Source organism: Neobacillus sp. SRL179 (genome assembly GCF_984799095.1).
This window is the reverse complement of the sequence record NZ_OZ481792.1, coordinates 1,099,729-1,157,399: the sequence shown is the minus strand read 5'-3', so window position 1 is coordinate 1,157,399 and position 57,671 is coordinate 1,099,729. Positions and strand designations below refer to the sequence as shown.

The 57,671-nt window shown below is 36.9% G+C and carries 47 protein-coding genes and 4 pseudogenes (2 of these 51 only partly in view); 6 read left to right on the top strand and 45 right to left on the bottom strand.

Annotated elements, in window-relative coordinates; translation table 11 throughout:
* The 15 genes and pseudogenes from AC4E8C_RS05610 to AC4E8C_RS05540 form a co-directional block, all read right to left on the bottom strand.
* Positions 1–394, bottom strand: the start of a protein-coding gene (locus AC4E8C_RS05610) for an argininosuccinate synthase (RefSeq protein WP_490210953.1). 818 nt of this gene lie to the left of the window's left edge; the window shows 394 of its 1,212 coding nt (coding positions 1–394); it begins with the start codon at positions 392–394; its stop codon lies off the left edge, out of view.
* Between the two features lie 83 nt (positions 395–477).
* Positions 478–1,422, bottom strand: coding sequence for an ornithine carbamoyltransferase (gene argF, locus AC4E8C_RS05605; RefSeq protein ID WP_490212482.1), 945 nt, complete (start codon positions 1,420–1,422; stop codon positions 478–480).
* A 10-nt stretch (positions 1,423–1,432) separates the two neighbouring features.
* Positions 1,433–4,669, bottom strand: a complete 3,237-nt coding sequence (gene carB / locus AC4E8C_RS05600; protein WP_490210951.1) for a carbamoyl-phosphate synthase (glutamine-hydrolyzing) large subunit — start codon at positions 4,667–4,669, stop codon at positions 1,433–1,435.
* Positions 4,656–5,732, bottom strand: coding sequence for a carbamoyl phosphate synthase small subunit (locus tag AC4E8C_RS05595; RefSeq protein ID WP_490210949.1), 1,077 nt, complete (start codon positions 5,730–5,732; stop codon positions 4,656–4,658). Before AC4E8C_RS05595 ends, carB begins: the two co-directional genes overlap by 14 nt.
* 6 nt (positions 5,733–5,738) lie before the next feature.
* Positions 5,739–6,938 carry an acetylornithine transaminase gene (gene argD / locus AC4E8C_RS05590; RefSeq protein WP_490210947.1) on the bottom strand — a complete coding sequence of 400 codons (1,200 nt, stop codon included), beginning with the start codon at positions 6,936–6,938 and terminating at the stop codon, positions 5,739–5,741.
* Positions 6,938–7,735 (bottom strand): acetylglutamate kinase, encoded by a 798-nt coding sequence (argB, locus tag AC4E8C_RS05585; protein ID WP_490210945.1) that lies wholly within the window; start codon positions 7,733–7,735, stop codon positions 6,938–6,940. Before argB ends, argD begins: the two co-directional genes overlap by 1 nt.
* A gap of 13 nt (positions 7,736–7,748) precedes the next feature.
* Positions 7,749–8,978 (bottom strand): bifunctional ornithine acetyltransferase/N-acetylglutamate synthase, encoded by a 1,230-nt coding sequence (argJ, locus tag AC4E8C_RS05580; protein ID WP_490210943.1) that lies wholly within the window; start codon positions 8,976–8,978, stop codon positions 7,749–7,751.
* Positions 8,979–9,054: 76 nt separating this feature from the next.
* Positions 9,055–10,092: an N-acetyl-gamma-glutamyl-phosphate reductase gene (argC, locus tag AC4E8C_RS05575; RefSeq protein WP_490210941.1), complete on the bottom strand. Its 1,038-nt coding sequence runs from the start codon at positions 10,090–10,092 to the stop codon at positions 9,055–9,057.
* A 231-nt stretch (positions 10,093–10,323) separates the two neighbouring features.
* Positions 10,324–10,749, bottom strand: coding sequence for a DUF4395 domain-containing protein (locus AC4E8C_RS05570; RefSeq protein ID WP_490210939.1), 426 nt, complete (start codon positions 10,747–10,749; stop codon positions 10,324–10,326).
* Positions 10,750–10,882: 133 nt separating this feature from the next.
* Entirely contained in the window at positions 10,883–11,647 is a 765-nt protein-coding gene (gene aroD, locus AC4E8C_RS05565) for a type I 3-dehydroquinate dehydratase (RefSeq protein WP_490210937.1), read from the bottom strand.
* 37 nt (positions 11,648–11,684) lie between these two features.
* Complete coding sequence (locus tag AC4E8C_RS05560; protein ID WP_490212481.1) at positions 11,685–12,203, bottom strand: shikimate kinase; 519 nt, start codon at positions 12,201–12,203, stop codon at positions 11,685–11,687.
* Positions 12,204–12,410: 207 nt separating this feature from the next.
* The gene (gene nikC / locus AC4E8C_RS05555) at positions 12,411–13,310 is read right to left on the bottom strand and encodes a nickel transporter permease (protein WP_490210935.1); all 900 of its coding nucleotides are present in this window, start codon (positions 13,308–13,310) and stop codon (positions 12,411–12,413) included.
* A gap of 13 nt (positions 13,311–13,323) precedes the next feature.
* Entirely contained in the window at positions 13,324–14,331 is a 1,008-nt protein-coding gene (locus AC4E8C_RS05550; RefSeq protein WP_490210933.1) for an ABC transporter permease, read from the bottom strand.
* Between the two features lie 67 nt (positions 14,332–14,398).
* Positions 14,399–16,015 (bottom strand): ABC transporter substrate-binding protein, encoded by a 1,617-nt coding sequence (locus AC4E8C_RS05545; protein WP_490210931.1) that lies wholly within the window; start codon positions 16,013–16,015, stop codon positions 14,399–14,401.
* Positions 16,016–16,062: 47 nt separating this feature from the next.
* Positions 16,063–16,521: pseudogene (locus AC4E8C_RS05540) on the bottom strand (oligopeptide/dipeptide ABC transporter ATP-binding protein); the annotation flags it as partial.
* Here AC4E8C_RS05540 and AC4E8C_RS05535 point away from each other — a divergent pair.
* Positions 16,514–17,200: pseudogene (locus AC4E8C_RS05535) on the top strand (ABC transporter ATP-binding protein); the annotation flags it as partial. The pseudogenes AC4E8C_RS05540 and AC4E8C_RS05535 overlap by 8 nt on opposite strands.
* Positions 17,181–17,690, top strand: a pseudogene (locus AC4E8C_RS05530) (ATP-binding cassette domain-containing protein); the annotation flags it as partial. The pseudogenes AC4E8C_RS05535 and AC4E8C_RS05530, both read left to right, overlap by 20 nt.
* Here the strand turns inward: AC4E8C_RS05530 and AC4E8C_RS05525 are convergent.
* The 6 genes and pseudogenes from AC4E8C_RS05525 to AC4E8C_RS05500 form a co-directional block, all read right to left on the bottom strand.
* Positions 17,687–18,283: pseudogene (locus AC4E8C_RS05525) on the bottom strand (MerR family transcriptional regulator); the annotation flags it as partial. The pseudogenes AC4E8C_RS05530 and AC4E8C_RS05525 sit on opposite strands and share 4 nt — an antisense overlap.
* A gap of 144 nt (positions 18,284–18,427) precedes the next feature.
* Positions 18,428–19,756, bottom strand: a complete 1,329-nt coding sequence (locus AC4E8C_RS05520) for a PAS domain-containing protein (protein ID WP_490210930.1) — start codon at positions 19,754–19,756, stop codon at positions 18,428–18,430.
* A gap of 45 nt (positions 19,757–19,801) precedes the next feature.
* Positions 19,802–20,035 (bottom strand): Spo0E family sporulation regulatory protein-aspartic acid phosphatase, encoded by a 234-nt coding sequence (locus AC4E8C_RS05515; RefSeq protein WP_490210928.1) that lies wholly within the window; start codon positions 20,033–20,035, stop codon positions 19,802–19,804.
* A gap of 1,461 nt (positions 20,036–21,496) precedes the next feature.
* Complete coding sequence (locus AC4E8C_RS05510; RefSeq protein ID WP_490210926.1) at positions 21,497–22,339, bottom strand: CheR family methyltransferase; 843 nt, start codon at positions 22,337–22,339, stop codon at positions 21,497–21,499.
* A gap of 41 nt (positions 22,340–22,380) precedes the next feature.
* Positions 22,381–25,638, bottom strand: coding sequence for a response regulator (locus tag AC4E8C_RS05505; RefSeq protein ID WP_490210925.1), 3,258 nt, complete (start codon positions 25,636–25,638; stop codon positions 22,381–22,383).
* A 48-nt stretch (positions 25,639–25,686) separates the two neighbouring features.
* Positions 25,687–28,215, bottom strand: a complete 2,529-nt coding sequence (locus tag AC4E8C_RS05500; protein WP_490210923.1) for an EAL domain-containing protein — start codon at positions 28,213–28,215, stop codon at positions 25,687–25,689.
* Positions 28,216–28,509: 294 nt separating this feature from the next.
* Between AC4E8C_RS05500 and AC4E8C_RS05495 the strand changes: the two genes are divergently transcribed.
* Positions 28,510–29,607 carry a GIY-YIG nuclease family protein gene (locus AC4E8C_RS05495; RefSeq protein WP_490210922.1) on the top strand — a complete coding sequence of 366 codons (1,098 nt, stop codon included), beginning with the start codon at positions 28,510–28,512 and terminating at the stop codon, positions 29,605–29,607.
* A gap of 283 nt (positions 29,608–29,890) precedes the next feature.
* A complete protein-coding gene (locus tag AC4E8C_RS05490) occupies positions 29,891–31,381 on the top strand; it encodes a peptide MFS transporter (protein ID WP_490210920.1) in 1,491 nt (496 codons plus the stop codon).
* Between the two features lie 75 nt (positions 31,382–31,456).
* Here AC4E8C_RS05490 and AC4E8C_RS05485 read toward each other — a convergent pair whose 3' ends face one another.
* Entirely contained in the window at positions 31,457–31,684 is a 228-nt protein-coding gene (locus AC4E8C_RS05485; RefSeq protein ID WP_490210919.1) for a hypothetical protein, read from the bottom strand.
* Positions 31,685–31,833: 149 nt separating this feature from the next.
* Between AC4E8C_RS05485 and AC4E8C_RS05480 the strand changes: the two genes are divergently transcribed.
* Complete coding sequence (locus tag AC4E8C_RS05480) at positions 31,834–32,661, top strand: DegV family protein (RefSeq protein WP_490210917.1); 828 nt, start codon at positions 31,834–31,836, stop codon at positions 32,659–32,661.
* 70 nt (positions 32,662–32,731) lie between these two features.
* On the opposite strand, the gene AC4E8C_RS05475 is transcribed toward AC4E8C_RS05480, so the two are convergent.
* The 3 genes from AC4E8C_RS05475 to AC4E8C_RS05465 form a co-directional block, all read right to left on the bottom strand.
* A complete protein-coding gene (locus tag AC4E8C_RS05475; RefSeq protein WP_490210915.1) occupies positions 32,732–33,475 on the bottom strand; it encodes an amino acid ABC transporter ATP-binding protein in 744 nt (247 codons plus the stop codon).
* Between the two features lie 12 nt (positions 33,476–33,487).
* Positions 33,488–34,150: an amino acid ABC transporter permease gene (locus AC4E8C_RS05470; protein ID WP_490210913.1), complete on the bottom strand. Its 663-nt coding sequence runs from the start codon at positions 34,148–34,150 to the stop codon at positions 33,488–33,490.
* A gap of 66 nt (positions 34,151–34,216) precedes the next feature.
* Positions 34,217–34,999: an amino acid ABC transporter substrate-binding protein gene (locus AC4E8C_RS05465; RefSeq protein WP_490210911.1), complete on the bottom strand. Its 783-nt coding sequence runs from the start codon at positions 34,997–34,999 to the stop codon at positions 34,217–34,219.
* A 260-nt stretch (positions 35,000–35,259) separates the two neighbouring features.
* On the opposite strand from AC4E8C_RS05465, the gene AC4E8C_RS05460 reads away from it, so the two are divergent.
* Positions 35,260–36,270, top strand: a complete 1,011-nt coding sequence (locus AC4E8C_RS05460; RefSeq protein ID WP_490210909.1) for an acyltransferase — start codon at positions 35,260–35,262, stop codon at positions 36,268–36,270.
* 68 nt (positions 36,271–36,338) lie between these two features.
* Here AC4E8C_RS05460 and AC4E8C_RS05455 read toward each other — a convergent pair whose 3' ends face one another.
* The 20 genes from AC4E8C_RS05455 to AC4E8C_RS05360 form a co-directional block, all read right to left on the bottom strand.
* Positions 36,339–37,271 carry a ketopantoate reductase family protein gene (locus AC4E8C_RS05455; RefSeq protein WP_490210907.1) on the bottom strand — a complete coding sequence of 311 codons (933 nt, stop codon included), beginning with the start codon at positions 37,269–37,271 and terminating at the stop codon, positions 36,339–36,341.
* Positions 37,272–37,293: 22 nt separating this feature from the next.
* A complete protein-coding gene (locus tag AC4E8C_RS05450) occupies positions 37,294–38,364 on the bottom strand; it encodes a branched-chain amino acid aminotransferase (protein ID WP_490210905.1) in 1,071 nt (356 codons plus the stop codon).
* Between the two features lie 245 nt (positions 38,365–38,609).
* Positions 38,610–39,296, bottom strand: coding sequence for a Na-translocating system protein MpsC family protein (locus AC4E8C_RS05445; protein WP_490210903.1), 687 nt, complete (start codon positions 39,294–39,296; stop codon positions 38,610–38,612).
* Between the two features lie 170 nt (positions 39,297–39,466).
* On the bottom strand, positions 39,467–40,168 hold the full coding sequence (locus AC4E8C_RS05440; protein WP_490210901.1) for a Na-translocating system protein MpsC family protein: 702 nt from the start codon (positions 40,166–40,168) through the stop codon (positions 39,467–39,469).
* Positions 40,169–40,386: 218 nt separating this feature from the next.
* A complete protein-coding gene (locus AC4E8C_RS05435; protein WP_490210899.1) occupies positions 40,387–41,463 on the bottom strand; it encodes an ATP-binding protein in 1,077 nt (358 codons plus the stop codon).
* A gap of 312 nt (positions 41,464–41,775) precedes the next feature.
* Complete coding sequence (locus AC4E8C_RS05430) at positions 41,776–43,170, bottom strand: MATE family efflux transporter (protein ID WP_490210897.1); 1,395 nt, start codon at positions 43,168–43,170, stop codon at positions 41,776–41,778.
* Between the two features lie 115 nt (positions 43,171–43,285).
* A complete protein-coding gene (locus tag AC4E8C_RS05425) occupies positions 43,286–45,667 on the bottom strand; it encodes a polyprenyl synthetase family protein (protein ID WP_490212480.1) in 2,382 nt (793 codons plus the stop codon).
* Positions 45,668–45,926: 259 nt separating this feature from the next.
* Positions 45,927–47,396, bottom strand: coding sequence for a protein adenylyltransferase SelO (locus tag AC4E8C_RS05420; RefSeq protein ID WP_490210895.1), 1,470 nt, complete (start codon positions 47,394–47,396; stop codon positions 45,927–45,929).
* A gap of 219 nt (positions 47,397–47,615) precedes the next feature.
* Positions 47,616–47,771: a DUF1540 domain-containing protein gene (locus tag AC4E8C_RS05415; RefSeq protein WP_490210893.1), complete on the bottom strand. Its 156-nt coding sequence runs from the start codon at positions 47,769–47,771 to the stop codon at positions 47,616–47,618.
* Positions 47,772–47,876: 105 nt separating this feature from the next.
* Positions 47,877–48,392 (bottom strand): YehS family protein, encoded by a 516-nt coding sequence (locus AC4E8C_RS05410; protein WP_490210891.1) that lies wholly within the window; start codon positions 48,390–48,392, stop codon positions 47,877–47,879.
* A gap of 280 nt (positions 48,393–48,672) precedes the next feature.
* A complete protein-coding gene (locus tag AC4E8C_RS05405; RefSeq protein WP_490210889.1) occupies positions 48,673–48,804 on the bottom strand; it encodes a zinc-binding dehydrogenase in 132 nt (43 codons plus the stop codon).
* Between the two features lie 126 nt (positions 48,805–48,930).
* Positions 48,931–50,121: a C40 family peptidase gene (locus tag AC4E8C_RS05400; protein ID WP_490210888.1), complete on the bottom strand. Its 1,191-nt coding sequence runs from the start codon at positions 50,119–50,121 to the stop codon at positions 48,931–48,933.
* Positions 50,122–50,420: 299 nt separating this feature from the next.
* The gene (locus AC4E8C_RS05395; protein WP_490210886.1) at positions 50,421–50,804 is read right to left on the bottom strand and encodes an MmcQ/YjbR family DNA-binding protein; all 384 of its coding nucleotides are present in this window, start codon (positions 50,802–50,804) and stop codon (positions 50,421–50,423) included.
* Positions 50,805–50,816: 12 nt separating this feature from the next.
* Complete coding sequence (locus AC4E8C_RS05390; RefSeq protein ID WP_490210884.1) at positions 50,817–51,212, bottom strand: VOC family protein; 396 nt, start codon at positions 51,210–51,212, stop codon at positions 50,817–50,819.
* 357 nt (positions 51,213–51,569) lie between these two features.
* Positions 51,570–52,406, bottom strand: coding sequence for a peptidoglycan bridge formation glycyltransferase FemA/FemB family protein (locus AC4E8C_RS05385; protein ID WP_490210882.1), 837 nt, complete (start codon positions 52,404–52,406; stop codon positions 51,570–51,572).
* Entirely contained in the window at positions 52,375–53,406 is a 1,032-nt protein-coding gene (locus AC4E8C_RS05380; RefSeq protein ID WP_490210881.1) for a polysaccharide deacetylase family protein, read from the bottom strand. The genes AC4E8C_RS05385 and AC4E8C_RS05380 overlap by 32 nt, the downstream gene beginning before the upstream one ends.
* A gap of 46 nt (positions 53,407–53,452) precedes the next feature.
* Complete coding sequence (locus AC4E8C_RS05375; RefSeq protein WP_490210879.1) at positions 53,453–54,742, bottom strand: oligosaccharide flippase family protein; 1,290 nt, start codon at positions 54,740–54,742, stop codon at positions 53,453–53,455.
* Positions 54,739–56,055 (bottom strand): O-antigen ligase family protein, encoded by a 1,317-nt coding sequence (locus tag AC4E8C_RS05370; RefSeq protein WP_490212479.1) that lies wholly within the window; start codon positions 56,053–56,055, stop codon positions 54,739–54,741. Before AC4E8C_RS05370 ends, AC4E8C_RS05375 begins: the two co-directional genes overlap by 4 nt.
* 38 nt (positions 56,056–56,093) lie before the next feature.
* Positions 56,094–57,212 (bottom strand): glycosyltransferase, encoded by a 1,119-nt coding sequence (locus AC4E8C_RS05365; RefSeq protein ID WP_490210877.1) that lies wholly within the window; start codon positions 57,210–57,212, stop codon positions 56,094–56,096.
* A 33-nt stretch (positions 57,213–57,245) separates the two neighbouring features.
* Positions 57,246–57,671: the 3' portion of a glycosyltransferase gene (locus AC4E8C_RS05360; RefSeq protein WP_490210875.1), read on the bottom strand. It continues 360 nt past the right edge of the window; the window shows 426 of its 786 coding nt (coding positions 361–786); its start codon lies off the right edge, out of view — the gene reads right to left on this strand; its stop codon occupies positions 57,246–57,248.

Here is a 57,671-nt window from a genome sequence, read left to right as displayed (position 1 = left end):
TGGAAACCTCAAAACGTACCTGATCGTTCCCTTTCCCCGTACAGCCATGAGCTACAGCGGTTGCTCCTTCTTTTTCCGCTACCTCTACTAATAATTTTGAGATAAGCGGTCGTGATAGAGCTGAGGATAGTGGATATTTCCCTTCATATAAACAGTTAGCTTTTAAAGCCGGTAAAATATATTCTTTTGCTAACAATTCTTTTGCATCTATCATATACGCTTTAATAGCGCCAACATTCAAAGCTTTGTTTTTAATAGCCTCTAAATCTTTTCCTTCACCCACATCTAAGCCTAACGCGATTACATCATAACCGTACTTTTCTTGTATCCATTTTACTGAAACCGAAGTATCAAGACCACCCGAGTATGCTAAAACAATTTTTTCTTTTGTCATTCCAATTCTCCTTGCATCAAATATTGAATTTTTATTCAATTAATAGAATTATTATACAACATATCTCACAAAAAATGAAACTATTATGATAGTAAAAGTTTTAAAATTGCTTTTTGGGCATGTAAGCGATTCTCTGCTTCGTCAAATACAACTGAATGGGGACCATCGATCATCTCTCCTGTTACTTCTTCACCACGATGGGCTGGTAAACAGTGCAAAAAGATAAAGTCCTCTTTTGCATGGCTGCATAATTCCTCATTAACTTGATATCCTTGGAATGCTTTCAGCCGGGTGGCTGTTTCCTCTTCCTGCCCCATACTGGTCCAGACGTCGGTGACGACAACATCTGCATCCTTAATTGCTTCAAGTGGATCGTTTGTGATAGTAACAGAACTTGCCGTTTGCTTACCTGCTTGAATTGCCTTTTCTATTATTTTCCCATTTGGCAAGTATCCAGGCGGGCTGGCAATGCTAATATCCATCCCAACTTTTACTGCCCCCTCTAGTAACGAGTGAGGCATATTATTATTACCGTCACCGATATAACACAGCTTTAAACCTTTCAATTTGCCCTTATGCTCCATTATCGTTAATAAATCGGCCAGTACCTGGGTTGGGTGCTGCAAATCAGTTAATCCATTAATTACGGGAACGGTTGCATGGTGAGCTAATTCTTCGACGGAACTGTGAGAGAATGTTCGAATCATAATACCATCTACATAACGAGATAACACCTTGGCCGTATCAGAAATACTTTCTCCCCGACCTAGCTGAATATCCTTTGAGCTAAGAAAAATTGCATGTCCGCCGAGCTGTAACATTCCTACTTCAAATGACACCCTTGTACGGGTGGATGATTTTTCAAAAATCATCCCTAATACTTTTCCACTTAAAAATGGATGGGCAATTCCTTGCTTTTGAAGTTTCTTTAGTTCGACAGCCTCATTAAGCAAGGTGAGAATTTCGTCTGTACTAAAATCAGAAAGCTGTAAAAAGTCATTTTTCTTAGTTGGCAGCTTATTTGCCATAGGTTGCTTATTAATTGCCTCTAGCATGAACGGCACCTACCTTTTCAATATTGTAATACTCACTTACCGTCCGTACTTCATCATCAGTTCTAGGTTCTTTATACAAACCAATCGTTGCTTCCAGCGTATCTAAGTGTGTAAACACTGGTAGTTTATAACGGACTGCATGTTCGCGAATTTGAAAACCAAATTTCATTTTGTTTCTGCCTTGATTCGGAATATTTATAACAGCCTTAACCGGTTTGTTTCTGAAAAGTTTTTTTACATCTTCCTCGTCCATGATTACTTGTTCAATCTGAAGTCCTTTTTCTCGGAGAAAAGACGCAGTGCCTTCTGTTGCGGCAACTTTATAATCCCTCTTTAATAATTCCTCTATAATAGTGAAGCTTTCCGGTTTTTCACGGTCAGAGATAGAACAAAAAATGTAATTTTTTTCTGCATCTCCTTGAATAGAAGAGATTGATTTTTCAAGTGCTGCATGAAAGGTTGTTCCAATACCTAGTACTTCTCCTGTTGATTTCATTTCTGGTCCAAGGACAGGATCAACACCCTTTAACTTACTAGAAGAAAATATAGGTGCTTTAACTGAAAAATAATTAGGCTCTGCAAGTAATCCGCAGTCCGAACATAACTCAGCTAATGTGTCTCCTAATTGTACTCTCGTCGCCCACTCAATCATTGGAACTCCTGTCACTTTACTGATTATAGGAACCGTTCGTGATGAACGAGGGTTTACCTCTAACACATAGACCGTTCCCTCATAAATGACAAACTGAATATTCATCATACCGATGACTGGTGTGGATGTAGCAATTTTTTCTGCATAATCAATTAAGGTGTTTTTTATTTGGTCTGATAGAGAAATGGGTGGAAACACCGAGATACTATCTCCAGAGTGTACCCCTGCTTTTTCAATATGTTCAAAAATTCCTGGTACGATGATATTTTTTCCATCACAAATGACATCAATTTCACATTCTAACCCTGGTAAAAATTTATCAACTAATAATGGCCACATTGCAGCATGGGAATTTCCCTCTAACTGAACTATATATTGGCTTAATTCTTCCTCCGAAAAAATAGTAAACATCGATTGTCCGCCGATCACATAAGAAGGACGAACTAATACTGGGTACCCTAGATTTGCAGCAGCTTCTACTAACTCTTCAGGGTGAGCAGCCGTTTTACCTTCGATATGCGGAATTTTTAATTCCTCAAGGAGTTGGTAAAATCCCTTCCTATCCTCTAAGTGATCCACATTTGTAACAGTGGTCCCTAAGATGTGAACACCTTCTTCTTCTAAATCATGGGCCAAGTTGATAGCCGTTTGTCCGCCAAACTGAATCAATACACCATCTACTTTTTCTTTTTCAATGACATGGAGTACATCTTCAGCTGCTAGCGGTTCAAAATATAGGCGATCTGCCACTGAATAATCCGTACTAACCGTCTCAGGATTGTTATTGATTACCACCGCTTCAAAGCCTTTTTTCTTGATTGCCTTTGCAGCATGCACCGAGCAATAATCAAATTCAATTCCTTGACCAATCCGAATCGGTCCCGAACCAATGACAAGAATTTTTTTCTTGCTCGTTATTTCTACCTCATCAGATCCATGCCATGTCGAATAATAGTAAGGGGTAACGGCATCAAATTCAGCGGAGCATGTATCTACCATTTTATAACCTGGCTTCCAATTGAGTTCTTTCCACTTATTCCTTACTTGCTTTTCTGGAGTTTGATAAATCTGTGATAGTAATTTATCAGAAACATTGTTTCGCTTCGCTTCCTTTAACAAGAGGGTAGGAACAGTATCCCATTGATAGGTTGCAAGTTCCTTCTCTAACGCCACGATTGCACTAATTTTGTACAAAAACCACTGGTCTATTTCGGTCACTTGCTGGATTGCCTCGAGCGTGATGCCTCTTCTAAATGCTTCCGCAATGACAAATAACCGCCTGTCATTTGCTATTTCCAGAAGTTCAAAGACCTGAGACTCCGTTAATGACTTGTTTACTTCCTGACAAAGACCGAACACATTCATTTCCATCGACCGAATGGCTTTATTTAAAGCTCCTTCAAAAGTCCGATCAATAGCCATTACTTCACCAGTTGCTTTCATTTGTGTCCCTAATGTACGGTCAGCTTCAGGGAATTTATCAAAAGGAAAGCGGGGTAGTTTCACCACAATATAATCAATCGCTGGCTCAAATGATGCAAAGGTATTACCTGTTATAGGGTTCACAATCTCATCCAAATGGTAACCTATCGCGCACTTTGCAGCCATCCTTGCTATCGGATAACCCGTAGCTTTTGAGGCAAGTGCCGACGAACGGCTTACCCTTGGGTTTACCTCAATGATGTAATATTGATTTGATTCTGGATGGAGGGCAAACTGAATGTTACAGCCGCCGATGATCCTCAATTCTCTAATTACTTTTATAGAGACGTCACGAAGCATTTGATATTGGACATCTGTTAAGGTTTGCGATGGTGCGACCACAATAGAATCGCCGGTATGAACACCAACTGGGTCCATATTTTCCATATTGCAAACAATGATGCATGTATCATTGGCATCCCTCATGACCTCATATTCAATTTCCTTCCACCCCTTGATGCTCTTCTCAACTAAGACTTGCTGAATTGGACTTGCTGCTAACCCTTTCTTTAAAACGGATTCAAGTTCCTCATTGTTATAAGCAAAACCGCCGCCATCTCCTCCTAGCGTGTAGGCTGGGCGAATAATAACGGGGAAACCTATTTTCTTAACAAATTGTACCCCTTCTTCGATACTGTGAATAATTTCCGATTCAGGAATCGGCTCACCGATTTCAAGCATTAAATTACGAAACCGTTCTCTGTCTTCCCCATTTTTAATGGATTCAACAGAAGTTCCTAACAATTCCACATTGTATTTTTCTAAGATTTTCTGTTCAAATAGTTGAACAGTTAAATTTAAACCTGTTTGCCCGCCTAATGTTCCAATTACACCATCAGGCTGTTCTTTTTGAATAATTTTTTCAATAGTTTCCACGTTTAACGGTTCAATATATACCTTATCGGCAACGGCCTCATCGGTCATGATTGTGGCCGGGTTATTATTAATTAAAACAACTTCAATTCCCTCTTCTTTTAAGGCAATACACGCTTGTGTTCCAGCATAATCAAATTCAGCTGCCTGCCCAATTACAATGGGGCCTGAACCAATAACTAGTACTTTTTTTAATCTCTTATTTAACGGCATAAATGTTCTCTCCCAATGATGCGATCTGACTAACAAAATCTGTTAAAATATATTCCGTATCGCTCGGTCCCGGATGGGCTTCTGGATGAAATTGAACCGTTTGAATAGGGTAGGTTTTATGTTTAAGCCCTTCAATTGATTGGTCATTCACATTACGATAGGTAACACCAAATACTGTATTATCAATACTTTCATCAATGACAACATACCCATGATTTTGTGCCGTTATTTTTACCTTTCCGGTGGTTAATTCTTTTACCGGATGGTTGCCTCCACGGTGACCATACGCCAGTTTAGTCGTTTTTGCTCCATAGGCTAAGGCAATTAACTGATGCCCAAGGCAAATACCAAGAGAAGGATAGGCTTGCGTTATTTTCTTGATTTCTGGAAACCATTTTTTGAGCTCCATTGGATCGCCAGGTCCATTGCTTAACAAAATACCATCTGGATTTAAAGCTTTCACTTTTTCATAAGGGGTGTTGTAAGGAACGATGGTTACCGCACAATTTTCTTGTAATAAAGCATTGAGAATTGACTTTTTGCAGCCAAAATCCATTAACACCACATGTGGTCCATTATTTTTAAAGAACTGAATCTTTTTTGTAGAAACCTGTTCCACCCATAGTGGATTTTTTTGCTTGGCAGGTAAAGATTTCTCTTTCACCTTACTAATATAACCTTTAACCGTCCCACGGCTGCGAATCGTTTTGACAAGTAATCTTGTATCAACCCCAGCAAGACCCGATACACCTGCTTGCTTTAGTTTTTCTGAAAATTTATTGATTGATTGATAATGACTTGGCGTTTCACATAAATCACCAATGACCACGCCTGCTAACGCAGGTGTAATACTTTCATCATCCAATGCATTGATTCCATAGTTTCCGATAATCGGATAGCAGAAGGTAATAATTTGGCCGGCATACGAAGGGTCCGTGATGATTTCCTGGTAGCCTGTCATACTTGTATTAAATACTACTTCCCCAAAAGAATCCTTTTCTGATCCAATTAGTATACCTTCGAATATCTCTCCTGTTTCCAAAGTAAGGTAACCCTGTTCCAAAAATACTCACACGCCTTTCTCTATACTTTGGAATGTTCCTTCCAACGCTTCAGTAAATTCATTAATCTCTTCTTTTGTTACTGTTAACGGCGGTAAAATTCGAACCACATTTGGACCTGCTGTTAAAATAAGCAGATGATTAGCTATCGCTTTTTGGACAATTCCTAGGGCATTGGTTTCAACGACCATTCCTTTTAACAGCCCTTTGCCGCGTATTTCATCTATAAAAGAATACTTTTCCTTCAGTTGTTGCAGCTTGAGGTCAAGGTAATCTGACATTTCCTTAACATTGTCTAAAATGGTGCCTCCGACAATATAAGTAAGAGTTGCCAGCCCCGCTGCCGTTGCTAATGGATTACCGCCAAAGGTACTGCCATGACTTCCCGGTTCAAATCCCTTTGCTGCCTCTTCTTTGGCAATCATCGCTCCGATTGGGAAACCTGATCCAAGCCCTTTAGCAATTGTAATCACATCTGGCTCGATCGCATACTGTTCGTATGCAAACAATGTCCCGGTCCGTCCTATACCAGTTTGAATTTCATCTACCATAAGCAATATATTGTTTTCTTTACAAATTTGAGCCAGTTTTTTTACCCAGTCTGGGTCTGCAGGAATCACTCCTCCTTCACCTTGGATGAGCTCTAGTAAAACGGCTGCAGGTTTGAGTGTTGATAACTCCTCAATGGCTTCTTCATCATTAAACGGCAAGTAACTGAACCCAGGCATTAGCGGGGAAAATCCTTGTTGAATTTTTTCCTGACCTGTTGCGGTTAAGGTCGCTAGTGTTCTGCCATGAAACGATTGCTGAAAAGTAACCACTTGGGAAGAGGTGCTTCCCTTTACTTTATTTGCATATCTTCTTGCTAGTTTAATAGCTGCCTCATTGGCTTCCGCACCACTGTTGCAGAAAAAAACCTGGTCACCACAGCTATTAGCTGTTAAAACAGCTGCAAGCTGCTGCTGATTGGGAATATTATATAGGTTGGAACAATGCCATAAAGTTTCCAGCTGTTCCTCCAATTTATCTTTCACAACCTCTGGAACATGCCCTAAGTTACAGGTAGCAATTCCTGAGGTAAAATCTAAGTATTTCTCTCCTTGATCATCCCACACGTAACTCCCTTTTCCTTTTACTAATGTGACTGGAAAACGGCTGTATGTGGCCATAACTGGCGAGGTTAGCGAGACGGAAGTATCGTTACCCATTACGCACTCTCCTCTTCTAAAACGATTTTTGTACCGATTTTTTTTCCATTGGTATAGTCTATTAAGCTATTTTTCTCAAAGCCGTTGATAATACCTACCTCAGGTATATTATGAACTAGCCCATCAATGGCTGCTCTAACCTTTGGAATCATTCCACCGTATATGGTCTTATTATTGATTAACTCCTCAATAATTGGCTTTGATGCTTTTTCAAGTAATGTTTTCTTTCCATTTTTTTCAATAAGAATTCCTGGAATATCACTAATGAAACAAAGATTCGCTTCCAATGCTTTTGCAATGGCACTTGCAGCAATATCACCATTAATGTTGTATCGTTGTCCGCCTGCATCAATGCCTATTGGTGAAATGACAGGGATAAATCCTTGACTGATGATTCCTTCAATCACATGTTGATTCACCTCGACTACTTCACCAACAAACCCCAATGTCTTTGCATCTGAAGTAGGTGCCGCTTGTAATAAACCTCCATCTACACCACTTACTCCTATTGCCTTTCCACCCACTTCAACAATATTTCTTACCACCTGTTTGTTGACGGACCCGCTTAGGACCATTTCGACAATATCTAAAATTTCCATACTAGTTACGCGAAGTCCATTAACAAACGTTGTTTCAACATCTAAGTTCTTTAATAACGACGTGATAAGTGGACCGCCGCCATGGACAATAATTGGTGTCCATTCTCCCGCTCCATGCATCTTAACTAAGTCTTCGTAAAAAGACCTTGGCAGATTTTCTAACACACTTCCGCCGCACTTTATGACTAAATAGTTCATTTACACCCCTCCATTAAGTGCGGTAAGATGCATTGATTTTCACGTAATCGTATGTTAAATCGCATCCCCAGGCCGTTGCACTGTAATCACCTTGATTTAATTCAACGAATAATTTTATAGTGTCGGATTCTAAGTATTCCTTTACTTCTTCTTCCATAAATTGACTTGGCAATCCATTTTCAAAGACTGTAAATGGCCCAATGGATACTTTTATAGCATTTGGTTCAACCGGCACGCCGCTATAACCAATGGCTGTTACAATTCTTCCCCAATTGGGATCCTTTCCATAGATGGCCGTTTTTACAAGATTAGAAGAAATAATTGATTTCCCAACCGCTCTTGCGGCATTGTGACTATAGGAACCATTTACCTGGACCTCTACTAACTTGGTAGCACCCTCACCATCTCTAGCAATTTTTTTAGCAAGTGCTTCACAAACAATACTCAACCCTTGTTTAAAAGTATTCCATTCTGGGTGGTCTTTCGTCAGTTGATTATTTTCTGCTAGACCATTTGCCATTACAAGGACCATATCATTGGTACTTGTATCGCCATCTACAGTGATCATGTTGAATGTTTGGTTGGTTACATCTCGAAGTGCAGCTAATAAGTCATCATGGGCAATATTTGCATCGGTTGTCACAAATCCAAGCATAGTGGCCATGTTAGGATGAATCATTCCTGATCCCTTGGATGTGCCGCCAATACTAACCGTTTTACCATCAATTTTCAGTTGAACTCCTAAATGCTTTACGCAAGTATCTGTTGTTAATATTGCTTCCATAAATCTCATTTCATCTTTATGGTTAACTTGAAGAAGTTGTTTAATCCCTGCTTTTATTTTATCCATAGGGAGAAGTTCACCTATGACACCAGTGGAGGTCACAGCTACGAGATGGTCTTCTATTCCCAATTCCGATGCAAAATCCTTTTGCATCTCAAAAGCATCAGCTATGCCCTGATCCCCTGTACAAGCATTGGCATTTCCGGAATTTACAAGAATGGCCTGAATTTTATTTTCTTTTGCGATACTCTCTTGTGTTACTAATAATGGTGCGGCTTGAAAAACGTTGGTTGTATATACTCCTGCTACGGTTGCCGGAATCTCAGAAGCAATGTACCCCAGGTCCAGTTTTTTTCTTTTAACCCCACAGTGCAGGCCCCCAGCACTATATCCCTTTGGTAAGGTTATGCTTTCATCATCTAAAACAACGATCTCGCTGCTTGACGTAGCTTGTGTCAATTTGATTTCCCCCTTTGACGTCCATTGTTCTCATTTAAACCAGGTTATTAAACTAGAAAATTATTATTATTTATTTTTATGGATATACCGGGATATCGGTGAGCCCAGTTTGCTCATCCCACCCATTCATGATGTTTACATTTTGTATAGCTTGACCTGCAGCCCCTTTGACTAGATTGTCGATGACAGAGATAATCGTTAAGCGATTTGTTCGTTCATCTACATGTAAGCCAAGATCACAATAATTCGACCCAAGCACTTCCTTTGTTGAAGGGAGATTTCCTTCAGGCCGCACTCTTATAAAATGAGACTCTTGGTAAAATTGTTTATATAAATCGATAACTTTTTTTGTTGAAATTTTATCTTTCAAATTCACATACATCGTACACATGATTCCTCTCGTCATTGGAACAAGGTGTGTAGTAAATGTAACCGTTATGGGGTTGCCTGTCTCATCAGAAAGAACTTGTTCTATTTCAGGGATATGTTGATGTTTTCCCAATTTATAAGCTTTAAAATTCTCATTTATTTCAGCAAAATGAGAGGTTAATGATAATCCCCTGCCGGCACCAGAAACACCTGATTTCGCATCAATGATAATGGATGTTTCATCGGCTAATTTTGATTTTAATATTGGTAATAACCCAAGATTGGTTGCTGTCGGATAACAGCCTGGATTGGCTATTAAATTAGTGTGTTGAATCTCTTTTTTATATATTTCACATAAACCATATGCTGCCTTGCTTAAGGATTTCTCTTCAGGAGGTGTATGTTTATACCATGTTTCGTATTCTTCAGCAGACCTAAGACGAAAATCACCGGATAAGTCGATACACTTCATTCCTTTTTCCAGTAGCTGTGGTACATATTTACTGCTGACACCTGATGGGGTTGCCAAAAAAACAAGATCATTCTCTTCTGCTAAACGGTCTGCATTAAATGTTTCTAGTGGCTGCTCAATTGTATTTGTAAGATGTGGATAGACATCATTAAAGCCAAACCCTGCTTGAGAGTTCGAAACAACTGACCCAATCTCTAATAATGGATGCTGATTAATTAATCGCGTTAACTCAATTGCTCCATAACCTGTTCCACCAATAATACCTACCTTCACTCTTACTCATCTCCTGCGTTACTTTATAATGAATTATTATACATACTAATATATAATTATTCAATAACTAAATTGCCTGAAATTTCATTCAAACTAAAAAATTAACGCCTTTTTAGTTGAAAACGCTTACATTTTACCCTGTTAGATTATACAGTGACTATGCATATAAAGAAAAAAAGATGCATAATACCCTGACAATGGGCAGCATGCATCTTTTTCGCGAGGACCAGCTTATTGAAGTGTGCGTTTATATTTATATTGTTTCCATTGAAAATGTATGAAACAACCGATACAGAATCCTAAAATGGCAACAAATGCCGCAACGGCTACAAGAATTGTAAAAATATAGCCTACCGTATTCCATCCCATCAAAAAGCTTAGAAAACCAATTCCAAGACATGTAACGGCAATTGTCTGGTTAAATTGCTGTTGCTCCCAGTCCTCAGGAATGTATGACTTCGGATCTTTCTTTAAAAATAGCTTTGCTAGCTGCATGATTGGATTAAAACCGAAAAGAAGACCACTAAGTCCCGAAAGCAATGGAATCAATAATAACCACTCCAAGCCAGATACCCAAGTAACCACCACACTTATTACAATAATCCACTGATTTGTTTTTACAAGTGGACGAGGAATTGAACGAATCGTTTCTGTCATTTAAAATTCCTACCTTTCATATTGGAATTATATGTTTACATATAGTTTAACGTGAATAAATAAATTTGTATAGTTAATCATTTTCTTTTACTAGAATAAAAAAAACACTCGATATGAGTGCTTCATCACCTTATTATAAGCTTGCATGTAACAAATCTAATATGCTTCGTAATTCCTTAACTGATACTTGTCCTGGTGCAGATGCTTTTTTAGCTGCCCCAAACGTAAGAGCCGAGCCAAATATTTCGCCGGCTAAACGGCTGATGACACCCTTGCCTGCCATTGACATGGTAATAAAAGGTCTGTCAGCGTACAGTTCGTTCATTGTATTGGTTGCATCTAAGAGAGTTAATACATCCGCAGTGTTAGTAGGCATCACAGCTATTTTTGGCAGATCCCCGCCTAATTCTTGTGCCTTCTGTAAACGAGACACAATCTCTTCTTTAGCAGGGGTCTTATGAAAATCATGGTTAGAGATAATAACATAAACATTGTGTTCGTGTGCTATTTTAATAAGTGACTTCACTTCTTCTTCATCATTAAATAGTTCAACATCAACAATATCTACTAAACCAGCAGCGGCAATTGCTTTGTTTAATTCAAAGTAAAAAACTGTGCTGACTTCCTTCTCGCCGCCTTCTTTTGCACTGCGGAATGTGAAAACAAGAGGTACCTCGGAAAGAATAGCACGAATTTCCTTTAGCGCTTCGATCACTTTCTCCATTTTTTCAACTTGTTCAAAGAAGTCAACACGCCATTCGACAACATCTAAATCAAGTGTTTTTAAATAGTTCGCTTCTTCTACCAATTGAGTTAAAGTCGTTCCTACCAATGGAACACAGATCTTTGGAGCACCTTCACCAAGTGTTATTCCTTTAACGGTAATTGTTCTTTTCATTTTCCCCTACTCCATTTTCCTTTTATTGCTTTTCTATTTATACATCCAGTTCCCAAGCTAACTTTAATGATTCTACAATATAATCAGCTACTTCTTCTGCATCATGATTATCGGTTACTACTTTAGAGTGATGTTCGGCATAAATTACTTGGCGATTGTAAAAGAGCTCCTCAATTTCATCTATCGTTTTCCCTTGTAGAATTGGGCGGCTGTCAATTAAAAGACTAATCCGATCCTTCCAGTTATCCCATGATAAATCGAGGAAAAAAACAAGACAGGTAGAAAGACAAATTTGTCTTATTTCTTCTTGTAAAAAGGCGCCTCCACCAACGGAAATGATCTTCATCTTCCTGCTGCAAAAATCTTTTATTAAACTTTTTTCTCTTTCCCGAAATGCTTTTTCGCCAATTGTTTTAAAAATCTGAGAAACCGGCATATTGTATTCTTTTTCAATTTCTGCATCTATATCGACAAAATCGCGATAAAGTTTTTTCGCGACGGCTTTACCAATTGTAGTTTTCCCTACACCCATAAAACCTATAAAAACTATACTCATCTCTTTTAAAGAAACATCACGGCTCACCAAAGATGATTCCCCCCCTTAACATCAGAAAACATGACAATTTTTAGCTTGAATGTGAAATATTTTATCATAATTATAGTCTTTACACCTCAATAAAAACAATGATATTCATAAGCACATATCCGATAATCTATTAAGCTTCATATAAAAAGACTCCCAAACAGGAGTCTGTAAATTGGCTTAGTTTTTCATTTTCGGATCAAGAACATCCCTCAGCCCATCGCCCATTAAATTAAATCCAAGTACTGTCAGCATGATCGCTATTCCTGGGAAAAATAGTGTCCAGGGTGCCTGCGTAATGTAATTCTTTGAATCCGCTAGCATTTTCCCCCACTCAGGGGTCGGTGCTTGGGCTCCCATTCCCAGAAATCCAAGGGCCGCTGCTTCGATAATAGAGGTGGCAATTGCCAGAGTAGCTTGGACAATTACCGGTGAAATACTGTTTGGTAATATATGTCGAAAGAGAATTCGTGAATCTCTCATCCCGACGGCTCGTGCAGCCAAAATATATTCTTCCTGTTTGATACTTAATACTTTTGAACGAACGAGACGGCCAAAGTTTGGGATATTAATAACAGCAATGGCGATCAATGCATTTCTTAGCGAGGGTCCAAGAATAGCAACAACAGCAATCGCTAATAAAATACTCGGAAATGCGAGCATTATGTCAAAAACCCGTGAGATAATTGCATCGATCCAGCGCCCGTAATATCCGGCAACAATTCCTAAAATTGTGCCAAAGACAACGGATCCTAAAACTGAGAAGAAGCCAACCCATAAAGATATTCTCGCACCATAAACGATCCGAGAAAAAATATCACGCCCAAAGTCATCTGTACCAAACCAATGTTCACTTGAGGGGGGGAGCATTCGATCTGCCAACACTTGTTCTTTAAAACTATAGGGTGCAATTAGTGGGGCAATCAGAGCTAGAATGATAAAAAAGACGACAATTCCCAAGCCCGCGAATGCCAATCGGTTTTTATAAAATGAAATCCATGCTTCCTGCCATGGGGGTATCAGTTTTTCCTCTACAGCTTTCAGAGAAATATCTGCTGCGTTTTTTGCAAGTTCAGCCACTTTTGTCCCTCCTCTATTTCGTATATTTAATTCTAGGATCCACAAAAACATATAACAAATCCACGACTAAATTAATGAGCACGAAGATTGCTGCGATTATCAAAATTCCTGATTGAATTACTGGATAATCACGATAACCAATTGCATCATATAAATATCTGCCAATTCCCGGCCAGCCAAATATAGTTTCAGTTAAGATGGCTCCACCTAAAAGAAGTCCGGTTTGCAAACCAATGATCGTTAGGACTGGAATAATTGCATTTTTTAAGGAATGCTTGTATACTACCCAGAACATCCGGAGCCCCTTAGCCCTAGCAGTTCGAACATAGTCAGACTTCATCACCTCGAGCATGGTAGCACGGGTCATTCTAGCAATGATCGCCATAGGAATGGTTGCTAGAGCCAAGCTTGGCAAAACTAAGTGTTTAAGGACCACTATAAACTGATCGAATCTTCCTTGTAAGAGGGTATCTATTAAATAAAAATTTGTAATAGCTGATACTGGATCTCTTACATTCTCTCGTCCTGTTGTCGGCAGCCAGCCTAATTCAATGGAAAATATCCATTGCTCCATTAAACCCAGCCAAAAAATCGGGAGTGATACCCCAATAAGAGCAAGTACCATGGCGACATAATCAAACCATGATTTGGAGAACCAAGCACTAACAATTCCGGCATTTACCCCTACCACAACAGCTATGATCATGGCTGCCATTGTTAGTTCCGCGGTTGCTGCTAGATAGGACCAAATTTCCTCGTTAATTGGACCCCTTGTTCTTAATGAGATTCCTAAATCTCCATGTAGTAAGGCATTAATATAGTCTGCATATTGTATGTACCAAGGTCTGTCCAATCCTAATTCCTTCGTTAATGTGGCAATCGATTCTGCCGTTGCTCTTTGACCAAGAATGACTTGAGCTGGATTTCCCGGGATTGCATGGATAATGGCAAAGACAACGAGAGTCATCCCAATTAACACTGGTACTAAAGAGAACACCCGGCGGACTGTATAGGTAAACAAAATTCCCACCCACTTTCTGTTCTTTTAGAAAAAAGGGAGGGAAAACCCCCTCCCCTTTCTGCCTTTTTTATTTAAATTCAACTTTGGTCAGGGCTTCTGAGCCTGTTGGGTGCGGCAAGTAATTAGCTACATCCTTCCCTGCTGCTAATAATGGTGTTGAGTGAACAAGTGGAACCCATGGGGCATCATCATGGATAATTACTTGGGCTTCTTCGTAAAGTTTGTTACGCTTAGCCTGATCAGTTTCTGTTTGTGCTTTAATTAAAATATCATGTAATTGGTCGTTACTATAATGAGAATAGTTATTGCTGCCGATGCTGTCTTTATCAAGCAAGGTGTAAAGGAAGTTGTCCGGATCACCATTATCACCTGTCCAGCCCAGCATGAACATATCAAACTCACCTTTAGCTGCTTTATCTAAATAAGTAGCCCAGTCTACAGATTGGATTTTGGCTTTGACATTGATTTTACTTAGACTTTCTTGAATGACTTCGGCCACCTTTTGCGCTTCCGGCATATATGGCCGAGCGACAGGCATTGCCCATAGGTCAATTTCAAATCCTTTTTCGTATCCCGCTTCCTTCAACAATGCCTTGGCTTTTTCTAAATCATATGGATATGGATCAACAGCCTTATTATAGCCCTCGATGGACGGAGGCATTGGATTAACAGCAGGCAGTGCCTTTCCGCCATAAAATGCATCGATGATAGACTTTTTATCAACAGCGTAGTTAATAGCTTGACGAACTTGTTTATTGTCAAATGGTTTACGTGTAGTCGTTAAGCCAATATAGCCAACGTTCATAGACGGACGTTCAATCACTTGTAGATTGGCATTCGCTTTAACGGTTGCTTCATCTGAGTTGTTCAATCCATCCATTACGTCAATCTCACCATTGGCAAGTGCATTCAGACGGGCAGTATTTTCAGGAATGACCCGGAAAATCACTTTGCTTAACTTAGGAAAGCCTTTTTGCCAGTAGTCAGGATTCTTTTCAAGTGTAATGGTATCGTTCTCTTTCCACTCCACAAATTTAAATGGTCCTGTTCCAACTGGATTTTGTCTGAATTTATCACCATATTTTTTAACAGCTGTTGGGCTGGCAATTCCAAATGGCGACATCGCGAGGTTCTTAAGGAATGGCGCCTGTGGTCGAAATAAAACAAATTGTACTGTGTTTGCATCAACCGCTTTTACTTCCTTAATGACATGACCTTCTTCTCCTTTATATCCACCAAACATGGTATAGTAAGGGAAGCTGTCGGCATTACCGTTCATCCAACGATCGAAGTTGAAAACAACTGCTTCTGCATTAAAATCTGTGCCGTCATGAAATTTAACGCCTTGACGAAGCTTAAAAGTGTAAGTTAAACCATCTGGAGAAACCTCCCAAGATTCGGCGAGTCCTGGATTGATCGTGGTATCTTGGTCACCATACTGCAGCAATGTTTCATAAATATTTTCGGTTACCTTAAAGGCTTCCCCTTCAGTTGTTGTAATCGGATCAAGAGAAGTTGAATCTCCTCCACGGCCATAGACCAATGTATCCTTTTTTGTTTCATTGCCTGAGGCAGGGTCCTTCTTGCCACCTGTTTCTTCATTAGTTTTACTGTTGCAGCCAACCAAAAACATACTGATTGCTAATAGAGATATCAACAGCAGTTTAAATGATCTGTTCTTCATAAGCATTCCCCCCACTATTTTTGTATTTTTATCATAAATGCAGCCAATCATTTGTTATATAAATGACATGCCACAAAATGACCATTTTGATTTTGATCTGTTGGTCTAGTTCTTTTACAAATATCCATCACTTGAGGACAACGTGTATGGAAGGCACAGCCTAAAGGAGGATTTGCCGGACTCGGAATCTCACCTTCTATTAAAATTGTGTCTCTTTTGATATCAGGGTCTGGGATTGGTACAGCTGAAAGAAGTGCCTTCGTATATGGATGCTTCGGATTCTCATATAGTTCTTCACTTTCGCTTAATTCTATTAATCTTCCTAAATACATCACGCCAACACGATCACTAATATGTCGGACAACCCCTAAATCATGGGCGATAAATATGTAGGTCAGCTGGAACTCCTTTTGGATATCCTTCATGAGGTTAAGTACCTGTGCCTGGATAGAAACATCGAGTGCTGAGACAGGCTCATCAGCGATAATTAATTTTGGCTTCGTCATAGGTAATCAGTTAATGGAGGCAATCCAATTACATACGGCTCTATCAAAAAGAGAAGCGCTTGTCCGCTGTATCAACTTATTAACACTTGTTGGGATCCCTAGAGCAGAGGGAATCCTCAAAGAGCATCCACACCAATTGTCTGGTGGAATGAGACAACGTGTGATGATTGCGATGGCAATGGCATGTAATCCAAAGGTGTTAATTGCGGACGAGCCGACAACCGCACTAGATGTAACCATTCAAGCACAAATTTTAGCATTAATGAAGGACTTAAATAAAAAGACCGATACATCAATCATCCTAATCACACATGATTTAGGGGTCGTAGCAGAAATTTGCGAACGGGTGATAGTCATGTACTCAGGGCAAATTGTGGAGCAGGGTGACGTTAGAACGATACTAAAAAACCCACAGCATCCATATACAAAGGGTCTATTAAAATCCATCCCAGACTTAAGAAGAAAAAAAGAACGACTTTACAGCATTCCTGGAACTGTCCCAGCACCTGGAACGATCCAAAAAGGCTGTAAGTTCGCTGCAAGATGTGCCGAAGTATTTGGTAAGTGCTTAGAAGTATCACCTGAATTATCTAAAACGGAAAAAGACGGACATGAAGTGCGCTGTTTCCTACATACATTGAAGGAGGGGAGTGACAAGCATGTCGGAATTACTTCTTGAGGTAAGTGGTTTGAAAAAGTATTTTCCTATTACAGGCGGACTGCTGGGAAGAAAACAAGGCGAAGTTAAGGCAGTTGACGATGTCTCCTTTTATGTTAGAAAAGGAGAAACACTAGGGATTGTTGGAGAAAGCGGCTGTGGAAAATCAACAACAGGGCGATTACTAATGCGGTTAATTGAAGCAAGTGAAGGAAAGATTGTTTTTGAAGATAAAGAGATTACAAGTTTGTCAAAATCGGAGTTAAGAAAAATTCGCCGAGATATTCAGATGGTGTTTCAGGACCCCTATGCATCGCTAAATCCAAGACACTCCATTGAACAAATTCTTGAAGAGCCACTAATTGTTCATGGGATTGGCACAAAAGAAGAAAGAAGAAAGCAAGTAAGTAAAATGCTAGAGGTAGTCGGCTTAAGCAGCTACCATGCAAAAAGGTATCCGCACCAATTCAGCGGCGGGCAACGTCAGCGGATTGGCATTGCCAAAGCCTTGAACAGGTCCGCTGCCTTTTGTGCTAACTCACCAGCTGGGTCACCTGTTTTAAAAGTCTCAGCTAAGGTTTTGGCCACTTGTTCGGCCAAGGCAGTAACTTCAGCATGTTGCTCCTCTGTCATATTCAATACTTTTTTATTTGATTGCTCAACCGCATCGTTACCGTATTTTTTACGAATCTCTTTTCCATATTTTTGCTCGTTTTCTTCTACCATCCTTTTCTTAAAGCCTTCAAACTTTTCTTGATTAGACATATTCTCTCTCCCTTCAGTTAAGGCAATGGTTTTATTGACATTGGCAATTAGTAGTTCTAATTGGTCCCTTTTCTCAAGGAGTTTTTCTCGATGTTCTCTAAGTGCCGCAGCCCCATTAAAAGAAGGCGAGGTTACTATTTCCTTAATCCTGTCCAAGCTAACCTCCAACTCCCGGTAGAAAAGGATTTGCTGCAGCCTGTCAACCTCCGTTTGCCCATAAATCCGATACCCTGACGAATTAATTCTTGCCGGCTTAAGAATTCCAATTTCATCATAATACCGCAGTGTCCTCGTGCTCACCCCTGTCAAGCTGGCCAACTTCTGCACTGTATACTCCATTCGAGTCACCTCCTTATAAATCAACGATACACCTTTACGCAACGTCAAAGTCAATCACAATAACGCCTATTTTTATAAGAAAAGTTGAAAATGGTGCCTGACACCACAAAAAGACACTGTCCACTTGAGGCGTACACGCACCGGTTAATTGTTGTAAATTTGATAGTTTCCTCTGCCGGATTCTTTTGCTTTGTATAGTGCAATGTCGGCATGTTTAAGCAAGAGGTTCTCGTCTTTAATATTTTCCGTGTAAAACGAAATTCCAATGCTCGTAGAAATGGTAATTGGTTTGCCATCAACCATCCATTCTGTATGGAAAGAGGAGAGGATTCGATCCGCTATTTCTATCACTATTTTTTCTTCTAAATCAGGTATTAAGACAATAAATTCGTCTCCTCCCATTCGTGCAAAGAAATCCTGCTGTCTAATACATGCTTTTACCCGTTTAGTATACTCCTTTAGTAATTCATCCCCCATGCTATGACCCAAGGTATCGTTAATATTTTTAAATTTATCAATATCAAGAGCAAATACTGTTAACCTCTTTTGTTTCTGTTTGGAGTGGTCAATTTCTTCCCTCAGTCTCTTTAGAAAGTAAATTCTATTGGGCAGTCCTGTTAAAAAATCATGGAGGGCGAGGTACTTTAAATTTTGTTCATATATTTTTCTTTCAGAAATATCCTTATAAACCGCTACCGCTCCAGCCCAATTTCCATTTTGATCGTAGATAGGCGAGTAAGATGCTAAAACATCAATTAATTTTCCATTCTTAGTTTTTCTTTGAACTTCATGGGAAGGTATTACTTCTCCGTTTTTTACCCTAACTATAATCTGTTTTAAGTCCTCTTTGCTGTCTTTTGGTATAATACTGATCCTTCGATTATTTATAATTTCTCTTTCCGTCCACCCTAATAGGTTTTCAAATGCCTTATTAACGGAAACGAAATTTTCATCAACATCAAACATATACATAGCATCCGCAACACTGTTCCACACTAGCTCAAGACGGTCCTTGATTCTGTTAATTTCATTTTCTCTTTCTTTTCTGTCAGTAATGTCACGCACTACTGCCAGCATATGTGTACATATCCCCTCTTGATTAAAAACAGGTGTTATCGTTGATTCCCAATAAACTACGTTTGCAGAGTTTTTCGTAACCACCTTATTGTCGAATTCCTGTGGTACTGCATACTTATCCTCATAGGTAATTGGTTCTTTTGTCGATAATGCTTGTAAGTACTTTTCTTCGATTATTTTAAAAACTTCAACTGGCAGCACCTCACTTAGGGGTTTACCAAAGCATTGTGATGTTAACCCTGAAAGTTTTTTAGCTGGTTCATTTGCAAGAATGTACCTAAACTTGCCATCGTCACCGACCTTTGTAAGATAGACTAAGTCCGACATATTGTTAAATAGTTTAAAAAATAAATCTATTTTATTTAGTACTTCAAGACTGTAATGATCTATGTCCATATTTTCACCTTTTCACAATAGTTGGTGCTCTCACTAATTAAGAGTTTAATGTTTAAAAATTGGTTCTGGTCTAAATATAACTTTTTCCGCTGATTGCACTCTCTTCTTCTTCGGTTTGTCTATCATTTGAATCTGATATATTAATATATCTAATTCTTGACTGCACTTCAATACTTTTAGACTCTTCAATCCATATTCTGAGATAAGTTTTTCTAATTCCCTTTTCTTTTTCCAAATCGGCTCCAACAATTGTTGTTTACGACAAGAGGTTTTATCCATTTCCATAGTCCCTTACAACTATTTCTGCCTCTTTTTCATATGTTCATTATTCATTATTTTGCCAAATTAGAATATCCCCTGTCATTCCTATCTTTACCATCTCTATCCAGGAAGGAACATATTCCTATTCCTAGTCCTATTTATTAATCATTTAAAATAATATGCTAAATCAATCGGGACGATAGCAGAAAAAAAAGGCCATAATAGGCCTTTCAGATTGTCGAGAAAGGGTATTTTTCGGGGCAATTTTTAATTTTATTGAATAAATTACCTATTTTTATTTCAAATTTAAAGATTGTCCCTGCTAATAGGCCTGTTGATTTCCGCTCCAGGTGCTTCGCTTTCCGCGGGCGTGCCGGGGAGCCTCCTCGTCGCTTCGCTCCTGCGGGGTCTCCCCTGCCCCGTACTCCCGCAGGAGTCTACGCACCTTCCGCTCCAATCAACAGGGATGCAAATTCAACATAGGTATACTACACACACTTTCAAGTCTAGCAATGTGTATGGCAATCTTTTTCATGTTCTGGCAAGCTGCAGTTATGAGAGCTTGCTCACTTGCTTTCTTTAATCCCTGTAACTGGCAATAGCAAAACACATGCAACTCCTTCGAATCTGCACAGTTTTCCTTTCCAAATTTATAAAGCATTTTCCCGATTTAGAAAAGCGATTTAACCTTATCTTTTCCTTGGCTCTTCCCATACATGATGTGTCACTACTTTGACCGTATTTTTAGGCTGTTTAGATTGGGAGTGAAGTAGTCAGTTTACCCTTTCCATACATAGTATTTCTTGTATTCTCTATAACTCACCAGGGTGGTTGTACTGTAGTTTAATAAGAGGTTATTAAGGCAAACATTTTGATCTCAGACTTTATTATATGTAAATTTCCGTTTCAGAAATAAACTAGTAGTAGAGAGATATCTTCTATAAGCTATTACCCCAGTGATTTTTGGTAGCCCTTACAATTATGCTTATGAGATAACTAAAACCAAGCGAAACTGCTTCTCCTTAAATCCAAAATGTTGGACCTTACTGTCCAACCGATTCAAATAAGGAACTGAATCATGTACAAATTAATAATATTAAACTTCCTGTCTGTAGTCAGGTTGTCAAGATAACAGAACATTCATGTTTTCTATAGATATTAATAATCACATTAGATAAATTTTTTGGGCTTAACATTGATTTCACCACTATTTTTTACTTTTTGTTAAGCTGAAGTTCTTTATTTCATGCACCTGTTGATTGGAGCGGAAGGCGCGAAGACTCCTGCGGGAGTACGGGGCAGGGGAGACCCCGCAGGAGCGAAGCGACGAGGAGGCTCCCCGGCACGCCCGCGGAAAGCGAAGCGCCTGGAGCGCAAATCAACAGACCTATTGAGAGGTCTATGAAAAAAACAAATTAACGAGGGTAATTGTTAAATATTACAAACAAAAAAAGGCCATAATAGGCCTTTAGTAATATTTCATCTTATCTTTTTATATAGCTTATGGCTTTTACTGATTGCTTCATAACAATCAGACTTGCCAGTATAGTTTATGGTCTCTTTATCACCTAAGCCCAGAATTCCAAACATACCTAGGCTATCATAGAAAAGTTGGTGTACTTTTTCCTGTAAAGATTTATTAAAGTATATTAATACATTCCTGCATAAGATCACATGAAATTCATTAAAAGAACGATCGGTAACTAAATTATGTTGTGCAAAGACGACATTCTTAGTTAAATAGGGATGAAATTTAACTCCCGTTTCTGTCACATTGTAATAATCCGAAAATGCCTTTTTACCACCTGCTTGAATATAATTATTTGTATATTTACGCATATGGTCTAGTTGAAATATCCCTGATTTTGCTATTTTTAAAACATCGGTATTAATGTCTGTTGCATAAATTTTTGCTTTTTCATATAACCCTTCCTCCTGCAGCAGCATTGCCATGGAATACACTTCCTCCCCTGTGGAGCAGCCGGCATGCCAAATCCTTATGGATGGGTAAGTCCGTAACAAGGGGACAACCTTCTCCCTGAAATTCAGAAAAAACAATGGATCACGGAACATTTCTGTTACATTAATGGAGAAATCGGCGATTAGCCTCGTTAAACAAGCCTGATCATGTAAAACCTTTTCGAGCAGTCCTGTAATACTGTTTAACTTTTCGGCGTGAATTCTATGCCAAATCCTTCTTTTGATTGATTGGTAAGCATAATTTCGATAATCATAACCGCACCAAGAGTAGAGCCCTTGTAACAGTAATTCGATTTCAAGTTTTTCAAGACCTTCAGGGTATTCCTTTTGATATTCTTCCATACTTTCCCTCAACGTTCATTTATAGTGGTTTCTGTACCATCTTACTTCTTATAAAGCCATACTTTGATCAAAGAAATAAGTTGGTCCGTATCAAACGGTTTGACAATATAATCAGATGCCCCTGCATCCATACATTTCTGCCGATCTTCTTTCATAGCTTTTGCCGTTAACGCAATAATGGGCAAGGTTTGAAATTCAGGAATTCCCCTAATCCTTCTAATCGCCTCGTAACCGTCCATCTCTGGCATCATAATATCCATCAATACTAAATCAAAGCCCGGGTTATTTTCTAGTATTTCTATACTTTCCCTGCCATTCTCTGCAAAAGTGATCTCCATATCGTAAAGCTCAAGGAAACTCATAAGGGCATAAACATTACGAACATCATCATCCACCAAAAGAATTCTTTTTCCCTCAAGTCCAGTATGTGGCCTGGTTTGACTAAGTACATTCATTTGATTAAAATCAAGGCCCTCCTCACTTGGGTTTAAGTATAAATCAAGTTCATCCTCTAACCGTTGTGGTGATTGTTCATCCTTAATAATAATTGTGTGAGCATACTTCTTTAACGTCATCTCTTCTTTTATGGAAAGGTCACGTCCAGTATAGATAAACACCACTAATCCTTCGTTTTCTATCTTAACCTTAATCTTTTCTAGTAATTCAAACTCTTTATAATCGGTTAACCCTAAATCTAAGATCATAAAGTCAAATCTATTTACCCTTAACTCTTCCATAGCTTCCGTACTGCTAGAAACTGCTTTTATGATGACATTCTTGTCACCTATTAACTCCATTAAGCTGTTCCTTTGATTGAGATCATCATCCACAATTAATAGTCTTTTAATTTCTTTATGCCTATCTGCGGAAATTGGTGTTGGATTTGACTCTACTGATAAATTGGTTTCCTTACCCTCCATTATTGTTGGCTCGCCCATATTGATTTCTTTTGTAACAGCCACTTCATTTATAGATTCAATAGGGTAATTTCCGCTTTCTACCTTATTATAATCAGAAATATATAAGGAAAACCTGCTTCCTTTCCCTTCATCACTTTCTACCTCAATTTCAGCATGTAAAAGACTGGCAAGCTCGCGGCAAATAGACAATCCTAACCCCGTTCCTCCATACCTGCGGCTGGTTGTACCATCGGCTTGTTGAAATGCCTGGAAAATCAATTCTTGTTTTTCTTTAGGTATTCCAATCCCAGTATCAATGATGGAGAAACAAAAAGTAGAGTGATGATTATCTTTAAAAGCTAGCCCTATTTCAAAAGTAACCTCACCTTCATGTGTAAACTTAAAGGCATTTGCTAAAAGGTTCTTCAGAATTTGCTGCAGCCGTTGCTCATCACTATAAATATAGTCTGGAAGGTTATTATTTTGAATAATCTTAAAACCTAGGTTCTTTTCGATCGCAATCGGTCTAAATCTATTCTCAACAAATTCCGTTACGTCACTAATTAAAACCTTACTAGGCACTACCTCCATTTTACCCGACTCTATCTTAGCTAAATCTAAAATGTCATTAATCAATATCAATAAATCACTGCCTGAAGAATAGATGGTTTTTGAATATTTAACTTGTTTTTCTGTAAGATTGCCTTCATAATTATCCGCTAATAACTTTGAGAGAATTAATAAACTATTCAGTGGTGTCCGAAGCTCGTGTGACATGTTGGCTAGAAACTCTGATTTATATTTTGAATTCAGTGCAAGTTGTTTTGCTTTTTCCTCAAGTTCTGCACGTGCCTTTTCTACTTCCTTGTTGGTTAATTCAAATATTTTATTTTGCTTTTCTAAAACCTCCGCTTTTTCCTCTAAATCAGCATTGGTCTGTTCTAATTCTTCTTGTTGTGTTTGGAGAATTTGCTCTGAGTGCCTTAGTGCTAAGGTTTGCTCCTCTAACTCTTCGTTTGTCACTCTAAGCTCTTCTTGCTGCGACTGTAATTCCTCTGATTGTGCTTGAACTTCCTCCATCAGTATCTGAGACTCTTCAAGCAATTTCGCTAATTGAATTCTTCCTAATGCACTTTCAAGGATAATTCCAAGGCTATTAATCACTTCTTCTAATAATGCTTGCTGCTTAGTATTTAACGATTTAAATGAAGCTAATTCTACAACAGCTTTTACATCCCCTTCAAAAATAATGGGTAAAATAAAAATATTCAGAGGGGCTGTTTCACCTAGACCTGATTGAATACGTAAATAATGGGATGGGACATCAGTGAGAATAATCGGGGACTTTTCAAATGCTGCTTGTCCAACAAGTCCTTCTCCCAACCTAAATGAATCTGGATGGTTTTCACCTTTGTTAAATGCATACGAACCAGCCAATTTATAAGTAGCTGGTTTCACATCATCATGCTCTTTTACAAAAAAAACTGCATGAGAAGATTCCAACAAAGGGACAATTTTTGATAGGAACGTACTTGACAAGGATTCAAGATTGTGAGAACCACTTAGGCTAGCTGTAATTTCTGCCGAATTTGATTTAATCCAAATCAAGTCTTGTTCTCGGTTAAGTTGTTCTTCAAGTGATTCCACCATCTTATTGAAGGAATTGGCAACATCATCAATTTCATCATTTGATCTTACCTCTACCTTTGTACTAAGCTTTTCTTTTCCATTGGCTATATTTGTCATAATGGCTGAAACATTTCCTAACCTGGAGGCAAACTTCCAAACAATACTAGCGATAAAGCTCCCTGAAATAATGACTAATATTAAGGATATAATACTAGAAAGCCATATCTGTTTCTGGGTAACTTTCGTAGTATTTGAGAAGGATTCATTCATATTTTCTTCCAAATCCATCGTTATCTTTGAAATAGTTTTAGCATACTGATCGTGGATTGCATGCGCATTCCCATTTATTAACTTGACTGCTTCATTTTTTTGTCCATTATTAATCAATTTTATAATTTCATCTTTATAAGCATTAAACTGATTATTAATCTTCTTTAAATTTTCTAGCATATTTCTCTGTGCTTTTGTAGTCACTCTGGTTTCAAATAAATCAATATCGTGGGTGACTGCATCACTATTTGCTTGTAAAATGGTTAGTTCCTTTTGAAGAGTGTCCGGATCAGTAAAAATAACAAGGTTTCTTAAACTAATGGCTTCATCTTTTACTCCCTTTTGAATTTGTTCAGCTAAAAGTGATAATTCATATTTATCTTCTGTTTGGACACTTAATTTATTTAGACTTATTACCTGTAACCACCCACTGATAATTAGCACAATAATAATGACCGGTTTTGTACTAAGGCCCCATAATAACTTTGTTTTGATTTTCATGATGAGACTCCTCAACTAAATTTTCAAAATGCCAAAACTTAAAAACTACTATGCACGGAGGTTTTCGCCTTCTTCAATGCACGTTTGGTAAACCTTAGCCATCGCCTGCAGTCGATCACTAACTGCTAACTTTTGGAAAATCTTTGTTATATGATTCTTAACTGTATGTTCACTGATAAATAATTCATCTGAAATTTCTTTATTGCTTAGTCCATTTACCAATAATTGAAATACGTCCATTTCTCTTGAGGAGATCGCATACAATTGTTTTGTACGGTTTAGTGCTGCAGTTAAAATTTGCTGACTTTGAGCCACATCAGATTCCATCACTAAATTTACCTTGTTGGAAAACTCAGAATGGATTTTTTTGTTTTCTAATAAAATGATTCCTTTACGATTTGAAAAACTTTTATTTTTACCTTTAATTAAAAAGGCTTCAAATTCTCGGGGTGAAACTGGAGGACTATAAAGGTATCCTTGAACTTCTTCGCAATTATATTGTTTTAGCACTTTCAATTGTTCCTCTGTTTCCACACCCTCAGCTACGACCGTCATATTTAAATGATGGGATAATGAAATGATGGTTGCGATCAGAGCATTGCTGCCAGATGCCTCATCTGATATCTCTCTAATAAAAGAGCGGTCAATTTTTAATGTGTTAACCGGAAAACGCTGCAAATAACTTAATGATGAGTATCCCGTTCCAAAGTCATCAATACTAATACTAACCCCCATATTCTTCAGTTGGTTTAATGTCTTAATAATTGTCGACTCATTTCCCAAAATAGTAGATTCTGTTATTTCAATCTCTAACAAATTGGGTCTCATTTCTGTTTCACGGAGGATATGTTGAATATTTTCAATAAGATTCTTTTGTAAGAATTGCTGAGCTGAAAAGTTCACGGATACTGGAATGGGCTCGAATCCAGCTTCTTGCCAGTCCTTACTTTGTTTACATACTTTCCGTAATACCCATTCACCAATTTCAACAATTTGACCTGTTTCTTCTGCTATAGGAATAAATTCCGCAGGAGAAATGGTTCCCCAGCTTGGATGATTCCAACGCAGCAATGCTTCAGCACTTTTGATAGTGTCTGTATGAATGTCGACCCGCGGCTGATAAACTACCGTTAACTCTTCACGTTCGATGGCCTTCCGAAGATCATTCTGCATAATAAATGTACGATAGGACTGGATGTTCATACCCGAGTGGAATACCTTATATTGATTTTTCCCTTGTTCCTTTGCACGATACAATGCGGCATCAGCGTTTCTCATTAATACTAGTGCTTCTTCGCCATCATAAGGAAAAATACTAACTCCAATACATGTGGTAATAAATAATTCATAATTATCTATGAAAAATGGTTTTTTAAAAATATCTAATATTCCTTCTGCAGTTTCTAAAGCGCCTTCTCTATCAGTCTCTGGCAATAGAATATTAAATTCATCACCACCCACTCTTGCTACAAGGTCGGTTTCAGTTATGGCTCCTGAAATTCGTTTGGCAATTTTCTGAAGTAGCTGATCTCCTATGATATGTCCAAGCGAATCATTAATATACTTAAACCGGTCCATATCTAAATACAATAATGCTAACGGTTTGTTGGAGTTCTTTGCTTGTTGGAGTTTTAATGATAATTGGCTGTTAAATAATCGTCTGTTTGGCAAATCGGTTAAGCTATCATGGTAGGCCATATGGGCTATCATTTCTTGATCCTGTTTCTTTTTCGTTATATCCCGAATGGTACAAGCTACAATACATTTATCGTGGACGTAGCGTTTGCCAATTTGAAGTTCAGCTGGAAATGAAGTACCATTATTTCGTCTGGCATTTACCTCTTTTAAATTTTCATACCCTACAATACTATTAACGTTATTAATAGTACCTAAGACAGATTTGATATAATTTTGAGATTCTTCCCCGGAAAATAATATCGAAATACTTTTCCCCATAATTGTGGCATCATCGTAGGCAAACAATTTCTCTACGGCAGGATTAACCTTTAAAATCATCCCATTTTCATCCATAATGATCATTGCATCAATTGATGTCTCACTTATTACATTGGCCAGTTCTTCTGATACACGCAGTTCAGAAGTTTTTTTAGATAGTTCTAAATTGGCCTTTTCTAACTCTCTTGTCTTTTCAGTTAAAATATCCGCTTGTTGAATTAGTTGTTGATTCAATTTATAAATATTAACAAAGCCTTCAACCTTTGCCTTTAATATAATGGGGTCAAAGGGTTTTAATATATAATCAATTGCACCAATCGAATAGCCGGTAAAAATATGTTCTGAATCCATATTATTTGCTGTAACAAAAAGAATGGGGATATGTTTAGTTTTTTCACGGGCCTTAATTATTTTTGCTGTTCCAAACCCATCAATACCCGGCATTTGAATATCTAATAAAATGGCAGCAAATTCATATTTTAATAGATACTTTAACGCCTCTTCTCCAGAAAAAGCTTTTACTAGGTTATAACTATCGTGCTCAATAATCGCTTCCATTGCTAATAGATTTTCGGGTCGGTCATCTACTAAAAGAATATTTATTTTGCTGTCATTGCTCATACTTTAGTCCTCCGTCCCTTTTAAAAAGGTAACATGCTAATTCTTACTTTTGATTCAGTCTTTTTAAATAAAATTAGTCTAAATTTCTTAATTTAGTAATTAACACTATTGACATAGTGTTAATTTTATTATTCTTATTATGACAAAATAAGGGAAAAATTGATATAGAATCGACAAATTTAGTTATGGGTCTATAAGACTATTTTCAATGACAGATACTGACGCATAGTATTCTTACATTTATTTCTTCCTTTAATAGGGATAAAATATAAGTAGTAATGGGAGGAATTAAATATGAGTTTAAAATTAAAGGTAAAAAACCTTCCCTCGTTGCCTGGCGTTTACTTAATGGAAGATTCACAAGGAAGAATGATCTATGTGGGAAAGGCTAAAAACCTTAAAAACAGAGTTAGTACCTACTTCCAAAATTCAACGTCACACCAACAAAAAATAAAAAAACTAAAAGCAAACATAGCCGATATTCACTATATCCTGACAGATACAGAATTCGAAGCATTTATGCTTGAATGTAAATTAATTAAAGAATTAAAACCCCTTTTTAATAAGATGATGAAAAACCCTCAATCATATGCCTATATCCGTATTCAAACGGAAGGCAGATCACGAGGGATTGAAATTGTAAATAGCCAAAAGGAGGATAATGCTCGTTATTTTGGGCCATTTGCAAGCAAACACTCCGTTGAAAAAGCAATTATAGTATTAAGAGACTTCTATAAAATTAACTGCAGTAATCCTTCCTATTCGCATACACCCTGTTTGAATTACTCGTTAGGAATGTGCCTTGGTATTTGTTTTCAGGATGATGCAGTTAAGGAATTTAATCACATACTCACCAAGATCATTGCTTTGTTATCGGGTACTGATTTGAGTATTGTTAATGAAATAAAACAACAAATGGTACAGTCTGCCCAAAATGGTGAATTTGAAATTGCGGCAAAATATAGGGACAATTTAGAGTTGATCCGCTCGCTTATATATAAAGAGAAAGTGATTGATTTTACAGAAGCAAATCGGAATATAATCATTCTCGAAAACTTACATGCCAGCATTTTTAAACTTTTTCTTATTAAGGGCAACGAGGTCCTTTTTAGTAAAAAGTACAATTTGAATGTCCAAGGAAACTTTCAACTAATTACGTCCATTAGGGAGCATATTCTAACCTACTTCGGTAGTGAAATAAAGAGTATCAAAGCAGTAGTAAACAAAGATACATTAGATGAAGCACGAATCATTTATACCTATTTAAAGGGCACCAGCTCTATTTATAAGACTATTCCTAAAAAGTGGCTTAAGAATGGGAGTACCGAACCTATAGATGAAGTAATCCGTAATATGCTGAAAAAAGTATATGCGGAGCAAAGCAAGGTTTAAATATATAACCACAGTAAGCAGTCATCGGTACATTTTACGGTGGCTGTTCATTTTTCACTCCATCCGTGAATCTCTAAGGTCTTTTGGGGTATTCTAAATAGTGAAAAATCACATAAGTCAGAATCAATTTATTATTTCAAAAAAACTTTCTTTTTTTATAGAAATGCATATTTATATAGACTTATAAGGGTTTTAAACCCATTTATCAGTTAATTTCCAAAAAAAGTTTTTGACAATTCAAACACCGAGAAAGTATTATAGAATAATTAAAGGAGGTTGTAAGATGTCAAATATAAATAGGCAGAAAATTGTGGAAAGTGTACCTCAAAAGGGTTTCTTCGGACATCCTAAGGGCTTATTCACTCTTTTCTTTACAGAATTTTGGGAGAGGTTCTCTTACTATGGCATGAGGGCAATCCTTGTTTATTATATTTATTATGAAGTTTCCAAGGGTGGCTTGGGGTTGGACCAAAACCTCGCCCTCTCCATAATGTCCATTTACGGTTCTCTCGTTTATATGTCCGGTATAATTGGGGGCTGGTTGGCTGACCGTATTTTTGGTTCATCCAGGGCTGTCTTTTATGGTGGAATATTGATCATGTTTGGTCACATTGCACTGGCTATTCCAGGATCAGTTTCATTATTCTTTGTTTCCATGGTATTGATTATCCTTGGTACAGGAATGCTGAAACCGAATGTTTCAACAGTTGTAGGTGATATGTACAGTGAAACTGACAACCGCCGTGATGCTGGATTTAGTATTTTTTATATTAGTATCAATCTTGGTGCTTTCATTTCTCCATTAATCGTTGGCTCTGTTATGAACTACAGCTTCCATTTAGGTTTTAGTATCGCTGCTGTAGGTATGTTCGCAGGTTTAGTCATTTTTGCATTGACAAAGAAGAAAAATCTTGGTCTTGCAGGTCAGACCGTAGCAAATCCGCTTACACCTGCTGAGAAGAAAAAAACCTTTACCCTTATCGGATTAGGCATTTTAGTTATTGCTGTTATTTGTGCTATTGCGATTCCTACTGGGTATTTAACATTTAAAAGCTTTGCTAATTTAATCCTTATTCTTGCAATCATAATTCCAACTCTTTATTTTATTGTGATGTATCGCAGTTCTAAAACAACGAAGGTAGAACGTTCTCGACTGCTAGCATATATACCGTTATTTATAGCATCCGTTATGTTCTGGGCCATTCAAGAGCAAGGATCAACAATACTGGCTAGTTATGCAGATACACGTACACAACTTAACTTTGCTGGAATAAAAATTTCTCCAGCCTGGTTCCAATCTCTAAATCCATTATTTATTATCACCCTAGCCCCTGTATTTGCTTGGCTGTGGGTTAAATTAGGAAAAAAAGAGCCAACAATTCCGCAAAAGTTTGCATTAGCATTATTGTTTGCTGGTTTATCATTTATCGTTATCCTTTTGCCAGCTTACTTTGGTGGAACAGATTCATTGGTAAACCCATTATGGCTCGTTCTTAGTTATTTCATTGTCGTACTTGGTGAATTATGCTTATCTCCTGTCGGATTATCAGCTACGACAAAATTAGCACCTGCTGCCTTCTCTGCACAGACAATGAGCTTGTGGTTCCTATCTAGTGCTGCAGCACAGGCCCTCAATGCTCAGGTTGTTAGGTTTTATAAACCAGAAACAGAAATGGTTTACTTCGGTGTAATTGGCGGTGCTTCACTGGTACTTGGTGTAATCCTATTGATGCTTGCACCAAAAATTCAAGGTTTCATGAAAGGTCTTCGTTAATCAATTAAGAAAGGTGCATGTTCTCCTTATCTAACAGCTGATATTGAAGAACATGCACCTTTTCTATTCATTTTATTAATTATTTTCTTTCTTATCTTCCAATTCATCTATCAACTGTTTTGATCGTTTGGCATTTCCTTCTGCAAAGTTTTCAAGCCGATCCTTTAATTCTGCATCATCGTGTATCCTTTCTGCAGTAATAAGATACGTTCGCATTAAGTCTTCTTCACTTTGAATTGCATTTTTCAAAGTTTCTTCCAATAATTCTTTTTCCCCATGATTTTCGCTATTAAAGATACTCAATGTAATGGCCTCCTTTTTAGCCATTATTGTGTGCAAAGCTTCTACAAGGTATCCATATTTAAGGATTAAGACATACAACATGTGATTCATTAATGGAACTGATATACTATAGTATAATCAATCTAATAAAATATAAGGTGGAAGGGATTATGATAAAAATTATTACAGACAGTTCTGCTGACCTGCCAAAAGAATTAATCGAGAAATACGACATTACAATGGTTCCTTTAACTGTTACCATTGGTGATCGAGATTACTTAGAAAAGTTTGATCTTTCTCCCCAGGATTTCTTTAACAAAATGTTTTCCAGTGCCGTCCTGCCTAAGACATCCCAACCCTCCCCCGCCTCCTTTGCTAAGGCATTCTCAAAGTTTGATAATGAAACAGAGATCCTTTGTCTAACCATTTCTTCTGGGCTAAGTGGTACCTTTCAGTCCGCATTAATTGGAAAGGAATTATCTAATGCCAATGTGACTGTTTTCGATACTTTAGCAGGATCGCTAGGGCACGGGCTGCAAATAATTCGAGCTGCTGAGATGGCAGAACAGGGACATACGATGGAAGAGATCCTGACAAATCTTACAAATTATAGAGACAAAATGAATATACTTGTTCTATTAGATACATTAGAAAATATTGTAAAGGGTGGACGATTAAGTAAGTTTCAAGGCTCATTAGCCAAAATTTTGAATATAAAAGTGATTTTAGAAAGAGTCGATGATGGTAAGGTAGAAATATCTGAAAAGATCCGTGGAAAAAAGAAATTTCACAGAAGGGTTCTTGAACTTATTCAAGAACGCGGAAAAGATTTTTCAAATCTAACATTTGGTATCACACACACTGGAAATGAAGATGATGCGATGGCAATAAAACAGGAATTAATTACCCAATTTCACCCTAAAGAAGTAATTGTAAGCTATATGGGTGCTACAATGGGTACTTACGCAGGAAAAGACGGAATGATTATCTCCTTTTAAATCTAAAAAAGCTCATCTTGTTTAACAGGCAAGATGAGCTTTTTGTATAACACGGTTTAAATAAGATAAATTAAAAACTTTTCTTTAAGAAGGCTTTAGTTCGTTCAAACTTAGGGTTTGCAAAAAGTTCGGACGGTTGGCCTGATTCAACAATCTCCCCATCCGCCATAAAGATAACGCGATTGGCCACTTCTTTTGCAAAACCCATTTCATGTGTGACCACAATCATGGTCATATGTTCTTCTGCTAGGTCCTTCATAACTTGCAGTACCTCACCTGTTAATTCCGGATCAAGGGCAGAAGTAGGCTCATCAAATAAGAGAATCTCAGGCTCCATCATGAGCGCACGCGCAATGGCGACTCGTTGTTTTTGACCACCTGATAAATTAGATGGATATGCCTTAATATGACTGGTCAAACCGATCTTTTCAAGGAGTTCAGTACTGCGCTGCCGAAGTTGAGATGCGCTCTCCTTTTTTATTAGTCTTGGAGCTATTTCAAGATTTTCTTGAACGGTTAGGTGTGGAAACAAATTAAAGTGTTGGAAAACCATTCCCATTTTTGCGGTAATCAATTTTATTTGAGGCGGCTTTGAATATATGCCGTCCTTCACAAGGTAGTCCCCAGAAACGGATATGGTCCCATCATCTATTTGTTCAAGATGAACAAGGCTGCGGAGCATCGTACTTTTCCCCGAACCGGAGGGGCCAATCACAGCCACAACATCATTTTTATTCACATTAAAAGAGATCTGTTTTAATACTTCCAGCTTACCAAACGATTTTTTCAGGTTAGAAACTTCAATGATAGCCACAGACACCCCTCCTTATTGTTCAAATTTAAAGCTTTTTTCAATCCATTTAAAAACAAGTGTTAATACAAGTGTCATAACTAGGTAAATGATTCCTGCAACAACAAATGGAACGATAGTGAAATCACGATTCACAGCTGTTTCAGCATAGTGTAATAGTTCAGGTACGGCAACTGCGTACAAAAGGGCCGTATCTTTAACTAAGGTAACAGATTCATTAGCCACAGCTGGAAGCGCTATTCGAAACATTTGCGGCATAATAATTCGTGTTGTCATCTGCCATTTATTTAAACCAAGTACTTGTGACGCTTCATATTGTCCTTTATCAATCGCAAGCAGCCCACCACGGAAGATTTCTGCAAAATAGGCAGCATAATTTAATACAAATCCTAAACAGGCCGCGACGAAACGGTCCAACACCAAATATTCACCTATGACAGGAATCATCGGAAGTCCAAAACATATGAATAATAATTGCAGTAATAGCGGCGTCCCCCGCATTACATATATATAACCTTGGGCAAGCCATGACAACGGCTTTATTTTGCTTCTAACAGCCAATGTTAGTAAAAAACCAAGGGGTATTGACACGACAATCGCAATCAAAAATAACAGGACTGTCATCTGTGCACCCTCAAGCATTGGCTTAAGGATCGAGTTGATATATTCAAATGACATAAAAGGATTCATCCTCCAAAACAAAACAGGGTTTCCTGCGGAAATCCTGCTTTGCCATATATTCGTTTATTTTAAAAGCTTATCTTCCCCAAACCAATTTTTTGAGATTTCAGTTGCTGTACCATCTTCATTCATCTCATCTAGAGCTTTTTGAAGTTTGTTAAGTAATTCCTCATTTCCTTTTTTCACGCCTACCCCATATTCTTCAGGAGCAAGTGATTCTTCAAGTACCTTAAAAGATTCTTTCTCTTTTGTCATATAATAATTTATGACCACTTCATCAATGACTACCGCATCTAACCGGCCGCTCTTTAAATCATTCAAAGCAAGAACATTATCTTTAAATTCAGTGATTGTCTTTATTTTTGATTTAATCGGATTTTCATTCAACGCATCTGATGCTGATGATAGAGATTGAAGCCCAACAACTTTCCCCTCTAAGTCAGCTAGTTTAGTAAGCTTTGAATCAGAGCGTGTAACAACTACTTGAGCATTTTTTAAATAAGGCTTTGTGAAAAGAACTTTCTTTTTTCGTTCATCGGTAATAGTATACCCATTCCAAATGAGGTCAATCCGACCGCTGCTTAATTCAGATTCCTTTGTTTGCCAATCAATTGGTTGAAACTTAACCTTTACGCCCATTTTTTCTGCTGCTGCTTTAGCATAATCAATATCGAAACCAACAATTTTGTTATCTTCATCCCGAAATCCCATTGGAGCAAATTTATCATCGATACCGATTACGATTGTATTATCTTTTGCCTTTGTTTCTGATGTTTTACTTGAGCAGGCTGTAAGGATTGAGAAGGCTGCTATCATTACTAGTAACATCGTTGCTATTCGTTTCATAATGTTAAAACCCCTTTATAAGTAAAATTCATTCGCTTTAGTACGTTACCATATTATCATACTACCACATTATAACACTATACTATTTTAAAATACAATATCTTTAATAAAAATATAAAAAAGCCTTTCCTATTAAGGAAAAAGACTTAAAATAATAGTATTGTTATTAAAATAACATTAATTGATAGGCAATGAAGGATACAATAGGAAACTCGAAAAAATATTTGATTTATAATTCCACACTGAGGAGGCAGCGCAGAATGACTTTAACCAGAAAGACAGGTCTCGATTTAGTAAGAGCATTTGCTATTTTAACTGTTCCATCTGTCCATTTTTTTCTAAATACTGAATTTTACAGTTCCGCATTAATAGGTAAAAACATGTATCTTCAAGTTTTTCTAAGAATGTTTTTTTTAATCGGTGTACCTTTATTCATGATTTTAACAGGTTATTTGCAAATGAATAAAACCCCCACCAAAGATTACTTTAAAAAATTAATACCTATCCTTGTTATTTACCTAATTTATTCGCTCCTAGCTATTATAGTTAGAGAATTTTATTTTAAAGAAGATAAAACCATTATAGAATGGTTTTCGATGATCTTAAGTTTTAAAGCAAATACCTACTCTTGGTATGTAAATATGTTCATTGGCTTATACTTGCTAAGCCCTTATATTAATATTCTTTATAAAAACATTAGCACTCAGAAGCAAAAACTAACACTAATTATAATATTACTAATTATTACTGCTGTTCCACCATTTTTAAATTATAAAGTTAGAGGTATCCTTTTCTTTCCTGACTTTTGGGTGAATATTTATCCTCTAACCTATTATCTAATTGGTTCTTTTATCAAAGAAAATCAATACAAAATAAATAAATTATTAGGAATTAGTGCACTATTTCTAGTAATATTGATAGAAACATTTATTGAAATTCATTATTCTGCTGGCGGTATTTTTAAATCGATGACAGGTTATTATTCATCGTTAATCATTGTGATTCACGCAGTTATCTTTTTCTTGATTTTTTATGATATTAACATTAAGGTGAACTTTATTGCAAAAACTATTTCATTATTTTCCATTTTGTCCTTGGATATATATTTAGCTTCAAATATATCAGATAAATTTGTTTATAAATATGTTTATGATAATTTATTTACTTCCCAGCAACAAATTATCTATTGGATGATCCCTATAGTGCTATCCACTTTGAGCATAGCCTTTGCTATTTCTTTTATACGACACATACTTATTAGATTAAGATAGAAATAAAAAAGAGTACCTTCCTTACAGTAAAAACCACTGTATGGTGAGTACTCTTTTTAAAATTCAAACTAGAGTGTGTGATGAGCATATCTGCTTTCAATTAATTTAATCCTATTAAATAGTTCTTTATTTGTTGGAGTAGACATTCCATATTTTTCTGCTAATTCCAAAACAGTGCCGGCGAATAACCCTACCTCACTGAACCGTTCTGCTTCCACATCCTGAGCCATGGATGGTTTTCCATCTGGACTTAATGTACTTAATACGCTTAGCCAGTAATCGAGATCCTTTTCTGTTAAATAGACCCCTTCTTTTTCTGAAAGAGCGATTACCTCTCTCATCGCTGCAATCATCGTATCCCTGGCTTGACCCTGTCTTTGCACCTCACCATAGTTACTTTTGTACACTGCTACCGTTTGGTTTACCCCAACATTTAACATGAATTTCCCCCACTGCCTGCGGACCATATCGGGATCCACCTCAATGGGTACCTCCATTTTTTCAAAAAACTCGGCGACCTCCTTTACCTTTTCAGAGATCAACCCAGGTTCCCGTTCCCCGAAACAAATCATTCCCATATGATCGTAAGTCAGCTTGTTTCCCACTTTAACGGCATCCATACCTTGTGCGACACAATATAAAACCTTTTCCCTGCCATATGCTTCACTAATTATAGATTCGCTAGTAATACCATTCAACAACGATAAAATTATCGTCTGTTCGCCAACATGATGTTTCACAGCTCGAATGGCATCATGTAAACCATTAAATTTAACGGCAAAGATAAGCAGGTCTGCTGGTTCACATACTTCTTCAGGCGCTACAAAGTGGAAATGACATGGTTTACCATTACAATAAACCTGCTCTTTTTTATATCTATCAGTTCTCTCTTGATCTGCGATGATTCTTAAATCCTCTGTCCGCATTTTCTTCGCTAACTGATTTCCAAATAATATCCCCAATGCGCCTAAACCGATAATAGAAACTGTTTTTATTGTCATAACTACACTACTTACCTTTCATTTATACTCTTAGTGTCCATCCAAATGGATCTGGCTCTGTTCCATTTTGAATTCCTGTCAATGTGTCATATAATTTTTGCGATAGCTGGCCAATTTCTCCATTGTTAATAAGTAATTTTTCATTTTTCAAGAAAAGCTCTCCAACTGGAGAGATAACGGCCGCTGTTCCGGTCCCAAATGCTTCCTCTAATAATCCATCATGGTAAGCTTTCTCTATTTCGTCAATGGAGATTTTTCGTTCTACCACTGGTACATTCCAATATTTTAACAGTTCAAGAATTGATTTTCTTGTAATACCTGCAAGAATACTTCCATTTAAAGCAGGTGTGATAATTTCACCATTAATTTTAAAGAAGATATTCATACTTCCTACTTCTTCAATATATTTATTTTCCCTTCCATCAAGCCATAATACTTGGGAATAGCCATACTGGCTGGCAACCTCTGAGGCCTTTAAACTAGCTGCATAATTTCCCGCCGTTTTTGCATTACCCGTTCCACCTGCAACCGCACGAACATATTCACTTTCAACAGCAATTTTAACAGGATTAATTCCTTCTTTATAATAGGCACCAACTGGCGACATAATAATCATGAATAAATACTGTTTAGCAACTTCAACACCAAGGTGTGGTTCTGTTGCAATCATAAATGGGCGGATATAAAGAGAAGTACCTGGTGCCCCAGGAATCCATTCCCTATCAACCATTAACAATTGTTTCAAGGCACTTAATGCTAGTTCCTCATCAATTTCCGGCATGCACAAACGGTCATTTGAACGGTTTAACCTTTTCATATTTTCATCAGGTCTAAATAATAAAACTTCTTCATTTTTCGTTAAGTAGGCTTTAAGTCCCTCGAAAACGGTTTGACCATAATGAAAAACCATTGCGGCAGGATCTAGAGTGATCGGTTGGTATGGGATAATGCGAGGATCGTGCCAGCCTTTTCCTTCTGTATAATTCCAGACAAACATATGGTCCGTAAAGGTTGTTCCAAATTTCAGTTTGTCTGCTGCTTGTTTTTCTTTTTTGTTCGAAGTTAGTGTAATGTCAATTTTTAATTCCTTCATTTTTTTCACCCATCCTTATTTCCTTTGAACCTTTACGATTCTTTGTTATTTTAATAAAATATATTGTCACATAATTATAATACTATTTTGACTATTTTATCATCTTTTTTTTACGTTTTTAATTTAATTTCTATATCTATAGAAAAAGCAAGCAAACTTGTCCCTTTTTAAGACATGTTTACTTGCTATCTCCAGCTGTATAGGGGTTTTGCCAAAGTAATTGAATTATAACTGCAAAGGCTTCATTAAGAAGTTAAAATGATTGCCATCACCGATTTATCTTCCTTTAAGTTCCAGTCAATAAAAATGTCCCTAACAGATTTATTGAATATTTCCTCAAACCTGCCATCGCGATGAAAATATTCCTTTTCTAACTGGTCCTTCGTAAATAAAAGTTCGTTTTGAAAGCCCTTAGTAATTAGCGCCTTCTCTATTTGAACAAGTATACCCCTTCTTTCAATTAAGTAAATCGAGGGCGAAATAGGATATGTAATAATCTTAGCTGGCAATTTTTCTACTAAAAAACTAATTCGCCCGACCTCTGACTCTAATCTATCGATATCAATATCCAATTCCAGTTTACTGACCTGTCCTAAATTTTCTTCTAATACAAAAATTAATATTCCGGAGTTATTTGGAAAATTCCAATCATGGTAGTATTCTTCTACATCGGCCCCAAGGGTTACTTTTACTACGCCTTTTATTTCATCCAATAGATGATTAAAAATAACCGTTCTCGCATGGTCTACAAATCGGTTCTTTCCTTGTTGTAATAAGATATCTTCCATTGGGGTTAAAAATCCTTGTAAGTAAGTTACGAGATGAGTTTTAGAAAGGGTACTCCTGCACGTTTGCGGTCCTCTTCCAAAATTTTTGCGCAGCAATTTGCTAATATAGCTGCTTATATACTCTTCCTTGTTTTGGTCAATCATCCTTAGCTAACTCCTTATATTTTAAATGGGAGGGGTTGGGGTGCATCGTTATTGTTATCTAGAATTTACTCTTTTATTATGTACAATTACCTCCCTTGTTAAAATAAAAGTTCAACAAAAAAACATGTTGTATCTAGATATTCTCTAATTACAACATGTCTTTAATTAGACTATCTCATTGAAAATTCTTTATAAAAAACAAAAATTAGAATATTCCGGTCATTTTCATAATCCCACACAATAAAAATATCTTCGATAATACGATTAAATTGCTCTTCAAATAAAGCTTTGTTCTTAAAATAACCGTTTTTTATTTCTCTGGCATGTTGGAGCAACAAATCTTTATTGCCTTTTTTATAGACTAAAGATTCTAATTGTGTCAAGACTTTATTTGATTCAATAGCGCAAATACTTTGTGTATACTTTACTACTTTTAATAGAGAAGGTCTTTTATGATAACAAGAACCAACGTCTTCAACTAAGTGGAAAAGAGAGTGTTCAAACATTAACTCTATTTTCGTATCATCATTTAAGCTAGTACTTTCTAGCAAAAGTACTCCCGTGTTTTTCTCATAATTCCAGTCGTGATAAAATTTATCAAAAGAAGCTCCTATAACTTTTGCGACTTCTGGTAAAAACTCCTTAGTAACAGCATTAATGACAGTTGAGCGGAAATTGGCAGCAAGATTTAATTCATTATTTTTAATCATTACTTCCTCTGCCGGTGTAATAAAATTCCGCATATATATGTATAATCTATTTCCCTTTGACATTACCTGACAGGTCTCTGGACCTTTACCAAATTTGCGCTTAACTAATTTACTAAAAATGCTACTTAGATAGAGAAAATTCTCCTGAGTTGTATTAATCATTCATTGTCACCTTTCAGCAAAAATAAAAATGGCCTAACTTCAATAAACGAAGTTAGGCCACGGTAAGACGACTATCATATATAGTTTCTTCCATTTACCTTACAAATTAAGAGTTTTGTTAAGTTTTATGTATTTCCTAATTTTTACTATTATAACTAATGACTGCAAGACACTAGACTTTAATAGTTTAACATGTTATTTATGTTCCTAGCAATAACTTAACAGATCATTGGTAAATTTACTTCAATACATGTTCCCTCCGGACTGCTTTTAATGTTCATAACACCATTATGCTCACCAATAATTTGATTACTTACGTGCATCCCAAGACCCGTACCATGTTCTTTGGTAGTAAAGAATGGGGCACAAATTTTGTTCAGTAGATCCGGAGCAATTCCACATCCTTGGTCGATGATTCTAATTTGTACAACATTTTCGACCTGTTTAAATCCTTCAAGGAATAGTTTTCCTCCATGTGGCATGGCTTCAATAGCATTTTTTATAAAATTTATAAAGACTTGTTTTAATTGGTTTTCATCACCTAAAACCATCTCTTCACAAAGATTAGACCTTTTTTCAATCTGAATATTATTTAATAGTGCTTGTGATTGCATTATGATTAAAACCTGTTCTAATAATAAGCTGATGCTTACCCTTGCATATTTTTTTTTAGTGGGCTTTGCTAGGACCATTAGTTCCTTTAGAATGTCTTCTATTCGATTAATCTCTGATTCTATAACATTAAAATACATAATTTCACCATTATAATCACCCATAATTAATTGTAAAAAAACCTTTATTGCTGTGATTGGATTACGAATTTCGTGGGCAATTCCCGCCGCTAATTGACCTGCAACTGCTTGTTTCTCCGATAATAATTGTCTTTGCATTTTAATATAAGTTATATCTTTTAAGACCACATATGTCCCAATCACTTCCATATCATTCAGAATAGGAAAGGTAGTCACATTCACATCCAATATCGTTCCCAGCTTCATGCTAATTCTTGAATCAAAATTAGTTAGTTTGTCCCTTTCTTTTTCAAAAAAAAATGTACTGGTCTCATTTAAAACAGTTGAAGTAAAAAGATCACTCAGGTTCATCTGTAACAAATTTCTCTTAGAACAACCCAAGAGGATTTCACAGACTTCGTTTACATAAACCAATTGACCGGACATACTCAAAATAAAGAATGGATCGGACCTCTTCGATAGAACTGAGAAGTCTTTGTCCACATTCACATCAAGATAAATGTCTAACAGACAATTTAGACGTTTTATTACATCTACCTCCATTTAATTACTTCCCCCCATTATCATACAAAAATAAAAAAGCCAAAATAAGCGTAGGGATTCCTACGTCTTATTTTGGCTTAAGTTCTAGCATCAATATATCTAGAGAATCGTTGCCTATTCAATAATCGGAACACAATAGAATAAAATCTTCCAAGTAGAATAGAGCAAATAACCCTACATCCACTATTAATACTATACTATTTAGTTTAAATTTTCAAATTACTTTGTTGCTTTTTGAAATTTTCTCCATGACATCATTGTTATATATCTATATAAAACTATGAATTTAACGTTCTCAGAAAAATTCACTCATTAAACAAGCTTATGTGCATACCATTTCTTACCTTTAAATCTGCTTGTAAAAATTAGTCCACGTGCACCCCATTCAACGATCATCGCCGCCCAAACACCAGTTATCCCAAATCCTAAGGTGATTCCTAATATATAGCCAAGAACTACCCGCAACAGCCACATGGAAAGTAAGGAGGCAATTGAGGTAAAGTTAGAATCTCCTGCAGCCCGTAATGCAGATGGCATAATAAAGCTAGGTGACCATAATAATGGCTGAGCAATGGCAGAGAGTAAGATAAGCGTAAAGATCGTCGGAATAATTTCAGCAGGTGGATTAAACAATTTCATCATCAAAGGAAAAAATGGTAATAAGATACAAGCTGTTATCACAAAAAGGATGGAAGAAAATCCAATGATCGATTTCACTAACTTTCTGGCATCCTCTATGTTCCTTCGTCCCACGCATTGACCGACCACTGTCACAATTGAAATTCCTAGCGCATTTGGCCCGATTTGGAATAACAATGCAATCGAATTACTAATAGCATACACCATCATCGCCAATGTCCCTAATTGAATAATAAATGTTTGAGTCAGGAGTTTTCCGCCATTAAAAAATATCTGCTCTGCCGCAAATGGAAGGCCAATAAACATAACCTTCTTTAAGATTGAAAAATCAATGTGCAATGCATTTTTTATTTTGAAGCGGATTGTCTCATTGTATTTAATAACATAAATTAACGAAGCAGCCACTCCTAGTATTCTTGCTAGAATAGTTGAGACTACTAGCCCTGTAACACCCATATCAAATACGGTAATTAACAATACATTTAAAATGGTGTTGGTAACATTCATTACTAATGATAAATTTAAGCATGGTTTGGTCTCACCCACACCTCTTAAAGCTCCTGTCACAGCTTGGAATATAGCGATTAACGGATAAGAAATACAGCTGCCAATGAGGTAAATTCTTGCATTTTGAAAAACATCCGCATCCGCATTACCAAATAAGATGTTTAGGGTTGGTTTATGAAACGTGATTACGAGTCCGCTGATTAACACCGAAAAAATGGTTACCGCTGATATCGCTTGTGTTGCTGTTTTCGATACCATTTTTAAATTCCCACTACCCTTATATTGCGCAACAATGACAGTACCACCAGTAGCAACCGCGATAAATACATTTACCAAGAATATATTTAACGAATCTACCATACTGACGGCACTAACCGCAGCAACCCCTGCAGAGCTTATCATGGCCGTATTCAAAAAGCTCATTAAGATTAGGAAGGCCTGATCAACTAAAATAGGGATTATAATCCCTATTACTTCCTTGTAATCAATTGATACTCCAGTAAAATATTTCTCTAATAATAAAACACTTTTTTGCCTAAGTTTCCGTTTTATATGATTCAACTACACAACACTTCTTTGGTTTATGTCTGAATTCCGACAAATTTTGTCAATTTCATACAGAACATTATACCACGATTACTGTGAGTTAACAGTATGAATAAACAGTTTTAAACTCTTAATGGTCCCGGTTTACAAAATAATCTAATAAATGCTTTAAAAACGTAACTTTTCGCGGCATCTCTTGCAGTATTTCCAACGCAAGACAATAATGCTCCCACATCGCTTTTCTTGCCTCAATCGTCCCTAAGATCGATACAAAAGTCGAATTGTTATTTTCAGCATCTTTTCCTACCGATTTTCCGAGTAAGTTCAGGGCACCTTCTACATCAAGCAAATCATCCTTAATCTGAAAGGCAATTCCCGCATGATACGCAAATCTTTTCAGTGCTTCGATTTCAACCTCATTTGCTTTTGCGAGAATACAAGGCATAATAAGTGAGGCTTCAAATGCGATCCCAGTCTTATAAAAACACATCATATTCAACTGTTCCAATGTCAATTTCTTTCCTTTTGACTCCAAATCCATTGCCTGTCCCTTACACATATTCCCTGTCATTTCAGCTGAATAATGTATTAGTTTCACCACTGTTTTTGAATCAAAGTCATCAAGAGATGCCTGTTCTTCAATTGCCTTTTGGGTCAAGAAGAGTCCCGTTAATTCAGCTATGGCACTGTTGTAGACTTGATGCAGGGTGGGACGCCCTCTGCGGATAGAAGCATTGTCCTGAGATGGAAGATCATCAAATATTAACGATGCCGTATGCATATATTCCAATGATCTCAAGAGTGGAATGATGGCTTTCTTATCTAACCCATACTCGTTAACGCCCATCATCCATGTAATGATGGGCCTCAACCGCTTTCCATCACTATTTAGGCTATAGTTTACTGCATCAATAATGGGATCTTCCCATAAAAGGTTTTGATTGTTGTTTTGTATAGGTAGGAGCTGATTAATTTGATCTCGCACTGTTTCAATTGTATCTAAAAATTCCTCCTGCTCTTTCCGTTCTTTCTTTAAACTGGTTATCATATGGTCCCGGAGCAATTTATCAAAGAAATCAACATCGTCCGCTTTCCCCACCATATTTTGAATCAAGAGATTGAATTGGGGATTTCCTGAAGCAAAAAGCCCCATCACATTGTTGTATGTTTCGGTCCCCATTCGTTCCTTAAATCGTTTTAGACCGTTAATAGCACGATCGAGAATCACCTCGATTGTTTTGGAATCTGAGTGATACACGTCATGAATTAAATGGCAAATCACCGCCCAGTAAAGTTCAAACGGATTAATTAAATCAGGACGTCGTCCATGGTATTTCATATAGTAGGTATAGGGAGTCACTGCACCATTCTTCATATCTTCAAACATATCAGCAAAATCATCTGCCAGCTGATTGTAAATCCCATAAAAGAAGGTACGGCTGTCAAATCCCTCATCCTTTGGAGCACTGAGTACCGATCGGACAATCAATCGTGATGAAGAAGATTTTAAAATAATAGGTATGTACAGTTCTTCATTACTGTAATTGTCATAGGACAGATCCTTTATTCTGTCCACTTCTTGTGATTGAAAAAAAATATAGGCTTGATCAAAAAAATGTTCGCTCGTCACTTTTTGCTGATGTTGCTTAATATACTCAAAAGCAGATCTAAGCTCCGAGTGGATATACTCGATTAACGCTCTGTTCTTGCCAGTCCAATGACCGAGGGCTGGTACAGCTCTTGTGATCAAAGTAGTTCGTATCAGGTTGGAGTATTGTAATTTCTCCTTATCGGATAAAACTTTAGCATCGAGAAGATCATCAATGAAGGGGTACGTTAGACCATAGGAGTAGCCTAACCGGATTGCTTCATCTAGTTTTTGTCTACGTTCTTCAGCCGTAACCTCCCCATTCATCTCTTCGATAATGTGCATCAAGACACCGGCAATGATTTTAATCAGTTTTCGCTGTGCATGCTCCGCATTCATGCCCTCTGGAATATGTGAGGAAACCGTTTTTAATTTGTCTATTAACCAAAAGAAGGTAGGTTCAATCCCTTCCTTTTGTGCCATTCGGTACAATCCAGCTAAACTAAACTCCTCCTTGCGGTTTTGTCGATTTGTAATTAGATAATTTTTCAAACTTTCCACTACACGCTGAATCCGTGCCTGGGTGTCATGTGAGTTCAAAGATTTGCCCAAATCCCGTAAAAAAATATAAGAAATGCTTCGATCTAAGTAATGATCTAGTTTGCCTGAATAATTGAGCCATTGGATATAATTGGAATACCCACTTGAATCAGGTTTTTCCTTTCGACGAGAAAAGAATGATAAGAATGAAGGATGATGAATATGGTTGTGTTTCCAGGATTGTATATCTTTTGTTAGGGTAGTGACATACGTCTTTTGCCTGACCACCGCCTGTAATGATTGAAAATAATCGGCCGCCCTAAGTTCAGCGAGCCGATAGCATGCATCTGCACTTTTTATAAGCTCCTCATTCATACGATACATTCCCTCTACTTTTTTATGTATTGCCACTTGATTCAAACTGTGTTCGAACAACCTAATTCATTCTTCACTTAAACTCAAAATATATTTAAATATAGTACAAAATTAACACCTTTATTACCTAAAAGCTCATTTAATTCCATTTTTATTATACTATTTATCAACCTATCAATTCGTAAATATCAGTGAAAATAAAATCCCTCAAACCTGATGTTTGAGGGAGCGTAGTTAGATGTATGTTGTAGCTATAAAGTAAGTCTTATCATGTACCGCAAAATGTCCGGTAAGGGTGTGTAGATGGTGCAGGCAATGTTGCATATTTAGCCTGTTCAGGTGTATGGGCATAGGGTGTTGAAAGAACTTTTAGCAACTGCTCCATGACACTATAATTTCCTTGTTCCACGGCAGCAGCTAATGCTTCTTCTACCCGGTGATTCCGAGGAATCACCGCTGGATTGCTGTCCTTCATTAACTGGTTCGCGGCGGCTTTCGATTCCTCTTGCCTTTCTTGTCTTGCTTGCCAAAGCTCATTCCACTGAGCAAATTCGGTCGAATCGAACAGGAGTGTATCATCCTGTCGCTCAAACGTTAAGGCAAGGAAAGTATTGGTATAATCCGCACGATACTTCTGCATCATGGTAAGGAGGTCTTTAATTAGAGATTGATCCTGCTCCTCTTCATTAAATAACCCCAGCTTTGACCTCATGCCTGTGAGCCAATTCCTTTCGAAGATTGTTGAAAAATTGGCCAGCGCAGTCTCTGCAAGTGAAACAGCTTCCTCCTGATGCTCATGCAACAGCGCCAGCAGCGTTTCAGCAAATCGAGCAAGGTTCCAAACCGCGATATAGGGCTGATTACCATAAGCATAGCGTCCTTGAGTATCAATAGAACTAAATACCGTGGCCGGATCATATTCATCCATAAAGGCGCAAGGTCCATAATCGATTGTTTCCCCGCTAATTGTCATATTGTCGGTGTTCATTACTCCGTGAATAAAGCCAACCAACTGCCATTTTGCAATAAGCTCCGCTTGACGCTTGATTACTTCTTTAAGAAAAGAAAGATATCGATTATCATCCCCTTCTACATCTGGATAATGCCGCTTTATTGCATAATCTGCTAGTGCCCTGAGTTCCTCAACTGTTCCCCATTTAGCAGCATATTGAAACGTTCCGACACGGAGATGACTGCTTGCTATACGCGTTACAATAGCACCAGGCAGATTAGTTTCACGGATAATAGATTCTCCGGTTGTTACCACTGCTAAACTGCGTGTAGTTGGTATCTTGAGCGAATGCATCGCTTCACTGATAATATATTCGCGCAGCATCGGACCAAGTGCAGCTCTGCCATCACCACCGCGTGAAAAAGGAGTTCTACCAGAACCCTTGAGCTGAATATCAAAGCGCTCACCCGAAGGTGTTATTTGTTCCCCTAAAAGTACCGCACGGCCATCCCCTAACATGGTAAAATGTCCGAATTGATGCCCAGCATAAGCTTGTGCAAGTGGGAAAGCACCTTCAGGGATTTGATTGCCGGCAAACACTCTTACTCCATCTTCGCTTTTTAATGTCCCAGCATTTAATCCTAAGGATGCTGCCAACGGTTCATTGAGAATAATTAACTTAGGTGAGTATACAGGATTCGGATTCTGACTGGAATAAAATGTTTTCGGTAGACGGGCATAACTGTTGTCAAAATTCCATCCTGACTCGTTTATCTCTTTTGTCATTGGATCTCCTTTTCTTTTTTTGGCGTCATTACTTAAATAAATTTATCTATCTGCTTTTTATATTAACACAAGGCATGCGTTTTTAATGTCTACGTTTCCCCATTTATTATACTGTTCAGCACATGAGATGACTTATAAAATGGCAGAAACGAAAAGTTGGTTATAAACATGAAAAACTGGACGTTTGAGTTGTCGTCCAGTTTTTCAAAAATAGTAAACTTAATCTCGTTTTTCAAAGGTCTTGCATGCTGTTTCCTCAACATCTGCAGCTTCTCTGCCATGAAGGCCAATCACATAAATAGAGTCAGCAATACATTGGTCACCTTCAGCCCAATACTTACAATTATCTACATTGCATTTTACTTCCAATTCCATGAATGCCACCTCCTTTAAAAGGAATTTCTTGTGAGGTACCCTTTAAAGCCAGGCGTTAAACATATTCCCATTGGATGCTGCAAATGAAAATCAATCTGTCACACATTAATCCCGATACTGGATGGCCAAGCCTTTTAAGAAATTTCGAGCGTATTTATCACCACAAGGTTTATAGTTTTTGTGCCCTTCCTTTCTTAACAATGCGCTTAATTCTCCTTTTGTTATGGTAACCCCTGCATCTTCTAATATTTCTATCATATCCTCACTTGTTAAAGAAAGGGCAATTTTCAATTTCTTTAGCAATACATTATTTACACTTCCATAGTCCTTAATAGACATTACAGGTTTTTCAGGCTGACCTGGTTTTGCTTCCTGTTTACCTCGTTTAAAAACAATAAGGCCATTTAAAAATGACTCTAACATGTGATTAGTACACTTTATGTAATCTTCATCCTGGTCATTATCCATGTTTTCTTCATCCATTGTTTTTGTAAGAATCTTCAACACTTCTTCTTTTGTTACATCAATCCCACCAAGTTTAAAAATCTTTACCATATCTGTATTTTTTATATCAAGTGCATATCTTAATCTAATTAAGATATCATTATTATTCATAGCCATTTGTAGACCTCCAAATATGTACTTTTTACAAGAGCCAGATTGTAATTCTTAGTTTGCTCTAATCAATAAAGTTTAAAATCAATACTTCAAGCATAACCTTAATATTGTATCTCAACCATATTAACAACACAAAAACCTATTTCATTCATTAAACTAATAGTTTAACACTTTTACATCATTTTTGCAGTTTCGTCTGATTTAATTTTTGGAAAGTTTTCAATCAAAAATCCCTCCAACCTGTAGTCAGAGGGATTTTTGATAAAGAGCATGGATTTACGAGTTACATCGTGATCACCACTTTTCCCTGAGCATGTCTTTCTGCAGAATACGTAAAAGCTTCTTTAATTTCACTTAATTTATAACTTCGGTCAATCACAGGTTTTACTTTGCCGCTATCAAGTAGTCCTTTCATCTTTACAAAAAAAAATAGTAAAAATATGTTTATTAATACGAATAAGGGGGTATCTCTTTATTAAATAAAAATCCCTCAGGATAATTGTCTGAGGGAAAATATTTCACTATTTTAAGTTTACATGTCTTAATGAAGTACTCTAACAGCATTAGTAAATTTAGAAGGACTATACGTTGCGATTTTTACTACATCGCCGGTTTGCGGAGCATGAATATATTGACCGCCGCCAATATAAATAGCAACATGATAGGCAGGAGAACCTCTAAATAATAAATCTCCAGGCTGTACTTGATCTAGAGGGACCCGTGTTCCAACATTTTGCTGATCACGTGACACTCTTGGAAGACTAATACCAAGTGCATTTCTATATACATATGAAGTGAATCCTGAGCAATCAAATCCGCTTGGTGTTGTACCTCCCCAAACGTAAGGAACACCTAGAAACTGCTTTGCATACGCAATAAGTTTATTTGCCGCATCAGTATCAGATAGATTAGCTACAATAGCAGACGGTGCTGATTTTGTAATTGCATTCACTGAAGATTGCTGCCCAGACTTCTGAACTGTCCTCTGTTGAGCTAATTGTGCTTGGCGTTGGCGTTCAGCCTCTTGTGCCGCTAGTTCAGCTTGGCGACGGGCTTCTTGGGCTGCAAGTTCAGCTTGGCGTTGTTGTTCCGCTAGTTGATCCTTTTGGTTCTTTAATTTATCTTCGGCTGCTGCCAATTCTTTTGCTATTTCTTGTTTATCAGCTTCAATACTTCTTTGTGCAACAGCTAATTCAGCTTGATCCTGTTCTAATTGGTGTAATTCATTATGTAATTTTTCTTCAGCTGCTTTTAATGCTTGCTCTTTTTCATTTAAACCGTTCAACAGGTCGGTATCAGTTTCCATAATCTTAGAAATGGCAGTAAAACGAGTTAAAAACTGTGAAATGTTATCGGACGAAAGCAACAGTTCTGCATAGGTTGCAATTGACAGTTTTCCTTCTAATTGAATGCTTTTAAGTCGTTCCGAATAGACCTCTTTGTGAGTTTCAAGGGTTTTCTTGGCTTCTTCAATTTCAGTCTCTGTCTCTTTTATTTTACTTTGTTGTGTTTTAATAGAATCGGTTAGTTTTTGACTTTTTTCCATAGACAACATGATTCGGTTATCTAATTGTTGCATCTTTGTTTCAAAGTCATTAATTTGACCTTCTGTATCTTGGATTTGTTTTTCTGTCACTTTTGAATCGTTTGGACTTGCAAAGGTAGGTGTTGCTTGAAACATAGTGGCTATTAGGGCAGCTGATACTGTATATTTTATTATGTTTTTTATCATTTTAAATCTCCTCTATTTACCTATCATTCATTCTATATTCCTACTATATTTCTAGTTTATATTCCAAAAGGACTAAAAACAATGCTTCTGTCGGTAATGTAATATAATTGTAATTTTATGTAGAATAATCTGATAAAGAGTCGACTCATGTATTCACGTTATAGAACATGAAAATAGAATTATTCTTACATTAATACATTTTAACAAATTAACGCGGTTAATTATTAAAGTTTGCATACAAAATAAAAGGCCATCGAATGTTTTTCGACAGCCTGGAAAGGCAGATGGTCTGCCTTTCGTCACTTTTTATGCAATTCATTCCATTTCTTTACCAAACGCTTCGGTGCTGCCCGTAAATAGGCCTCTTGAATTAAATCGGACAATTCAACCCAGTCTTCCTTCTCCGGATTTTGAATAGACACCCAGCCGTGATGGCCTATATATGGTGTTTTGAAAAAACGCTCTTTCTGTAACAATAATTCTTGTGTTTCAGGATTTGACTTGAATGATAAGTTGAACCCCTGTTCACTTTCACCCGTAATTACAAAGGACTTCTTATTGATTTTAAAAGTCTTGTGTCCGAAACCGTCAATTATTTCAACAGCTTCGGGCATTGCGAGACAGATCTTGCGCACATTTTCAAGTATGCCTGCCGTGTCTGTGGATTCCATGCTTTTATTCACCAATCCTCTCCTCTACTTTGCGTTTGCATCAGGTTGGTGAATTCCAAAAAGGTTGCCATCTGGATCTATATAATAACCCTGCCAAGCCATTCCAGGCAGAGCATATTTGGGCAATGCAACCTCGCCGCCATTCTCAATAATTTTAGCTTCTATTAAATCGTAATTTTCCACTCCCATTGTACAAGCAAAACCATTTAAAGGTTGGTTTGATTCAGGCGGAGGGCCTTGCCGCTGCATTAAAGCACCATTAATTCCAGGTTCATTTTCATCTCCAGTCACTGCACCAAAGTAAGGCATTCCTGCATACTCACTCCAATCTTGAAATGACCATCCGAATACCTCTCCATAAAATTTTTTTGCTCGTTCCATGTCGCTCACATGAATTTCGAAATGAACTAATCTTCCCATGTTTACCTCCTAATAGTTTTAAATACTTATTTCTGCAAAGAAATTCTTCATTTATGTATACAGGCCTCTAGTATGTACTCCATATTAGTTTAACACATTAAATAGCAATTCAATCCGTTCGGATATATAATTTTACTTTTTTTGTTAATTTGAATAAAACGGATCTGGCTTACAGATTTATCTTTGGAACAAAAGAAAGCAAAAAAAAAACTGTGTTGGCTTTCTTTTGTTCCAGATATTTAAAACAATCCCAAGAGTTTTTTTCTAGTCGGCATTATTGGTTCAAAAAGATTGACTTGCAGGTTATTAAATGAGAATGAATATCAATCAATTGAAACACATCCTTTTAAAAAGACTCTAATATGCCTTTTTTTGCTGGGATTTTTTCTGTTCATTTCGAACCATCTTCCCCTTTATCAGTTCTATCTGATTCCGCCATTTTACTTTTAATAGGAAGATAAATAGATTTCCCTTCAGTGTTTTCGGAACAAAGCTTCTATACTCTGTCACTTCTTCTCCACCAAAGCTCTTCTTAAATTGATTGATATTTTGTTGATCCTTATTGTTTTCATCCTGTGATATTCCAAAAAAATCATATAATTGATAGCCTTCCGTTTTAAAAAAGAGAATATCATGCCAATGCAGATACCGATTGGCACGGCCAACATCGTTTTTAGGTATTTCGGTATTGGTTAACCTTACCGAGCCAGAGTAAAACATATTCGCACGCTTACCATCTGCTATATACAAATGTCCCGCAAGCTTATCTCCATTCTTATGATAAACATAGGTAATAAAAACTTTACCATTCCCTGACATCCCGTTTAATCGCTTTGCTTGGAATAATTCTATTCCTTTTTCTTTAGCATATGCGTTAAAAAAGTGTTTAAAATCTTCCAGTTCAGTCGCTTTGGGATTAGTAATTACCTGTAAAGTTAAATCGTCTCGCTCAGCTTTGTTTATTTGATAACGTGTTGATTTATTAAGTTCCGTTCGCAGCTTTTCTTCTGTATTAAAGAGATCAATACACAATGTTTGAGTTTCTTTATGCAGCGTATTCCACTTGGAGAGCTCGATTAGTCTATTTTGCTGAAAAAACGCATGAACATCTGCTTTCTGCGGTTCCTCTGAATCTTCCACATTTCCGTATATCTCACTTATTTCAAAGAAGAATTTCTTCCATTTTATGATCATGTTTCTCTTCCTTTTCATGAGTTATTTCCAAGGTCACTTCATTCATATTTCTGCTCCTGAATCCATATGTTTTTTGCAGAAGTAAAAAGTGCTCCAAAATCTCCTTTAAAAATGAGATATTTTCAGCAGTATTTCTGCCAAAATCATGCGGGTGCCACCAAAGGTGATAAGCTTTTCCATGTTGTGCTGCGTAAGTCATATCATTAAGGATGCGTTTTAATCTCAATCCTTCAACCGACTTTAGCCTTTGTGAGCATCTCGCTAAATATCTGCTTGATGGAATATTAAGGGGCAAATCAATAGAAGCTTGCTTTGGCAGCTCAAATGTCTGATGACCAAAAATATTAATATATCGATCCAAAAGACGTAAGGCTCTCTTCAAATATCTTTTTCTTTCTGTGGATTGTAAACGGTATACCCAGCTCGCTTCATTTCCTCGGTAAGAACGGATCCCCAGTCGTTTACATTCCCTGAGATAATCATTGTTTACTTGATTTCGAGGAAAAACGATGGATTGAATCTCACATCCATTTTCCTGACTTTTTTGCTGTGCAAGCTGCAGGTCTTCAGAAAACTGTTCCATTGTTTGTCCCTCTTCCAGGCAGTAGTAATGAGAAAATGTATGTGTTGCTATCTCTTGCTTTGGCGTAGAGGAAATACTCTTAATTAGATAAGGAGCAAAGAATAGATCCTGGTCCTTTTCAGCTATTCGATTATGTTCAAGATAATGGTAGGAAGAAAATCTTTCATTTAGATAACTTGGTTTATGTTGTGGAAAATAGGGGGTTAATTCATCTACGTTTTTAAAATAAATCATGCCTACAATAGCCCATGTAGCATGTATACCATATTCAGTAAACATTTCCAGCAGGGAAAGTACGACATGATGTGCTCCGCGGACATTTTGCTCATATTGCTCTTTTTTATAAATATCATGAACACCCCAAAATAATTCAAAATCTAGGGAAATAATAAATGTCCCATTCTGATCACTTTTCATAGAAAGTCATCTCCTCCATCTAAATAGCCCATAGTTTAGTCCTTTTTTAACTGCCAGAAACCATTTTATTCTGTGTAGTAGGTTGTAAAGTTCCCTCTGGCCTCACATGTAGCACATTACGAATATTAAAGACAAAAACTGTGCCCTCCGCTAGAATGACGGTCGTGGCCATACCAAATTCTTGAAATAAAATTGTGAGAGGAAAAGAACAACAAACAAAAACAACAGCAGCAATCGAAAAGCTTTTATTTAATAGATGAGATAAGTTGACAGCATGAAGAATTCTCACCAGTAACGTGTTGATAATCGAAAAGAAAACAATGACGGAAAAAAACGCAATCAAGGAGGTTGTTTTTGGATCATTTGTTCCCGAAATAATAGCTCCTATCGGGGCGGAGAAGATCAATAATGCAATACCGATTAAGATTGAAAAAATCATGCCCAGCCCTAGCAATTTTTGCTTAAATATATAAAATTGGTCCTTCTTCCTTTCATACAAATCGCAAATATATGGATATAATGCTTGTGTAAACGGCTGCGAAAGCCCATAGAAGGCTCCCTGGACTTTTTCCCCGATACCATAGTTACCTGCGGCATGACTTCCGGAAATAAAACCAAGAATAAGAAGCGGTCCTTGCCCGTAAAAGCTGGCCCATAGGGTAGTCATAAAAATATGTTTTCCCCTGATGAATTCCTCTTTTATTCTATGAATATCAAGGACTGCCTTGTAATTAATTTTTAATTTTATTTTTACAAACAGCATAGAAATAATAGCTGGAAGGAAGAAATAAAGAGTTTGAAACAAAACGGCTAGAGTAAAATCCTCCATATTTTTTATAAAGAGAAAAACTAGTACGGTAACAAAGGCTTTAACCCCAATGTTGAAGTAAGTAATATACTTCATTTTTTCAAGCCCTTGATACAACCAGATAGGGAAAAGGGCATTTCCTGTAATAATTAAAAGTCCTAAAAGAAAAGCAGTCCTGTTTTCTCTAAAAAAAGGGACCATTTCAATGACGAAAATATAAATGATACCCACTAGCAAAACAAGCATGAATTTTATAGTCATGATTACATTGTAAATATCATTTATTTTCTCCTGGTTTTGTTTATGAATAGAAATATCTTTCGTTCCGGAAATATTAAAACCATAGTCGATAAAAACATTTAAAAATTGCATCATACTGACACAGAAAACCAGAACCCCATAATTGTCTATTCCCAGCGTCCGAATTAAATAGGGAAATGTAAGTAGCGGAAAAAGGTAATTACTCCCCTGCAGAACAATTAAAGAAATGATATTTCCAAATAATCGACTTCCTAGTAAATTGTTCATTGAATTTCCCCTTTTAGAGCCTGTTCCTTCTTAATAAAAATACAATAGCAGCATAGTCCGAAAAAAACCCAGAAATGTCTCCAGTGAAGAGCATCGACAACTGAGATGTTGACCAGCGTTCCAGCTAGTGTACATAGAAAAACTAAGTAAATATTAAATTCTTTTTTATCTAAAGAGAGGCTCTTTCTCATTAAGATCCATCCGAGGGTTAAAAAAAGAAGCATCAGTGAACTGCCGGCCAACCAGCCATATTCCGCGAATATCCTGTAGTATGAATTATGAGGATCCATATAATAAATGGTTGTAATTTCTCCCGGTCCTATACCGAAAAGATGATGTTCAGCTACCTTTAAGGTAAAATTTTGAGCTTCAAATCTGTCATTATCATAGTATTGAAGCGTTGTCCTCTCTTCTAATCGTTTTTTTGCTAAATCCGTTAAATCCGGGAAAAAGAAATGAACAGATAAAAACAGAACAAGTGGAATAAGAATCAATTTTATAAAAAAACCTGGCCTAAGCTGCCTCTTTAGTACTTTAACCCCTAGGTATAGTAGTAATGCGAATGCAAGGTTTATCCATCCCGCACGTGACATTGCTAAGACAACAGAACCAACAAGCAGAACGACAGATATAACTTTAAATGGTTTTGACCTAAATAATTTTGGAGATAGAATGTCCTCAATGACCAGCATGCTGGCAATAATAATATAAGGGCTAAATATATTTGGATCCTGAAAGAAGCCATTTAAACGGCCACCCTCACTTTTACCAGCGAAATAAACGATAAAACCCCAGATACTATTAATCACTGCTCCAACTACATATCCTTTTAGAAAAAAACTGAACTGTTTATCATTTTTTATGACCAAGAATAAAAATAATGCACTCATTACAAGATAAACAGTTATTAAATGCCATGCAGCAGCTTTATAAATATTAATCGAAAAGAAAATAGAAAATGTACCAAATACAAGAAATAAAAACAGCAGGGCGAATATAAAATTATTAAACATTTTCCCATTCATCGGAACTTTCTTTACTAAAAACATGAGAATCAATATAAAGAAAAAAGCTTCGTATGGTGACGGGTCATAGAGCTGAAATCCAAGGCTCAATGCAAATAAAAATAATAATTGTTCCCAATTTAAAAGAAATAACACAATCACTCCTGCTATTCCAATTAGAGAAATTATTACAATAGAATAAGAATTGTTATCTGTAATATTTACAGCAGATGGTAAAGTAGCTGCAGTACATCCAAGTACCAAAGATAGAAATCCAATGAGCAGTGTTTTAGATAAATAATTTTTCATCTGATACAAAGCTTTCAACTCCGTTATAGGGGCTTTCCTTAAAATGACATATCGTATACCTCTTCCAACTTGCTAATCATGGTCTGGATATGAAAATGATTTTTAAATAACCGATAGCTGTTTTTTTGGCATTCCCCAACAATATCTTCATTATGAACAAGTTTTTGTAGATAGCTTAATGCTTCTTCTGCGTTTCCTGGGGAATACAGGAATCCGTTGTATCCATGAATTACCAACTCATTATTTCCTTCAACATTGGTTGCGACAATAGGCTTTTTTGCTGACATTGCTTCTATAATTGAATATGGCAAGGCTTCATGAAGAGAGGTTGATAAATATAGGTCAATTTCGTTTAGGAATTGATCGGTCGAACTAAGAAATCCGCAATACTTTATCTGTGGGATGTTCTTTATTGCTTTTAAAAATTCCTCTTTAAAATACTCACCCTCCCCTGCATACCAAACCTCGACATTCGGATTGGAGTTTACGATAGCTTTTGATATTTCCAGAAAGGTTTGCGGATCCTTCGATTGGTCAAACCTAGCCAGGGTACCAATAATCACTTTTTTATTTTCTTTAACAATCGGAGCCAATAGAGGATTCAGATCCTCTATGCCATTGTAGATAACCTTTGTTCTCTGTGAACGAAAAACATTGTATTGGTTTCCGACCTTTTGTTCTCCTTTGGAAACATTTATTGTACAATCTGTTATTCTGCCAAGATATTTTTCTATTAATCCATACAGCTGTTTTTTTTGTTTACTTAAGTAGGGATACTGCATAATATAACCGTGCGGTGTATAAAAAATTTTATGAGATTTCCCAAAGATGGCTGCTACTCTTCCTGCACCACCTGCTTTAGAACTATGGCAATGGATAACTTGCGGCTGGAATTCCTTAATGATTCTTTGTAATTTAAAAATAACTTTTAAATCTTGGATAGGATTTATTTCTCTAATAAAGGCAGCAATAGGATAAAATTGATATCTGTCTTTGTTTCTTGTGGCAAAATCCAAAAAAACTTGATCCGCCCTTTGTTCTCCAAATGCAACAGCAATCTCAAATTTTTCAGGAGAAAGATGCTGTAAAACATTAATGATATGCTTTCGGACACCCCCACTCAGCGTCTCACAAATAATTAAAACCCTCTTTCTCATAGCCCATCTCCATTTTTTTCTATATAATAACCACTAAAAATTTGTTTTTAAAAGATCAACTACTTTTCTTGAAAAAAGGAATAAACCCATGGTTTGGATTAAGCCTAGGTAACTATATATTTCTTTGAGATCAAAGTACTTCAGTTGAATTCTCATTCTGCTTAACAGTTGTTGCCGTCTTTTTACAGCAGAGATTCCCGTGTCGTTATACTCTTCAGCCAATAACACTTCAGCCAAATTGGCAACATTGTATTTCTTTGTTATTCTAAAGAAGAACTCATAGTCCTCGGCACTCTTATAATTCAGGGAATAAGGACCAAGCGCATCCAGAATCTCCGATTTGAACATAACAGCAGGGTGACTAAAGCATGAATTTAAATGCATTTTTCTTTTAATCGTTTTAAATTTTGTTGGCGGCTTAAAGGTAAAACAGAATTTCCCATCATTCGTATTAAAATC

Excerpts from the sequence above, each read along its gene's own strand:
- argF (WP_490212482.1), bottom strand. The coding sequence starts at position 1,422 with ATGGCAAATAAGCTGCCAACTAAGAAAAATGACTTTTTACAGCTTTCT.
- carB (WP_490210951.1), bottom strand. The coding sequence starts at position 4,669 with ATGCCGTTAAATAAGAGATTAAAAAAAGTACTAGTTATTGGTTCAGGC.
- argD (WP_490210947.1), bottom strand. The coding sequence starts at position 6,938 with ATGGGTAACGATACTTCCGTCTCGCTAACCTCGCCAGTTATGGCCACA.
- argB (WP_490210945.1), bottom strand. The coding sequence starts at position 7,735 with ATGAACTATTTAGTCATAAAGTGCGGCGGAAGTGTGTTAGAAAATCTG.
- AC4E8C_RS05570 (WP_490210939.1), bottom strand. The coding sequence starts at position 10,749 with ATGACAGAAACGATTCGTTCAATTCCTCGTCCACTTGTAAAAACAAAT.
- aroD (WP_490210937.1), bottom strand. The coding sequence starts at position 11,647 with ATGAAAAGAACAATTACCGTTAAAGGAATAACACTTGGTGAAGGTGCT.
- AC4E8C_RS05560 (WP_490212481.1), bottom strand. The coding sequence starts at position 12,203 with ATGAGTATAGTTTTTATAGGTTTTATGGGTGTAGGGAAAACTACAATT.
- AC4E8C_RS05545 (WP_490210931.1), bottom strand. The coding sequence starts at position 16,015 with ATGAAGAACAGATCATTTAAACTGCTGTTGATATCTCTATTAGCAATC.
- AC4E8C_RS05520 (WP_490210930.1), bottom strand. The coding sequence starts at position 19,756 with ATGGACATAGATCATTACAGTCTTGAAGTACTAAATAAAATAGATTTA.
- AC4E8C_RS05515 (WP_490210928.1), bottom strand. The coding sequence starts at position 20,035 with ATGGATAAAACCTCTTGTCGTAAACAACAATTGTTGGAGCCGATTTGG.
- AC4E8C_RS05510 (WP_490210926.1), bottom strand. The coding sequence starts at position 22,339 with ATGGAAGAATATCAAAAGGAATACCCTGAAGGTCTTGAAAAACTTGAA.
- AC4E8C_RS05505 (WP_490210925.1), bottom strand. The coding sequence starts at position 25,638 with ATGAAAATCAAAACAAAGTTATTATGGGGCCTTAGTACAAAACCGGTC.
- AC4E8C_RS05500 (WP_490210923.1), bottom strand. The coding sequence starts at position 28,215 with ATGAGCAATGACAGCAAAATAAATATTCTTTTAGTAGATGACCGACCC.
- AC4E8C_RS05495 (WP_490210922.1), top strand. The coding sequence starts at position 28,510 with ATGAGTTTAAAATTAAAGGTAAAAAACCTTCCCTCGTTGCCTGGCGTT.
- AC4E8C_RS05490 (WP_490210920.1), top strand. The coding sequence starts at position 29,891 with ATGTCAAATATAAATAGGCAGAAAATTGTGGAAAGTGTACCTCAAAAG.
- AC4E8C_RS05480 (WP_490210917.1), top strand. The coding sequence starts at position 31,834 with ATGATAAAAATTATTACAGACAGTTCTGCTGACCTGCCAAAAGAATTA.
- AC4E8C_RS05470 (WP_490210913.1), bottom strand. The coding sequence starts at position 34,150 with ATGTCATTTGAATATATCAACTCGATCCTTAAGCCAATGCTTGAGGGT.
- AC4E8C_RS05465 (WP_490210911.1), bottom strand. The coding sequence starts at position 34,999 with ATGAAACGAATAGCAACGATGTTACTAGTAATGATAGCAGCCTTCTCA.
- AC4E8C_RS05460 (WP_490210909.1), top strand. The coding sequence starts at position 35,260 with ATGACTTTAACCAGAAAGACAGGTCTCGATTTAGTAAGAGCATTTGCT.
- AC4E8C_RS05455 (WP_490210907.1), bottom strand. The coding sequence starts at position 37,271 with ATGACAATAAAAACAGTTTCTATTATCGGTTTAGGCGCATTGGGGATA.
- AC4E8C_RS05450 (WP_490210905.1), bottom strand. The coding sequence starts at position 38,364 with ATGAAGGAATTAAAAATTGACATTACACTAACTTCGAACAAAAAAGAA.
- AC4E8C_RS05445 (WP_490210903.1), bottom strand. The coding sequence starts at position 39,296 with ATGATTGACCAAAACAAGGAAGAGTATATAAGCAGCTATATTAGCAAA.
- AC4E8C_RS05440 (WP_490210901.1), bottom strand. The coding sequence starts at position 40,168 with ATGATTAATACAACTCAGGAGAATTTTCTCTATCTAAGTAGCATTTTT.
- AC4E8C_RS05435 (WP_490210899.1), bottom strand. The coding sequence starts at position 41,463 with ATGGAGGTAGATGTAATAAAACGTCTAAATTGTCTGTTAGACATTTAT.
- AC4E8C_RS05425 (WP_490212480.1), bottom strand. The coding sequence starts at position 45,667 with ATGTATCGTATGAATGAGGAGCTTATAAAAAGTGCAGATGCATGCTAT.
- AC4E8C_RS05420 (WP_490210895.1), bottom strand. The coding sequence starts at position 47,396 with ATGACAAAAGAGATAAACGAGTCAGGATGGAATTTTGACAACAGTTAT.
- AC4E8C_RS05415 (WP_490210893.1), bottom strand. The coding sequence starts at position 47,771 with ATGGAATTGGAAGTAAAATGCAATGTAGATAATTGTAAGTATTGGGCT.
- AC4E8C_RS05410 (WP_490210891.1), bottom strand. The coding sequence starts at position 48,392 with ATGGCTATGAATAATAATGATATCTTAATTAGATTAAGATATGCACTT.
- AC4E8C_RS05405 (WP_490210889.1), bottom strand. The coding sequence starts at position 48,804 with ATGAAAGGACTACTTGATAGCGGCAAAGTAAAACCTGTGATTGACCGA.
- AC4E8C_RS05400 (WP_490210888.1), bottom strand. The coding sequence starts at position 50,121 with ATGATAAAAAACATAATAAAATATACAGTATCAGCTGCCCTAATAGCC.
- AC4E8C_RS05390 (WP_490210884.1), bottom strand. The coding sequence starts at position 51,212 with ATGGGAAGATTAGTTCATTTCGAAATTCATGTGAGCGACATGGAACGA.
- AC4E8C_RS05385 (WP_490210882.1), bottom strand. The coding sequence starts at position 52,406 with ATGATCATAAAATGGAAGAAATTCTTCTTTGAAATAAGTGAGATATAC.
- AC4E8C_RS05380 (WP_490210881.1), bottom strand. The coding sequence starts at position 53,406 with ATGAAAAGTGATCAGAATGGGACATTTATTATTTCCCTAGATTTTGAA.
- AC4E8C_RS05375 (WP_490210879.1), bottom strand. The coding sequence starts at position 54,742 with ATGAACAATTTACTAGGAAGTCGATTATTTGGAAATATCATTTCTTTA.
- AC4E8C_RS05370 (WP_490212479.1), bottom strand. The coding sequence starts at position 56,055 with ATGAAAAATTATTTATCTAAAACACTGCTCATTGGATTTCTATCTTTG.
- AC4E8C_RS05365 (WP_490210877.1), bottom strand. The coding sequence starts at position 57,212 with ATGAGAAAGAGGGTTTTAATTATTTGTGAGACGCTGAGTGGGGGTGTC.